At 68.5% G+C, this 48,786-nt stretch carries 40 protein-coding genes and 3 pseudogenes (1 of these 43 only partly in view); 12 read left to right on the forward strand and 31 right to left on the reverse strand.

Features of this window, described 5'->3' with window-relative positions; genetic code table 11:
* A protein-coding gene (locus D1832_RS07125) for a helix-turn-helix domain-containing protein (protein WP_118913279.1) crosses the window boundary here: on the forward strand, positions 1–1,223 show its 3' portion. The gene continues 322 nt to the left of window position 1, outside the view; 1,223 of the gene's 1,545 nt are visible here — the last part of the coding sequence; the start codon falls outside the window, past its left edge; the stop codon is at positions 1,221–1,223.
* An 86-nt stretch (positions 1,224–1,309) separates the two neighbouring features.
* Here the strand turns inward: D1832_RS07125 and D1832_RS07130 are convergent, their stop codons facing one another.
* Positions 1,310–2,842, reverse strand: a complete 1,533-nt coding sequence (locus D1832_RS07130) for a M1 family metallopeptidase (RefSeq protein WP_118913238.1) — start codon at positions 2,840–2,842, stop codon at positions 1,310–1,312.
* Between the two features lie 170 nt (positions 2,843–3,012).
* On the opposite strand from D1832_RS07130, the gene D1832_RS07135 reads away from it, so the two are divergent.
* Positions 3,013–3,798, forward strand: a complete 786-nt coding sequence (locus D1832_RS07135; protein ID WP_118913239.1) for a glycerophosphodiester phosphodiesterase family protein — start codon at positions 3,013–3,015, stop codon at positions 3,796–3,798.
* A 141-nt stretch (positions 3,799–3,939) separates the two neighbouring features.
* On the opposite strand, the gene D1832_RS07140 is transcribed toward D1832_RS07135, so the two are convergent.
* The 4 genes from D1832_RS07140 to D1832_RS07155 form a co-directional block, all read right to left on the reverse strand.
* A complete protein-coding gene (locus D1832_RS07140) occupies positions 3,940–4,950 on the reverse strand; it encodes an aminoglycoside phosphotransferase family protein (protein ID WP_118913240.1) in 1,011 nt (336 codons plus the stop codon).
* A complete protein-coding gene (dxs, locus tag D1832_RS07145) occupies positions 4,951–6,834 on the reverse strand; it encodes a 1-deoxy-D-xylulose-5-phosphate synthase (protein ID WP_118913241.1) in 1,884 nt (627 codons plus the stop codon).
* Between the two features lie 116 nt (positions 6,835–6,950).
* Positions 6,951–7,328: a hypothetical protein gene (locus D1832_RS07150; RefSeq protein WP_047311724.1), complete on the reverse strand. Its 378-nt coding sequence runs from the start codon at positions 7,326–7,328 to the stop codon at positions 6,951–6,953.
* 99 nt (positions 7,329–7,427) lie between these two features.
* The gene (locus D1832_RS07155) at positions 7,428–8,393 is read right to left on the reverse strand and encodes a benzoate/H(+) symporter BenE family transporter (RefSeq protein ID WP_147362634.1); all 966 of its coding nucleotides are present in this window, start codon (positions 8,391–8,393) and stop codon (positions 7,428–7,430) included.
* Between the two features lie 155 nt (positions 8,394–8,548).
* On the opposite strand from D1832_RS07155, the gene D1832_RS07160 reads away from it, so the two are divergent.
* The 5 genes from D1832_RS07160 to D1832_RS07180 all read left to right on the forward strand — a co-directional run bounded on the left by D1832_RS07160 (position 8,549) and on the right by D1832_RS07180 (position 13,263).
* Positions 8,549–9,187: a hypothetical protein gene (locus D1832_RS07160; protein WP_118913243.1), complete on the forward strand. Its 639-nt coding sequence runs from the start codon at positions 8,549–8,551 to the stop codon at positions 9,185–9,187.
* 113 nt (positions 9,188–9,300) lie between these two features.
* Positions 9,301–10,008 (forward strand): B3/B4 domain-containing protein, encoded by a 708-nt coding sequence (locus D1832_RS07165; RefSeq protein ID WP_118913280.1) that lies wholly within the window; start codon positions 9,301–9,303, stop codon positions 10,006–10,008.
* Between the two features lie 7 nt (positions 10,009–10,015).
* Positions 10,016–10,747 (forward strand): hypothetical protein, encoded by a 732-nt coding sequence (locus D1832_RS07170; RefSeq protein WP_147362635.1) that lies wholly within the window; start codon positions 10,016–10,018, stop codon positions 10,745–10,747.
* 64 nt (positions 10,748–10,811) lie between these two features.
* Positions 10,812–12,314, forward strand: coding sequence for a long-chain-fatty-acid--CoA ligase (locus D1832_RS07175; protein ID WP_118913245.1), 1,503 nt, complete (start codon positions 10,812–10,814; stop codon positions 12,312–12,314).
* Positions 12,307–13,263, forward strand: a complete 957-nt coding sequence (locus D1832_RS07180) for a phosphotriesterase family protein (protein WP_118913246.1) — start codon at positions 12,307–12,309, stop codon at positions 13,261–13,263. The genes D1832_RS07175 and D1832_RS07180 overlap by 8 nt, the downstream gene beginning before the upstream one ends.
* 26 nt (positions 13,264–13,289) lie before the next feature.
* On the opposite strand, the gene D1832_RS16005 is transcribed toward D1832_RS07180, so the two are convergent.
* From D1832_RS16005 to sigK, 5 genes and pseudogenes are all read right to left on the reverse strand, one after another.
* Positions 13,290–13,418 carry a hypothetical protein gene (locus tag D1832_RS16005; protein ID WP_274541955.1) on the reverse strand — a complete coding sequence of 43 codons (129 nt, stop codon included), beginning with the start codon at positions 13,416–13,418 and terminating at the stop codon, positions 13,290–13,292.
* A gap of 117 nt (positions 13,419–13,535) precedes the next feature.
* Positions 13,536–13,949 carry an Ig-like domain-containing protein gene (locus D1832_RS16315; RefSeq protein ID WP_476728661.1) on the reverse strand — a complete coding sequence of 138 codons (414 nt, stop codon included), beginning with the start codon at positions 13,947–13,949 and terminating at the stop codon, positions 13,536–13,538.
* A gap of 15 nt (positions 13,950–13,964) precedes the next feature.
* Positions 13,965–14,641: pseudogene (locus D1832_RS16320) on the reverse strand (molybdopterin-dependent oxidoreductase); the annotation flags it as partial.
* A 416-nt stretch (positions 14,642–15,057) separates the two neighbouring features.
* A complete protein-coding gene (locus D1832_RS07190) occupies positions 15,058–15,786 on the reverse strand; it encodes an anti-sigma factor (RefSeq protein ID WP_118913247.1) in 729 nt (242 codons plus the stop codon).
* Complete coding sequence (gene sigK, locus D1832_RS07195) at positions 15,783–16,349, reverse strand: ECF RNA polymerase sigma factor SigK (RefSeq protein WP_118913248.1); 567 nt, start codon at positions 16,347–16,349, stop codon at positions 15,783–15,785. The genes D1832_RS07190 and sigK overlap by 4 nt, the downstream gene beginning before the upstream one ends.
* 211 nt (positions 16,350–16,560) lie before the next feature.
* Here sigK and D1832_RS07200 point away from each other — a divergent pair, with 211 nt between their 5' ends.
* The gene (locus D1832_RS07200; RefSeq protein ID WP_118913249.1) at positions 16,561–17,016 is read left to right on the forward strand and encodes a prevent-host-death protein; all 456 of its coding nucleotides are present in this window, start codon (positions 16,561–16,563) and stop codon (positions 17,014–17,016) included.
* Positions 17,017–17,443: 427 nt separating this feature from the next.
* Here D1832_RS07200 and acnA read toward each other — a convergent pair whose 3' ends face one another.
* Together acnA and D1832_RS07215 are read right to left on the reverse strand one after the other, a co-directional pair.
* A complete protein-coding gene (acnA, locus tag D1832_RS07210) occupies positions 17,444–20,254 on the reverse strand; it encodes an aconitate hydratase AcnA (RefSeq protein ID WP_118913250.1) in 2,811 nt (936 codons plus the stop codon).
* Positions 20,255–20,474: 220 nt separating this feature from the next.
* Positions 20,475–21,758, reverse strand: coding sequence for a class I SAM-dependent RNA methyltransferase (locus D1832_RS07215; RefSeq protein ID WP_118913281.1), 1,284 nt, complete (start codon positions 21,756–21,758; stop codon positions 20,475–20,477).
* Positions 21,759–21,844: 86 nt separating this feature from the next.
* On the opposite strand from D1832_RS07215, the pseudogene D1832_RS07220 reads away from it, so the two are divergent.
* Both D1832_RS07220 and D1832_RS07225 read left to right on the forward strand, forming a co-directional pair.
* Positions 21,845–22,518: pseudogene (locus D1832_RS07220) on the forward strand (potassium channel family protein).
* Positions 22,519–22,528: 10 nt separating this feature from the next.
* Complete coding sequence (locus D1832_RS07225; protein WP_118913251.1) at positions 22,529–23,230, forward strand: potassium channel family protein; 702 nt, start codon at positions 22,529–22,531, stop codon at positions 23,228–23,230.
* A 28-nt stretch (positions 23,231–23,258) separates the two neighbouring features.
* On the opposite strand, the gene D1832_RS07230 is transcribed toward D1832_RS07225, so the two are convergent.
* From D1832_RS07230 to D1832_RS07265, 8 genes are all read right to left on the reverse strand, one after another.
* The gene (locus D1832_RS07230; protein WP_118913252.1) at positions 23,259–23,984 is read right to left on the reverse strand and encodes a DUF3159 domain-containing protein; all 726 of its coding nucleotides are present in this window, start codon (positions 23,982–23,984) and stop codon (positions 23,259–23,261) included.
* Positions 23,981–24,361 carry a DNA-binding protein gene (locus D1832_RS07235; RefSeq protein ID WP_241510907.1) on the reverse strand — a complete coding sequence of 127 codons (381 nt, stop codon included), beginning with the start codon at positions 24,359–24,361 and terminating at the stop codon, positions 23,981–23,983. The genes D1832_RS07230 and D1832_RS07235 overlap by 4 nt, the downstream gene beginning before the upstream one ends.
* A complete protein-coding gene (locus D1832_RS07240) occupies positions 24,361–25,173 on the reverse strand; it encodes a DUF3710 domain-containing protein (protein WP_118913253.1) in 813 nt (270 codons plus the stop codon). The genes D1832_RS07235 and D1832_RS07240 overlap by 1 nt, the downstream gene beginning before the upstream one ends.
* 2 nt (positions 25,174–25,175) lie before the next feature.
* A complete protein-coding gene (gene dut / locus D1832_RS07245) occupies positions 25,176–25,682 on the reverse strand; it encodes a dUTP diphosphatase (RefSeq protein WP_118913254.1) in 507 nt (168 codons plus the stop codon).
* A gap of 3 nt (positions 25,683–25,685) precedes the next feature.
* Positions 25,686–25,982 (reverse strand): DUF4193 domain-containing protein, encoded by a 297-nt coding sequence (locus D1832_RS07250; RefSeq protein ID WP_047311514.1) that lies wholly within the window; start codon positions 25,980–25,982, stop codon positions 25,686–25,688.
* Between the two features lie 98 nt (positions 25,983–26,080).
* Entirely contained in the window at positions 26,081–26,950 is an 870-nt protein-coding gene (locus D1832_RS07255) for an inositol monophosphatase family protein (protein WP_118913255.1), read from the reverse strand.
* Between the two features lie 40 nt (positions 26,951–26,990).
* Positions 26,991–28,100 carry a ferrochelatase gene (locus D1832_RS07260; RefSeq protein ID WP_118913256.1) on the reverse strand — a complete coding sequence of 370 codons (1,110 nt, stop codon included), beginning with the start codon at positions 28,098–28,100 and terminating at the stop codon, positions 26,991–26,993.
* On the reverse strand, positions 28,097–28,735 hold the full coding sequence (locus D1832_RS07265) for a trimeric intracellular cation channel family protein (protein WP_047311511.1): 639 nt from the start codon (positions 28,733–28,735) through the stop codon (positions 28,097–28,099). The genes D1832_RS07260 and D1832_RS07265 overlap by 4 nt, the downstream gene beginning before the upstream one ends.
* Before the next feature lie 100 nt (positions 28,736–28,835).
* On the opposite strand from D1832_RS07265, the gene sepH reads away from it, so the two are divergent.
* A complete protein-coding gene (gene sepH, locus D1832_RS07270; RefSeq protein WP_118913257.1) occupies positions 28,836–30,473 on the forward strand; it encodes a septation protein SepH in 1,638 nt (545 codons plus the stop codon).
* 141 nt (positions 30,474–30,614) lie between these two features.
* On the opposite strand, the gene D1832_RS07275 is transcribed toward sepH, so the two are convergent.
* From D1832_RS07275 to D1832_RS07320, 10 genes and pseudogenes are all read right to left on the reverse strand, one after another.
* The gene (locus tag D1832_RS07275; RefSeq protein ID WP_118913258.1) at positions 30,615–32,426 is read right to left on the reverse strand and encodes an MFS transporter; all 1,812 of its coding nucleotides are present in this window, start codon (positions 32,424–32,426) and stop codon (positions 30,615–30,617) included.
* Between the two features lie 10 nt (positions 32,427–32,436).
* Positions 32,437–33,141, reverse strand: a complete 705-nt coding sequence (locus D1832_RS07280) for a thymidine kinase (RefSeq protein ID WP_118913259.1) — start codon at positions 33,139–33,141, stop codon at positions 32,437–32,439.
* Positions 33,142–33,152: 11 nt separating this feature from the next.
* Positions 33,153–34,271 (reverse strand): alkaline phosphatase family protein, encoded by a 1,119-nt coding sequence (locus D1832_RS07285; protein ID WP_118913260.1) that lies wholly within the window; start codon positions 34,269–34,271, stop codon positions 33,153–33,155.
* Positions 34,272–34,284: 13 nt separating this feature from the next.
* On the reverse strand, positions 34,285–34,881 hold the full coding sequence (locus D1832_RS07290; protein WP_118913283.1) for a DUF5998 family protein: 597 nt from the start codon (positions 34,879–34,881) through the stop codon (positions 34,285–34,287).
* Positions 34,882–34,925: 44 nt separating this feature from the next.
* Positions 34,926–37,601 (reverse strand): bifunctional acetate--CoA ligase family protein/GNAT family N-acetyltransferase, encoded by a 2,676-nt coding sequence (locus tag D1832_RS07295; RefSeq protein ID WP_118913261.1) that lies wholly within the window; start codon positions 37,599–37,601, stop codon positions 34,926–34,928.
* An 8-nt stretch (positions 37,602–37,609) separates the two neighbouring features.
* Positions 37,610–38,980: a beta propeller repeat protein gene (locus D1832_RS07300; protein ID WP_118913262.1), complete on the reverse strand. Its 1,371-nt coding sequence runs from the start codon at positions 38,978–38,980 to the stop codon at positions 37,610–37,612.
* Between the two features lie 47 nt (positions 38,981–39,027).
* On the reverse strand, positions 39,028–40,152 hold the full coding sequence (locus D1832_RS07305; protein ID WP_118913263.1) for a glycerate kinase: 1,125 nt from the start codon (positions 40,150–40,152) through the stop codon (positions 39,028–39,030).
* A 16-nt stretch (positions 40,153–40,168) separates the two neighbouring features.
* On the reverse strand, positions 40,169–41,017 hold the full coding sequence (locus D1832_RS07310; RefSeq protein ID WP_118913264.1) for a universal stress protein: 849 nt from the start codon (positions 41,015–41,017) through the stop codon (positions 40,169–40,171).
* Positions 41,014–42,702, reverse strand: a complete 1,689-nt coding sequence (locus tag D1832_RS07315) for an APC family permease (RefSeq protein WP_118913265.1) — start codon at positions 42,700–42,702, stop codon at positions 41,014–41,016. The genes D1832_RS07310 and D1832_RS07315 overlap by 4 nt, the downstream gene beginning before the upstream one ends.
* Before the next feature lies 1 nt (position 42,703).
* Positions 42,704–43,947 (reverse strand): annotated as a pseudogene (locus D1832_RS07320) (saccharopine dehydrogenase family protein).
* Between the two features lie 367 nt (positions 43,948–44,314).
* Between D1832_RS07320 and D1832_RS07325 the strand changes: the two are divergent.
* Positions 44,315–47,398, forward strand: coding sequence for a DUF3427 domain-containing protein (locus D1832_RS07325; protein WP_118913266.1), 3,084 nt, complete (start codon positions 44,315–44,317; stop codon positions 47,396–47,398).
* Positions 47,399–47,534: 136 nt separating this feature from the next.
* Here the strand turns inward: D1832_RS07325 and D1832_RS07330 are convergent, their stop codons facing one another.
* Complete coding sequence (locus D1832_RS07330) at positions 47,535–48,521, reverse strand: HNH endonuclease family protein (RefSeq protein WP_182434705.1); 987 nt, start codon at positions 48,519–48,521, stop codon at positions 47,535–47,537.
* Positions 48,522–48,786: the final 265 nt, after the last annotated feature.

A 48,786-nucleotide genomic window follows, 5' to 3' on the forward strand; every position in this document is an offset into this window, starting at 1 on the left:
AGGGACGCACCACGCTGCGCAACCTCGCTCGCATCGAAGAGGTCAACCGGATCACCGAGGTGCTCAACTCCATCGGTGTGAAGACGCGCTGGCTGCCGGACTCGAGCGACCTCGAGATCACGCCGCCGGAGAAGATCGACCTGTCGACGATCGACGAGGTCGCCGCGCGCCGCACCCGCACGATTCTCATGTTCCTCGGCCCGCTCATGCACGAGTTCGACACGTTCGAACTGCCGAACGCCGGCGGCTGTGACCTCGGTGCGCGCACCGTCGAGCCCCACCTGCACGCGCTGCGCGCGTTCGGCATGTCCGTCGAGGCGTCGAACGGCTACTACCACGTGTCCGTCGACAACTCGGTGCGCCCGACGAAGCCGATCGTCCTCATCGAGCGTGGCGACACCGTCACCGAGAACGCGCTGTTCGCCGCCGCTCGCTACGAGGGAAAGACGATCATCCGCAACGCCTCGAGCAACTACATGGTGCAGGACCTGTGCTTCTTCCTGCGCGAGCTCGGTGTCTCCATCGAGGGCGTCGGCACGACGACCCTCGAGATCCAGGGCGTCGGCGAGATCAACAAGGACATCGAGTACTTCCCGAGCGAAGACCCGATCGAGGCCATGTCGCTCGTCGCCGCGGCGATCGTGACGAAGTCGGAGATCACGATCAAGCGCGTGCCGATCGAGTTCATGGAGATCGAGCTCGCCATCCTCGAGGAGATGGGCTTCCGCTACGAGATCACCGAGGAGTACACGTCCGCCAACGGCGAGACGCGCCTCGTCGACCTCACGACGAAGCCGGGCCCGCTCAAGGCGCCGACGGACAAGATCCACCCGCTGCCCTTCCCCGGCCTCAACATCGACAACCTGCCGTTCTTCGCCGTTATCGCGGCGTGCGCCGAGGGTCAGACGCTCATCCACGACTGGGTGTACGAGAACCGAGCGATCTACCTCAACGAGTTGACGAAGATCGGCGCCACGGTGCACCTCATGGACCCGCACCGCGTCATGATCGAAGGTCCCGCCAAGTGGCGTGCCGCCGAGGTGATGTGCCCGCCGGCGCTGCGCCCGGGCGTCGTCATCCTGCTGGGCATGCTCGCGTGCCCCGGCACGTCGATCCTGCGCAACATCTACGTCATCAACCGTGGCTACGAGGAGCTCGACGAGCGCCTCAACGCGCTCGGCGCCGACATCACGAGCTTCCGCGACGACGAGTTCAGCAACTGAACCTGACGCACTGAGTCGCCTCGACGACGAGCCCGCCCGGTCACCACTCGGTGACGGGGCGGGCTCGTCGTTCCCGTACTTTCTCGTCAGCCCACGACGCGCTGCCGCTCCTGAGCGATCATCTGCTTGTGGTCGGCGTCGAGCTGAGCCCGGCTCGCCGGCATCGCGACGCGTTGGGTTCTCGCGGTACTCGCACGCTTGGCGAAGGTAGCGGGGAAGCCGTTGGCCTTCGTCGCCGCCGGGCGCTGCGGCGTGTACAACCATGCCGTGAAGAACGAGTCGAGCTGCTGACCGCTGATGCGCTCGGCCAACGCGATGAAGTCGGCGATGCGCGCGTTGCCATCGGCCTTCTGACGCGTCCAGGTCTTGAGAATCTTCGACATCTTCGCCTCCCCGACACGGTTGCGCAGAGCGGCGAGTGTCATGGCGCCACGGTCGTAGACCGCAGCGTCGAATTCGTTTCCGGCCCCGGGATCACCGATCGTGGTCGACCAGAAGTCCTCGTCCGGAGGCGTGAGGTAGTAGCTCTCCAGGAGATCCTGACGCGAACCCTCTCCCTGCTTCTCGGACCACAGCCACGTGGCGTATGTGGCGAAGCCCTCATTGAGCCAGATGTCCTTCCAGTTGTGAACCGAAACCGAGTCACCGAACCACTGGTGGGCCTGCTCGTGCACGATGACGCCCTCGCTCGGGCCGTCGGCCCAGAACACGTTGGAGTACACGGGGCGCGTCTGGTTCTCGAGCGCGAACCCGAGGGGCGCGTTCGGAGCCACGCCACCCATCGTCTCGAACGGGTACGGGCCGAACTGCTTGGCCTCCCACGCGACGATCTCCGGAGTACGCGCCAGATCCGCAGCCGCATACCGCTGCTGGGGGCTCTTGACGGTGGTGACGGCGTTGAGCCACGGAATGCCCTGTGACGTGCCCTTGGTGATGGTGAACTGACCTGTCACGAAGAAGGCGAGGTACGGCGCCATCGGCTGCGACACCTGCCAACGCCACGTCTGCCACGGCCCCGAGACCTTGTTCGACTGCAGCGTGCCGTTGCTCAGTGCCTCAACGCCCTTGGGGACGGTGATGGCGATGTCGTAGGTCGCCTTGTCACGCGGGTGGTCGTTCGAGGGGTACCACCACGCAGCCGATTCCGGCTCTCCGAGGGCCGCGGCGCCGTCCGGCGTCGTGACCCAGGGCGTGAAGCCCTTGACCTTCGTCGTGCTGGGGTTGCCGCCGTAGGTGACTTCGACGGCCATGCTCTCCCCCTTCTTGAGAGCACGCGAGGGAGTGACGACGAGTTCGTGCTCGCTCTGGGTGAACTTGGCAGGACGCCCGTTGACCGTGACGAGCTTGGCGCGCAGCGCGAGGTCGAGGTTGAAGCGGCCCAGGCTCTGCTTCGTCGTGGCGAAGACCCAGGTCTTGCCCTTCACCGTGTTCTTCGTCCGGTCGTACTCGACGTTGATCGAGTAGTGGTCGACGTCGTATCCGCCGTTGCCGTAGTTGGGGTAGTACGGATCGCCGATGCCCGCGGAGCCGGACGGCGCCACGGCGGCGGTGGCAACCCCCATCGGCGTGAGGACGACGGTGGAGATGGCGGCGGCGCGACGCCATGAGCAGCGCTTCATTCTGTGAGCCCTTTCGCGAAGGGCGGCGTCTGTCGTCACCCTGCGAGGTCCAGGCAACCACGTGGCACGACCTCCGCGAGAAATACTCGCGGGAAACTTGAGACAGCTCAAGACCAGCACCCGCGAAGGGCTGCAGGCGCGCCATCGCAGCGATGGCATAGCCTCTCGTCATGGCCCTGCACGCATTCCCCGAAGCACTCGCCCACCGAGGTTTCTCGGGCGGCGACGATCACACCCTCGAGAACTCGATGTCCGCGTTCGACGCGGCCGTGAGGCTCGGGTATCGCTGGGTGGAGACCGACGTGCACGCCACCGCCGACGGGGTGCTGCTCGCGTTCCACGACGAGACGCTCGACCGGACGACGGACGCCCGCGGCGTCATCGCGCAGCTCCCGTGGTCTGTGGTCTCGGAGGCTCGCATCAACGGCGTCGAGCCGATCCCCCGCCTCGACGATCTGTTCACGCGTCACCCGCAGCTGTGCGTCAACATCGACGTCAAGGCTGCCGGGGCGATCGAGCCACTCATCGCGTGCATCGAGCAGCACGGAGCGCACGATCGGGTGCGGGTGACGTCGTTCTCGGAGAAGCGCCGGCGGGCGGTGCTCTCGGGCCTCAGCCGACCGGTACGCAGTTCGCCCGGGCAGGAACTCATGACGGCGCTGTGGGTGAGCGCCCACGTTCCCGTCGTGGGGCGGATGCTGTTCAGGCGGCTCGCGAAGGGCATCGACGCCCTACAGATCCCCGAGCGCCACGGACGGGTGCGCGTGCTCGACGGGGCGCTGCTCAACGCCGCGCTCGCGGCCGGCGTCGAGGTGCACGTGTGGACCGTCAACGAGCGCTCCGACATGGAGCGGCTGCTCGACTTCGGCGTCGACGGCCTCGTCACCGACCGAGCCGACACCCTCAAGGACGTCCTCGTCGCGCGCGGTGAGTGGCCCGACGTGCCCGCCAACTGAGCGGGGTCCAGGGCCGTCGCGCAGGAGGGGAAGGATTCTTCCCTTCTTGCGTATAAGGGCCCGGCTTGGGCACAAGAAGGGAAGATTTCGCACCGTCTCGTGCCTCCATGGCCTGGCCCGCGTATCCCTCCGGCCGGGGCATTAGGCCTGGCGCTGCCCGTCGAGGATCTCCTCGACCTCGCGGATGAGTGCGGCACCCGTGCGGCCCCACGAACGCAACTCGGTGTCGCTCCCTCGCGTCAGAGCCCGGCGCCAGCTGAGCACGCGACTCATGCGACCCAGGAGCAGGGCGTCGTCGACGGCGCGGTGCAGGACGCTCGAACCGAGCGCATCGCCCCACCCGCTGGAGTACGCCCGCAGCAATCGCGCCCGCGCCTCGGCGGCAGCGGCGTCGTCGAGGCCCTCGGTCGTGGCGCGCAGCGGCTCGTACAACGACAGCAAGGGATGACCGACGTACGCGTGCATCCACTCCGTGATGCGGGCCTTCGTCAGACCCGCCGTGGTGCCGTCGGCGAGAACCGTGCCGGAACGCAGGTCGTCGTGCTGAACCGTGAGCGGCAGGCCGAGTTCTTCGAGGCGGCGCGCCGTGGACGACAGCGCCGACCAGTGGTTCGGCGACAACCCGAGCCGCCGCCACTGCTTGACGATGTCGCCGGGTGTCAGCTTGAGGACGCCGTCGCGCACCATGTCGTCGGCGACGGCAGCCGAGGCCCGCTGGATTCCGGCGTAGCGGCGCAGCACCCCCGACATGAGGCTGAGGCGTGACTCCTCGGTCTCCACCTCACGCAGACTGCCACTCTCGGCGGGCATGAGGAACCAGCGACGCTCGCGGTCGGCGGCCCAGATCGACGGCACGGCGTCGGGCACGACGGTGGCCAGGTGCCCCATGAGCACCGACTCCGAGGTCGTCTCCGGAAGGCCCGCCACCATACGCACGCGCCCGTGATCGGTGTCGGCCACGAGGCGCGTGAACCACGGCGTCAGTGTCGGCTGCTTCGGCGTCGTCGCGTCACGCGTGACACCGCGACGCTCGAGCACCTCGTCCATCCAGCGGCTCGCGTCCCACATCCAATCCTTGCTCGCCCACACCTCGGTGGCGGGGCCGGGGACGAGTGCGCCGGGAAGTGGCGGAAGGTCGTCGTACCGTGCCACTCAGGCGACGTCCTTGCCGTTTGCCAGGCGGGGGCGCAGGTCGGCGGTGATGGCGTCCGCCGTCAGGCCGATCTCGGTGAGCACCTCACCGCGCGAGGCGTGCAGGAGGAACTCCTTCGGGATGCCGTACGTGTCGACGCCCGCAGCGACGCCGGCCTCACGGAAGGCGCGCGCACACGCGGAACCGACACCGGCCTCGACGAGGTTGTCCTCCACGACGACGACGTGCTTCGCGCGAGCAGCCAACTCGACGAGCTCCGGGGCGACCGGGAAGACCCACCGCGGGTCGACAACCTGAACGGCGAGTCCGTCCGACTCCAGGGTCTGCGCCACGTCGAGCGCGACACCGACCATCGAACCGACACCCGCGACGAGCACGTCCGGGTTATCGGCGTCCTTCATGACGTCGAGGCGCCCGATGCGACGCTCGGCGACGAGCGGCTCACCGACGTCGCCCTTCGGGAAGCGGATGACGCTCGGCGCATCGTCGATCGCGACGGCGTCGCGCAATTGCTCGCGCACCTGGGCGCCGTCACGCGGCGCGGCGAGGTGCAGGCCGGGCACGATCGAGCAGATCGACATGTCCCACATGCCGTTGTGCGAGGCGCCGTCAGAACCGGTGACACCCGCGCGGTCGAGCACGAACGTCACACCCTGCTTGTGCAGCGCGGCGTCCATGAGGAGCTGGTCGAACGCGCGGTTGAGGAACGTGGCGTACACGGCGACGACCGGGTGCAGCCCGCCGTAGGAGAGCCCGGAGGCCATCGTCACGGCGTGCTGCTCGGCGATGCCGACGTCGAAGACGCGCTCGGGGTACTTCTTCGCGAAGTCGTCGAGGCCGACGGGAATGAGCATGGCCGCGGTGATCGCGACGACGTCGTCACGCTCGCCGCCGAGCGCCACCATCTCGTCGCTGAACTCGTCGGTCCAGATGCGCCCGGAGACCTCGAACGGCAGCCCTGTCTCGGGGTTGAACTTGCCGATGCCGTGCCACTGGTCGGCTTCGTCGGAGTAGGCGGGCTTGTATCCGCGCCCCTTCTGCGTGATGACGTGCACGAGCGTGGGGCGGCCGTAGTCGCGCGCCCGACGAAGGGCCGTCTCGACGGCCTGCTCGTCGTGGCCGTCGATGGGGCCGAGGTACTTGATGCCGAGGCTCTCGAAGACGCCCGTGTCGGGGTAGACCATGTCCTTGAGGCCGCGCTTCACACCGTGCAGCGCCTCGTACATCTTGTTACCGACCTTGGGCGTGCTCTGCAGGCGGCTCTTGCCCCAGTCGAGCACCTGGTCGTAGGTGTGCATCGTGCGCATCATCGCGAGGTGCTGCGCCATGCCGCCGATCGTCGGCGCGTACGAGCGCTCGTTGTCGTTGAGCACGATGACGAGCGGCAGGTCGGGGTCGGCCGAGATGTTGTTGAGCGCCTCCCAGGCCATGCCGCCGGTGAGTGCGCCGTCGCCGATGACGGCGACCGTGTGCCGGTCGACCTCGCCGCGCAGACGGCGCGCCTTGGCGATGCCCTCGGCCCACGACAGCGAGGTGGAGGCGTGCGAGTTCTCGACGACGTCGTGCTCGGACTCTTCACGGCTCGGGTAACCCGAAAGGCCGCCCGACTTCTTGAGCTTGCTGAAGTCGTGACGTCCGGTGAGCAGCTTGTGCACGTAGCTCTGGTGACCCGTGTCGAAGACGAACGTGTCACGCGGCGAGTCGAAGACGCGATGCATGGCGATGGTCAGCTCGACGACACCGAGGTTGGGGCCGAGGTGGCCACCCGTCTTGGAGACGGAATCGACGAGGAACTGCCGGATCTCGGCCGCGAGGTCATCGAGCTTGTCGACCGGGATGCCCTTGAGATCGTCCGGCCCCGAGATGGTTTCCAGCAGGGTCACGTCTGAATCAGCCTTTCGAGAGTGCAGTCTCTTGAGTCTAGGTCGTTCGACTTCAAGGTTCCATGCGAGTACACCCCGTGGTGTCTGTGCGTTACCGAAGAGTCACCTCCTCCCCGTCACAACCGCGGCACGAACGTCTTGCCCCGCATCGCCTCGTGGACGAGACGCACGGCGTGCGCCGTGGCGCGCAGCCGCAGCCCCTCGGCCGACAGGTGCTCCATCACCTGCGGAACGGCGCGCGGGGGCAGCTCGTCGGCCAGGTCGACCCGAATACGTCGGTACGACTCGCGCATCGCGTTCAGCTGCGCGTCGACGTGCCACGTGGCCACCCAGGCGAGCGCCACCGGATGCCGACGCCACGCGTCGTAGGCGCGGAAGTCGGCCGGGCACTGGTCGAGGAGCCACTGCGTGGCAGCCTGCTCCCACCCCGGCGCTCCTGGCGGCGGCACTCCCCTCGGCCACCCCGGAGGGCCGCCCTGCACGACATCGGACATGGCGTCAGCGTACGCCATTTTTCGAACATACGTTCTACTGTTTCGGAGTGGCCCGACGCCGCGCCACCGCACCCACCCCGAGCACGAGCAGGCCGGCGATCACACTCCAGAAGGCAGAGCCGACGCCACCAGCGTCACGCCCGAACCGGCGACGACGAGCGTCACCGCGGCCGCCTCGCGCGTCGCGACGGGCTCGAGTGCCGACGCAGCAGCTGCGGCGAAGGTGCCGAACAGGGCCACCGCAGCAACCGCCGCGAGCAACCCCTGCGGCGCCACGAGGGCCACTGCGACAACGGCGGCCGACGCCGGCGCCAACGCAACGTAGACCACGCCGCACGCGACACCCGCGATCCACCGACGATCCCGATGGGGATGCGCTTCGGGGCCCGCCGCGAGCGCCGCGGAGATGGCGGCCAGGTTGATGGCGTGCGCACCGGCGACCGAACCGGCAACACCCGCCGCGCCCGTGTAGAGAAGCGGTTTGCGCAGGCCGAGGCGGTACCCGAACGACGCGAGCACCGCGACGCCCGGCAGGTTCTGGCTCGTCATCGTCACAAGGAAGAGCGGCAGCGCGATGGCGACCATCGCCGTCGCGTCGAGGTGCGGCGTGACGAACTCGAGGTGGGGCGCGAGTGTCGTCGCCCCCGTGCGTGAGAAGGCTCCGTCGACGCCCATGACGACGAGCGCGGCAGCGAGCGCGGCCAGCACCGCCCACCGTCGCGCGAACGCCGTCGCGACGAGCGAGGCGAGCAGGACACAGCCGATCTGCCACGGAGCACGGGGCAGGTCGATGAACGGCTTCGCGCAGATCGTGAGGAGGATGCCCGCGAGCATGGCGCTGGCGAGAGCAGCGGGGATGCGTTCGACGAGCTTCTCGAGCCACGGCACCGCACCGCACAGGGCGAGCAGCACGCCGCAGACGGCGAATGCTCCGACAGCTCCGGCGAACCCGCCGGCGGCAGCACCGGTCGTCGCGAGGAGCGCCGCGCCCGGAGTCGACCACGCCATCGTCACGGGCATCCGAGTTCGCAGGCTGCACACGATGCAGCCGAGCCCCATCGTCATCGGCTCAGGGTACGAACGCTTCACGCCAACGGCTCACGCCTGTCCACGGATGCGGCGCCAACGGCGATTCGCGCCCGATTTCTCGAAGTCGCCACGCAGCAACTTACGCATTGGTAACTTGAGACGTGGACCACATAGTCAACCGAAGGAAGAATATGTTCTCCGCACGCCGCACCACGTCCGTCGCCGTTGCCGCAGCAGCTCTCACGGGCGCGACGACCCTCACGGCCACCGGCGCTCAGGCTGCCGAATCGCAGCCGAAGGACACCGTCTGGAACCTCGGCTACGACGTCGCCGCCACGACGAACGTCAAGAAGATGAACCAGAGTTCGTCGACGACCGGTTTCAGCTTCTCCACCGTTCACGTCGAGAAGGGCACTCTGAGCTCCGACCTCATGCTCAAGGACCTCAAGACGCCGGTAAAGCTCGGCGGCCTCCAGATCGGTTACGCCACGATAGCGGTCGAGCCGGTCGGCAAGGCGACGGGCACGATCGACGCCACGACGCACAAGGTGACGCAGACGCAGAAGGCGTACCTGCACATCAAGGATCTCTCCCCCGCCGGTCACGGCCTCATCAACCTCGTGGGCAAGAACTGCAAGACGTCGGCGCCGGTCGAGATCCCGGTGAGTGGCACGATGAAGGGCGGCTCCGACCCCATCACCTTGAGCGGCAACTTCACCATTCCCAGCTTCACCGGCTGCGGAACCGGCGGAACGCTCAACAAGCTCGTGACTAAGCAGGTCAGCGGACCGGGCAACACCATCACGTTGAAGCTCACGCCGCGCGCCTGACTCGCGCAGCTCCTGACGTGGGGCGGACCGTCATTGCCGACGGTTCGCCCCACGTCTGTGTCCGCGCTCGCGTGTCCGCGCTCGCCCCGAGCCGCAGCGTGCACAATGGCCGCATGGGTACCTATGACGCATGGCTCGAGCAGGCCTCCATCGACGACGCCGTCCGCGAGCTTCGTCCGGACTACCGGGCAGTGCTCGTCGTCGCCGAGGGGTTGAGCGGCGGCGAGTCGAACGAGGCGAGCGAAACGCTGCTGTTCGCCGCCGAGGAACACGTGCGCCCGCTCCTGGAGCACACGAAGGTCGAGGAACTCCCCCACATCGCCGCATGGCGCGAGGCGTTCCGCGCCTTCGGCGCCAAGCCCCAACGCACCCGCAACTCCGCGGAGGCGCTCATGCGTCGAGCTGACGCCCTTCCGCGCATCAACGCGCTGACCGACGCCTACAACGCCGTCTCCGTCCGCTTCCAGACGCCGCTCGGCGGCGAGAACCTGGCCGCTTACGACGGGCCCCTGCGCCTCGTACGCGCGACCGGGGACGAGGAGTTCGGCACGCTCGCCTCGGGCGCCGAGACGGTCGAACACCCCGAGCCCGGCGAGGTCGTCTGGCGCGACGACGCCGGCGTCACCTGCCGCCGGTGGAACTGGCGCCAGTGCTACCGCACGCGTCTGACGGAGGAGACGACCGACGCCGTCTTCATCTGCGACGTTCTCGACGTCGACCCAGGCGACGGCGAGCAGCGAGCCCGCGAGGTCCGGGCGGCGCTCACCGAAGCTCTCGAAACCGTCAACCCGGGAGTGGAGATCAGCTCGCGCATCGTGTGAGCCACCGATGCGCGAGAGGAGGCGCCTGCCGCGGGAAGCAAACCGGCCAGTCTTACTGATTTCTGACCAAAACCTTACCGCCGCCGCGCCCCACGCCTGCGCTACGCCGGCCTACGTTCGATCCATGAGTGCGAACATCGAACTGGGAAGCGTCGCGGATGTCACGGCCGCGGCGGCCGCACTGGCGGGCCTGGCACTCAGCGCCCGATCCCTCAAGGTCGCGCAATCGGCGAACGACACTGCAGAACGCACCCGCACGGAGACGATCGACGCCGCACGCACCGCAGCCTCACGGGAAGACGACCGTGATCGACGAGCACTCGCAAGCCACCTGCAGGCGTGGTGGGCCTACACCGAGGACCCGTCGATCAGCACGAACGGGGCGAAGATGTACGGCGTCGTGGTCTCCAACCGCGGATCGACGAGCGCCGTCTTCCACGACGTCAGGATCGCCACGGTGGGCAACAACCATCCAAGCGGCGAGGACATCGAAATCGTCACCGTGCCGCCGGGGCTCTACTTCGTGGCAAGCAACGCCGTCACAGGAGGATCGGCGTGGGGCAGACCGGTGCTGGTGACCGACGAAAGCGCATTCTTCCCGCTCACGTTCGCACGAAAGTACGACGTCACGACCATCCGCTTTCGCGATCAACTCGGCACGCCATGGCAGTGGAGACCCACGGACGGATTGGTGGAGGTCGCGCCGGAGGCCGGTCGGGAAACCGCCGCGACGCCTTAGCCCACATGGAGCCTCGCAATGGGTAGCGTGACCCGCATCACACCCGGCCATCACGAGGTGCTGCATGCCCAACGTCGCCGCGTCCATCTGGACACACGCTTCCCGCAACCCTGACCGTCCCGCCGTCCGAAGCCTCGAGAAGAGCTGGTCCTACGAGGAGCTTCGCTCCCACGTCGCTGAGTGGGCCGGCGCCTTGCGTGAGGCCGGCCTCGAGCGCGGCGATCGCGTTGTCCTCATCGCGCCGTCGGTGCCCGAGTTCGCTGCCGTCTACCACGGCGCCCAGGCTGCGGGCATCGTCGTCGTGACGCTCAACGTCATGTCGACGCCCGCCGAGATCGGTTACGTGCTGGGCGATTCCGGAGCCCGACTCGTCATCGCGTGGCACGCAGCGACGACGGCCGCCGAGCGCGCGGGCGCCGAGGCAGACGTCGACATGTGGAGCCTGGAACCCCACGCCCCGGTCACCTGCGAGACGCCGCTGTCCGAGCCCGTGGAGCGCGACGCGTCCGAGACCGCTGTGCTCCTCTACACCTCGGGCACGACGGGTAAGCCCAAGGGCGTGCAGCTCACCGTTTCGAACCTGCTCGAGACGGCCGAGATCTTCATTCGACAGCTCGAACTGGAGCCGACGGACGCGTTCGGCACCGGCCTGCCGCTGTTCCACGTCTTCGGTCAGTGCATCTGCATGAACACGATCCTCGTCGGCGGTGCGAGTCTCTCCCTGCTCAGCCCGTTCGAACCGCAGGCCATGGTCCGCATGATCCGCGACCACGAACTGACGATCGTCGCGGGCGTTCCGACGATGTGGAACTACCTCCTGCACGTCGCCGGTGACTTCGGCCCCGCTGACTTCGCCAATCTCCGCCTGGCTGCCTCCGGCGGCGCGAGCCTGCCGGTGGAGGTCATCCGCGCGTTCGAGACCCGCTTCGGCTGCACGATCCTCGAGGGGTACGGCCTCACGGAGACCACCGGCGCGGCGACGTACCACTCCCCCTTCATCGAGCAGCGCGTCGGCACGACGGGCATCGCTCTGCCGGGGAGCGCCGTCGAGGTGCGCGGCGCTGACGGGCAACCCGTCGCCGTGGACGAGGTCGGCGAGGTCTTCATCACCGGCCCCATGGTGATGAAGGGCTACTGGAACCGTCCCGAGGCCACCGAGGCCGACCTCGTCGACGGGTGGTTCCGCACCGGAGACCTCGGCGCGCTCGACGCCGACGGGTATCTGCGCATCGTCGATCGCGCGAAGGATCTCATAATTCGTGGCGGCTACAACGTCTACCCCCGCGAGGTCGAGGAGGTGCTCTACGAGCACCCGGACGTCGTCGAGACGGCCGTCGTCGGCATCCGCGACGACACATACGGCGAGGAGGTCGGGGCCGTCGTCGTGCTGCGACCTGACGCGTCCCCCGACCCGGAGACGTTGCGCGCGTGGCTCAAGGAACGGCTTTCCGCGTACAAGGTGCCACACCTGTACCGGTTCGCGGACGAACTGCCCAAGGGCGCGACGGGAAAGATCCTCAAGCGCGCCATCGAGTGGACCCACGACGAGGAGAAGAACGATGACTGACGTCCAGACCGTCAAGGGGGTCGTCGACTCCGGCGACCTCGGTGCGACGCTCGTCCACGAGCACGTCTTCGTGCTCGGCGAGGAGTACCGCGTCAACTACAGCGAGTGGGACGAGGACGCCCGCGTCGCCGATGCGTCCCGCCAGTTGCAGGAGCTCAAAGAGCTCGGCATCGACACGATCCTCGACCCGACCGTGCTCGGGCTCGGGCGCTACATCCCGCGCATCCAGAAGGTGGCCGAGGGAACCGACCTCAACATCGTCGTCGCGACGGGCGTCTACACCTACGACGACGTGCCGTTCCAGTTCCACTACACGGGCCCGGAGACCCTCTTCGGCGGTCCGGAGCCGATGACCGAACTGTTCCTCAAGGACCTGCGCGAGGGCATCGCCGACACGGGCGTGCGCGCTGCGTTCCTCAAGTGCGCCATCGAGGAGAAGGGCCTGACGCCCGGTGTCGAACGCGTCATGCGGGCGGTCGGCGCGGCGAATGCCGAGACGTCGGCTCCGGTCACCGTGCACACGCACGCGGGCAGCGAATCCGGACTCGTGGCGCAGCGTGTGCTCGCCGAGGAGGGCGTCGATCTCGGTCGTGTCGTCATCGGCCACAGCGGCGACTCGACCGACCTCGATTACCTGTGCAAGCTCGCCGACGCCGGAAGCTACCTCGGCATGGACCGTTTCGGCATCGACGTTCTCCTGCCGTTCGAGCAGCGCGTCGACACGATCGTCGAGCTGTGCCGTCGCGGTTACGCCGAGAAGGTCGTCATCGCCCACGACGCGTCGTGCCTCATCGACTGGTTCCCCGAGGGACTCATCCCCCAGGCCCAACCGAACTGGAACTTCCGGCACATCAGCGAGGACGTGCTCCCTGCGCTGCGCGAGCGCGGCGTGAGCGACGCGGACATCCACACGATCCTGGTGGACAATCCGCGTCGCTACTTCGAGTAAGTTGGCCGTCGTTCGGCGGGCGAAGATCAGTTCGCCGAGGACGTCATGGAGTCGGAGCTCTTCATGTGGCTCTTCATCTCGGTGCTCGTCGGCATGTTCGACGACGAGTTGCCGGAGCCCCGGCCGTCGTTGTTGCAGGCGGCAACGCCGAACACGGCGCAGGCGGACAGGGTGATGGCGGCAAGGCGCTTCCTGATGGTTCCTTCTCTCGCAAACGGTGTGCATGAGGCATTCGGCGCCCTCACCCGAATGGATGGGAGACGGGGTGTGGTCTACCTCACACCGACCGAGACGGTGTGCCATCCCGAGGAGCCGTCGGGCGTCACCTCGGCTTCCTGCGATGTCTGCACCTTGCCGTCGGCGTACCGGCAACGGGCCTTGATCGTGTGCTGCCCCTTGGGCGCGTCCCAGGACAGCCACCACTGCCGCCAGTAGTCGATACCGACGTTCGGGCCGAGCTTCGCCGTCTGCCATTCGCCGTCGTCGATCTGCACCTCGACCCCGACGATGCCCTGGTGCTGGGCCCACGCGACGCCGCCGATCGCCAGGCGTCCGGCGTCGATGGTGCGGCCGGCGCGGGGTGTGTCGATGCGCGCCGAGGGCTTGATCGGTCCCTTCTCGCTCCAGCCGCGGTCGGTCCAGTACGCGCGGTGCTCGGCGTAGGTGGTGACCGTCAGCTTCGTCACCCACTTCGTCGCCCCGACGTAGCCGTAGAGGCCCGGCGTGACGAGACGCGCGGGGAAACCGTGCTCGCGCGGCAGCGGCTCGCCGTTCATCCCGACGGCCAGGAGAGCCTGACGGTTCTTGTCCTGGAAGGCCTCGATCGGCGTCGAGCAGGTCCACCCGTCGTCGGAGACGGAGAGCACCTGGTCGGCGCGCTGCGCGGACGCGCCTTGGCGAGCAGGTCGCGCACCGGGACGCCGAGCCAGCGGGCGCCGCCCGCGTACTCGCCGCCCACCTCGTTGCTCACGCAGGTGAGGGTCACGTCCGCCTCGACGAGCGGCATGGCGAGGATGTCGTCGTAGGTGAACTCGAGTTCCTCCTCGACGTCGCCGTCGATGACGAGTCGCCACCCGCCCGCGTCGACGTTGGGCACGACGAGCGCGGTGTCGATGCGGTAGAAGTTCGAGTTCGGGGTGACGAGCGGCGTCACCCCCTTCACGGTGCGCTCCAACCCCGCGGGCATGGCGGGCAGCGAGCGGCTCGGGCGCGGCAGTGCGCGCACCATCTGCGTCACCTGCGAGCCGATCTTCTGTCCCATGCCCGCGGCCACGGCTCCGAGCCCGGCAAGGGCTCCCGCGCTCAGCATCGTCCGGCGCGTCACGTCGCCCGAGGCCACGCCAGGCGCGATGCTCGACGAACCTGACGCCGACGACATCACCGCCACGAAGCTTCCGACCCCGACGAAGGCCGTCGCGAGCGACGGGATGACGGCGAAGACTCCCCCGCCCGGCCGGGCCCACGCGGCAAGGCCGGCGAGCGCGACGAGGACACCGAGCAGCGCAACACCGCGCACGAGCCGCGTCCGAGCGAGCAGCCCAGCGAGCGCGCCGAGCAGGCCGGTGACGAGCGCCACGGAGGCGAGCAGGACGGGCTTGTCAGCGGTGCCGAAGGTCGACACGGCGAAGTTCTTCAGCCAGGTCGGAGCCGCATCGACAACGGCCGAACCGACCGCGAACGGCGGCGAATAGCTCGGCCCCGTGATCGCCGCGACGAGGGGCCCTGCCCCCGCGCCGGCGATCGTCGAAGCCAAGCCGACGAACGCTGCTTGCCCCTTGCCGAGGTGCGCGGCCGTCACAGCTGCACCGAACCCAGCACCTTCGAGGTCGGCTGGGCCGAACCGCCGGCCGGTTCCATCGACACGGCGACCTCGCGGGCGGCGCCGGCGTCACCGTGCAACGGCATGGCGATGAGCCCGTCCTTCTCCGGCTCGGGCAGCAGGCCACCGGAGACCAACTTCCCGGAGGAGTCCTTGACCCACATCTGGTACGCCATGCCGTCCGGGGCGCGCCCCATCGTCGTCGACGTGACGACGGCTTTGTCCATACCCATCGAACGGGTGACGGTGATCTTGTGCTCGCCCATGTCGATGACCGACTCACGGGCGTCGTCGGCGTGCATGACCTCCGCGACTGGTGCCGGCATGGAGCCGGCGTCGTCGCTCGCGATCCGTACCCCGGCCACCGCGATGACGATGGCTGCGGCGGCAGCACCGAGCCACAGAATTGCTCGCCGGGCCGCGCGTGGCGTCTGGGAACGCTCCGCGGCGACGGGCACGACGGGTGGCAGCGGACGGGTGCGAGCCACCTGAGCGAGGAGCTCACTGCGCACGTGAGCGGGCGGCGTCAGCTCGGGGGCGGGCAGCGTTGCCGCCGCTTCCTGGAGGGAGAGCACCTCGCCAAGCGCCTCGGGGTGATCGCGCAGGTAGGCCTCAACGGCCTCACGCTCCTCGGGCGTCACGGCGTCCACCGCGTACGCTCCGATGAGTCCGTAGGCGTCGCCCGGTCGAACGTCGCGCTTCATCGTTCACCTCCCATGGTGTCGCGCAGGCGGATGAGTCCGTCGCGGATGCGTGTCTTCGCCGTTCCGAGCGGCAGGTCGAGCAGGGCGGCCACCTCGGTGTGGGTGTGTCCGCCGAAGTAGGCGAGTTCGAGCGCCTCGCGCTGAACCGGGGTGAGGGTCGCCATCGCGCGCCGGACGCGCTCGGCCTCGAGGCTGCTCACGACGGCTTCGCTCGTCGAGTCGAACGCGACCTCGCGCTGTTCGACGGCGTACCGCCCTTCCCGGGCGCTCGCCGTCTCGGCGTGACGCACCCGGTCGACGGCCCGCCGGTGCGCGATCGTCATCATCCAGGACATGGCGGACGCCTGCTTCGCGTCGTAGCGAGCCGAGTGGCGCCAGATGTCGAGGTAGGTCTCCTGGAGAACCTCCTCGGACTGCGCCGGGTCGCGCAGCACGCGCACGATGAGACCGAAGACGCGGGCACTCGTGTCGTCGTACAGCTGCGCGAACGCGGTGTTATCACCTCGCGCGCAACGTTGGACGAGTTCCTCAGCACGCGTCGGAGCACCTGACGGATCCGGCACAGGAGCGAGCGACGCGGCACGGGCCGCACGCGCGGATGACGTTAACCGCACTCACTCCCCTGCTGACGTTGGTTGTTCCTCATGCCCGGCGTTCGGAGCCCAGCTGCGAACGGATGGGTCGGACGGCGCACATTCTGCCCGAACCGTTCCACCGTGTGCGGGCGAGAAGACATATGTCGACTTCCGAACATGTTCCGAATATCATGGGTTCATGTCACTCGCGGCGAACCTCCCCCACGTCACCCGACGCTCCTCGGACCTCAGCAAACACTCGGCCGAGGTCTTCGCCGAGGCCGAGAACCACCCCGTCACAGTGACTCGACGGGATGGTGAGTCGCTTGTACTCATGTCCCAGCGCGAAGCGGACGCTCGAGCAGAGCTTCTCCACATCGCTGCGACTCTCGTCACGGTGACGCTCGAGGACGGCCCCCTCAGTGAGCGCATGGCTAACCGCTATCCCTGGATGTATGCCCTGAGCACTGCGGAACGCGAGCAGTGTGCCACCGACCTCGTCGAGGCAGCACGCGCCTCCTTCTCGACGGGGCAACCGCATCTGGCGATTACCAAGCTCACGAGTTGGCGGGAGACGGCCACCGCCATAGCCGCGGGGCTGGGCACCGAGCCTGTGGAATGGCTCGATGACGAACCCGTCGTCGAGCGCCCCTGAGCATGCCCAGGGAAGCGGTCGTACCGCGGCCGGCCAAAAAGTCGGAGTACGTGCTGAAATACGCGACGAAACAGTCCGAGAAGGGCTGGCGCGATCTCGTGGCCACGATCCGCAATCCCATGAGCGACAGCTGGGATTTTCTCACTCGTACTCCCCTGTCGAAGACTCCGAACAACTACCCGCTGTAAGGCTCGCTGGCTTCGATCAGTCGTGGAGGCCGAACGTATCAACGTTGGCAGCACAAGCCCACGCTCAAGGGCACGGCCCGTATTTGGTTCTACGTGGACGGCAGCACCGTCTACCTGGAGCAGGTTCACACGGCTCATCCCAACGAGACCAAGTAACTGCGGCTCGGCCCGCAACGCCGTCGGCCCGGCTCCCTGAAGGGAACCGGGGCGACGGTGTTCAGCTACCTGCTGTTACCGCGTCACGCACTCTTGACGATGTTGCGCAGCACGTACTGCAGGATGCCGTCGTTACGGTAGTAGTCGGCTTCACCGGGGGTGTCGATGCGGACGACCGCGTCGAACTCCACCGTCTCGCCGCCGTCCTTCGTGGCCACAACCTTGACCGTCTTCGGCGTCGTGCCCTCGTTGAGGGCCTCGATGCCGGTGATCTCGAAGGTCTCCGTACCGTCCAGACCCAGGTCGTCAGCCGTCTTACCGGCCGGGAACTGCATCGGCAGGATGCCCATGCCGATGAGGTTGGAGCGGTGGATGCGCTCGAACGACTCGGCGATGACGGCCTTGACGCCCAGCAGACGCGTACCCTTCGCAGCCCAGTCACGCGACGAGCCCGAACCGTACTCCTTGCCGGCGAGCACAACGAGCGGCGTACCGGCCTCGGCGTAGTTCATCGCGGCGTCGTAGATCGTGTTCTGCTCACCGTTGTTCGTGAAGTCGCGCGTAAAGCCACCCTCGACGCCGTCGAGGAGCTGGTTCTTCAGGCGGATGTTCGCGAACGTACCGCGCACCATGACCTCGTGGTTACCGCGGCGCGAACCGTAGGAGTTGAAGTCCTTGCGGTCGACGCCGCGCTCGGCGAGGTACTTGCCCGCGGGGCTGTCGGCCTTGATGTTGCCGGCCGGGGAGATGTGGTCGGTGGTGACCGAGTCGCCCAGCTTGGCGAGCACGCGGGCGCCCTTGATGTCGGTGACCGGGGTCAGCTCCATCTTCATGCCCTCGAAGTACGGGGGCTTGCGGACGTACGTGGACTCGTCGTCCCACTCGAACGTGCTACCGGACGGCGTCTCGAGACCCTGCCAGCGCTCGTCACCGGCGAAAACGTCCTTGTACTGCTCGAGGAACATGTCGCGGTTGATCGAGGACGCGATCGTCGAGTCGACGTCCTGCGCGCTCGGCCAGATGTCCTTGAGGAAGACGTCGTTGCCGTCCTTGTCCTGACCCAGGGCTTCGTTCTCGAAGTCGAAGTCCATCGTGCCGGCCAGCGCGTAGGCGATGACGAGCGGCGGGGAGGCCAGGTAGTTCATCTTCACGTCGGGGTTGATGCGACCCTCGAAGTTGCGGTTACCCGACAGGACGGAGACGACGGCGAGGTCGTTCTCGTTGACGGCAGCGGAGATGTCGTCCGGCAGCGGGCCGGAGTTACCGATGCAGGTGGTGCAGCCGTAACCGACGAGGTGGTAGCCGAGAGCCTTGAGCGCCGGCCACAGGCCCGCCTTCTCGTAGTACTCGGTGACGACCTTCGAGCCCGGAGCCATCGACGTCTTGACCCACGGCTTGACCTTGAGGCCCTTGTCGGCGGCGTTCTTCGCGAGAAGACCGGCCGCGAGCATGACCGACGGGTTCGAGGTGTTGGTGCAGCTCGTGATCGAGGCGATGGCGACATCACCGTGGTCGATCTCGAAACTTCCACCGTCACGGTTGACCGTGGTCGGCTTGGAGGGGCGCTCGCTCTTGCCTGAGATCGGCGAGTTCGTCGGGGCCGAACGCGGGTCGGAGACCTGGTCGGCACTCGTGTTCACCGAGTCGGACGCAGGGAAGGTGCCCTCGAGCTCCTCGTCGACCGAGCTGTCCTCGATGCTGTTGCCGTTGACGACGTAGTTGTCGAGATCGGCGACGAACTGCTGCTTGGCCTCGGACAGCAGGATGCGGTCCTGCGGGCGCTTCGGGCCGGCGATCGACGGGACGACCGTCGACAGATCCAGCTCGAGCTCCTCGGAGAAGCGCAGCTCGACGCTCGGGTCGAGCCACATGCCCTGCTCCTTGGCGTACGCCTCGGCGAGGGCGACCTGCTCGTCGCTGCGGCCCGTGAGGCGCAGGTAGTCGAGGGTCACGGAGTCGATCGGGAAGATCGCACACGTGGAGCCGAACTCGGGGCTCATGTTGCCGATCGTGGCGCGGTTCGCGAGCGGGATGGAGGCGACGCCCTCACCGTGGAACTCGACGAACTTGCCGACGACACCGTGCTCGCGCAGCATCTGCGTGATCGTGAGGACGACGTCCGTGGCGGTGACGCCCGAGGGGATCTCACCGGTGATCTTGAAGCCGACGACGCGCGGGATGAGCATCGAGACGGACTGGCCGAGCATCGCGGCCTCGGCCTCGATACCGCCGACGCCCCAACCGAGGACGCCGAGGCCGTTCTCCATCGTGGTGTGGCTGTCGGTACCGATGCAGGTGTCGGGGTAGGCCACGCCCTCGCGCTCCATGACGACGCGCGCCAGGTGCTCGATGTTGACCTGGTGGACGATGCCGGTGCCCGGGGGGACGACCTTGAAGTCGTCGAAGGCGCCCTGGCCCCAGCGCAGGAACTGGTAACGCTCGTTGTTGCGCTCGTACTCGAGCTCGACGTTCTTCTCGAACGCGTCGTTCGTGCCGAAGGCGTCGATCTGGACCGAGTGGTCGATGACGAGCTCGGCCGGCGAGAGCGGGTTGACCTTGTTCGTGTCACCGCCGAGTTCGCCGGCGGCCTCACGCATCGTGGCGAGGTCGACGACACAGGGAACACCGGTGAAGTCCTGCATGATCACGCGCGCGGGCGTGAACTGGATCTCGGTGTCCGGGTCGGCCTTCTCGTTCCAGCCACCGAGAGCGGAGATCTGCTCCTTGGTGACGTTCGCGCCGTCTTCGGTGCGCAGCAGGTTCTCGAGGAGAACCTTGAGGCTGTACGGCAGGGTCTCGTGGCCCTCGACCGTGTTGATGCGGTAGATCTCGTAGCTGTTCGAGCCAACCTCAAGGGTGCCCTTTGCTCCGAAGCTGTCCGTGCTCTGACTCACGCCGACTCCTTCGTCTGTTGCCTGGGAGCGCGCCCCTCGGGCCCGCGTCCCGCGTCATTTATCTTGACGTCAAGATAACTTAATCACACGCTGGGAACGCCCCTCAGCAAAGGCAAACCTAACTTTGCCACCTGCCCTCGCCGAGGCCGTTCTCCTGCCTTGATCGTAGGTCGCCGAGCCCGTCATGTCGCCCCACTAGGCGAGCCCGATGTCGACGATCTCAGGATGCGTTCGCCTCACCGGGGGGTCGCAGCACCGCGATGCACTCGACGTGCTGCGTCATGGGGAACGCGTCGAAGCCGCGCAGAGCATCGACCTGGTAGCCGCGATCGGCGAAGTAGCCGAGGTCACGCGCGAGCGCGGCCGGGTCGCACGCGACGTAGGTGACGACGCGGGGCGCGAGGTCGGCGATCGTCGCCACGACGTCGCGGCCCGCACCTGCACGGGGCGGGTCGAGGACGACGACGTCGGCGCCGGTTCCGAGGTTGGCCTTCGCCACGTCGGACGCAAGGAGGTCGACGTGGCGGGCTCCGCCCATGTTCGTGCGGGCGTACTCGATCGCCTCGGCATCCGCCTCGACGCCGAGCACCGAACCGCTCGGGCCCACGAGGTCGGCGAGGGCGCGCGTGAACAGGCCGACGCCGCAGTACAGGTCGACGGCCCGCTCCCCCTCCTGCGGGTCGGTGGCGTCGAGGACGACGTCGAGGAACGTGGAGGCAGCCGCCGGGTGCACCTGCCAGAACCCACGGGCGCTGACGTCGAACTCGGCGCTGCCGTGGGCGGTGTCGACGATCTCGCGCACCGCGGGGGTCTTCTCGCCCTTGGGCTGCGGCAGCTCGATGCCGACGATGTCGCCGACGGAGGGGCGCACGAGGTCGAGGCCCGCGACCGAGGAGTCGAAGCGGTCACGCAGCGCCGCGGTGAAACCCTCGTCCGAGACGACGCAGTCGTCGATCTCGACGAGTCGGTGTGAGCGGTGTTCGCGCAGGCCCACAACACCGTCGTCGACGGCGAGTTCGAGGCGGGTGCGCCAGCGCAGCCCGTCGGGGTGGCCGGGCAGTTCCTCGACGGTGAAGTCGGGGGCCACCTCGTGAAGGTCGATCTTGGCGATGCGTTGCAGTTGCTCGCGCACCACCTGCGTCTTGAGCGCGCGCTGCGCGGGCAGGGCGACGTGCTGCCAGTCGCAGCCGCCACACATGCCGGGGCCGGAGAACGGGCACGGCGCGGGGACGCGATCGGGCGAGGCGTCGAGCACCTCGACGGCGTCGGCGCGAAGGAACTTCGACTCGCTCGTGCCCTCCGTAATCCGCGCGACGACGCGCTCGCCGGGCAGCGTGTGCCGCACGAAGACGACGCGGCCCTCGTGGCGGGCGACGCAGTGCCCGCCGTGCGCGACGCCCTCGACGGCGAGTTCCAGCCGCTCGCCCTCCATCGGGCGGCCCTTGCGGGCCTTGCGACGGTTCATTCCAGAGCGGCGACCGGGTGCAGAACGTGACGTTGCCATGTCGTTCACCCTCCCCCGGATGTCCCGGAACACGCAACGCAGCAGGGCCTCACCTTCGATAGGGTCGCCTCGTGAACTACGTCATCATGGGCTGCGGCCGCGTCGGTTCCTTCCTCGCACGCACGCTCGAGGACACCGGCCACAGCGTCGCCATCGTCGACCGCGACGAATCCGCCTTCCGCCGCCTGCCGAGCTCGTTCCTCGGACGCCGCATCGTCGGGGTCGGCTTCGACCGCGAGACGCTCATCGCCGCCGGCATCGAAGAGGCGTTCGCCTTCGCCGCCGTCTCCAGCGGTGACAACTCGAACATCCTCTCGGCCCGCGTGGCACGCGAGACGTACGGCGTCGAACGCGTCGTCGCCCGCATCTACGACCCGGGCCGCGCCGAGATCTACCAGCGCCTCGGCATCCCCACGGTCGCACCGTTCGCTGGACCGCCGACCAGGTGTTGCGGCGCATCGTGCCGCAGGAGAGCACCGCGGTGCACCACGATCAGTCGGGCACCCTCGCCATCCTCGAGATCCCCGTCCACCCCGCGTGGATCGGGCACGCCTACGACGAACTCGAGCAGGTCACCACCTCGCGCGTCGCGTACGTCTCGCGCCTGAGCACCGGCATCCTGCCCCGCGCCGGCCTCGTCCACCAGGAGGGCGACATCGTGCACTTCGTCGTCGAATCAGCCCGCCGGGAGCTCATCGAGGCGTTGCTCTCGCAGGGCCCTCACACCGACCTCACGAACCCGCTCGCGCGCGAGCACTGAGAGGCACGTCATGCGCATCGTCGTCGTCGGGGCCGGAAGCGTCGGCCGATCCATCACCCGCGAACTGCTGAGCAACGAACACAGCCTGCTCGTCATCGACAAGTACGCCCGCGAGGAGCGCGTCAAGGCCATCCCGGACGCCACGTGGCTCCTCGCCGACGCGTGCGAGGTGGCCACGCTCGAGGAGGCACAGCTCGAGCACGCCGACGTCGTCGTCTGCGCCACGGGTGACGACAAGGTCAACCTCGTCGTCTCCCTGCTCGCGAAGACGGAGTTCGGCGTGCCGCGTACCGTGGCCCGCGTCAACAACCCGCGCAACGAGTGGATGTTCGACGAGGGCTGGGGCGTCGACGTCGCCGTCTCCACCCCGCGCCTCATGACGGCGCTCGTCGAGGAGGCCGTCAGCGTCGGCGACCTCGTGCGCCTCTTCGAGTTCCAGCAGGGCAAGGCCACGATGGTGGAGCTCACGCTCCCCCTCGACTCCCCCTACTGCGGCAGTAGCGTGGCCGATCTCGCCCTTCCGCCGGAGTGCGTGCTCGTCGGCATCATCCGCGACCAACTGCCGATGGCGCCGGTGCCCGAGGATAGCCTCCAGGCACTCGACGAACTGCTCTTCCTCGCCACGCGTGACGCCGAGCGCACCCTCGCGGCGAAGCTCACGGGACGGCGTCGCGACGAGGTGCAGACGGTCCTGAGCGACCGCAACTTCTGAGGTCGCTCAGCACTGCGGGCAAGCGGCGTCAGGCGCCGTGCTCGCGCGCCTCGTGCTCGAGACGTTCGTGGCCTTCGCGGTCGTCGTGCAGTAGCGCGTCGTGGGTGTCCAGCGGGGTCTCACCGCGCAGGAGCAACAGCGCCATGAGGGCGAGGGCGGCGAGGTACAGCGGCCAACCGAGCGCGATCTTGGCGACACCGAGCATCGTCACCTGGTCGGCCAGGTAGAGCGGCAGCATGACGGCCAGGCGCACGGCGAACAGGGCCGCGAACACCCACGTCAGGCGCGTGCAGACCTTCACCATGGCGCGGCTGCGCTGCCACGCCGTGGGGTCGTCCTTGAGGTTCGGGTCGCCGCCCGCGACGATGAAACCGACGAGCGGCCAGCGCACGACGATCGACGCAATGCTGATGGCGAGCATGACGCCCGCCTGGATGAGACCGGGCAGGAAGACGTCGGACGCGTTGCCGGAACGCTTCGCGAGAAACGCAGCGAAGGCCGTGGCGAACGCCGCAGCGACGACAAACTTCACCGTCTGACGCTGCACGAGGCGCAGCACGAGCGCGACGACGAGCACGACCGCCGCGGCAATGAGCGCTTGGTTGAGGTTCTTCGTCGCGGTCCACACCGCGACGAACGCGACCGTCGGCAATGCCGCCTCGAGCGATCCGCGCCACCCGCCGACCGCGACGGCGAGGCGCTCGCGGATGACGGCCTCGACCGTGTTCGCCGAGGGCTGGTGGTTCTCGGTCACTGGGATTCCTCGTTCTCGAGCAGGAGCTCGTAGGCGGGGTTGAAGATCGTGGGCCGGTTCTTCACGGTCGTCAGGAGCCCTTCGACGGCGAGCGCGGCGCCGACGTGAATACCGACGACCTCACGGCGACCGAGCATGACGAGCGACGCGGGCTGGACCGAGGTGTCGAACGGGTCGAGATCGACAACGAGGTCGGGCACACTCTCGGAGCGCGGCCTGACGGTGACCTCGCTGACGCGCCCTTCGATCCTCACCCGGCGTCGAGCAGGCGCGAGGGCGTAGCGGGAGGCCTCTCGTGCTCGCTGGGCCGCGGCCTCTTCCTCCCCCGACGGGCCGGGGAGGAAACGGGCACGCAGCTTCGCGACCATCTGCTCCATCAGCGCGTCTCGGTGATCTCCGGGCCACGCTCCAGCGGGCCGACGGCGGGATCGCTCTCACCGGCGGACTGCTCCTGCTCGCGCACCTGGGCGAGCAACTCCGGCGGCAGGGTGAATTCGAGCAGCTCGCGCGGCGCGCGGGCTTCACCCCCGCGTCGCACGACGACGGAACGCACGAATTTCATGGCGCGCTCCGCGGCGTCGTCGTCGAGGGCCGCGTGGCCCGACAGCACGGCGCGCAGGAACCAGCGCGGGCCGTCGACGCCGATGAAGCGTGCCGGCGAGAAGGTGGTGCGGCCGTCGGGGCCCTGGCTGGGCATGCGCGCGTGCAGCTCGGTGCCGAGGTCGCCGTCGACCTCGTCGGCCGTGCCGCCACCGGCGAGGATCGACTCGGCGATCTCGCGGCGGATGCCGTACCAGATGCCGCTCGTCTTGGGCGCGGCGAAAACCTGCAGCTGAACCGCGGAGGCGCCGCCCTCACCGATGACGGCGGTCATGCCGGTGAGTAACTGCGTGCTCTCGTCGACGTCGAGGCGAAGCTCGACGTCCTCACCAGGGGCGAGCAGCAGCGCGCCGAAGTCGATGCGGTCACCCTCGGGAGCGTCGTCGACGTCGAACGGGCCGTTGGAGAGGTCGACGTCCTCACGCGGGCGCAGGCGCGAACGGCGGCGGCGCTCCTCGGGGGTGATCTCCTCGGACGTCACGTCCGCCGACTCGGTGGCCGTCTCGTCGGTGTCCTCGCTGAGGTCGACCTCCTCGTCGCCCTCGACCTGCGAGGCTGCGTCGTCCTTCTTACGTCGGAACATGGCCATGATCAGTCAGTCTCCTTCTCGGCGCGAGCCTGCGTGGCCGCGAATCCGCCGGTCGAACCGTGCCCACCGGCGCCACGCGACGAGTCGTCGAGGTCGTCGACGACGACGAACGTCGCCTTCTCCACCCGCTGCACGACGAGTTGCGCGATGCGGTCTCCCCTGGAGACGGTGAACGACTCGCGGCTGTCGGTGTTGACGAGGTTGACCTGGATCTCGCCTCGGTAGCCGGCGTCGACGACGCCGGGCGCGTTGACGATGGTGATGCCGTGGCGAGCGGCCAACCCGGATCGGGGGTGGACGAAGCCGGCGTATCCCTCAGGAATCGCGACGGCGATACCCGTGGGAACGAGCGCGCGGTGACCGGGCGCGAGCGTCAGGCCGACGCGTGCCCGCAGATCCGCACCGGCGTCACCCGCGTGGGCGTACGTCGGCACCTCCAGCCCCGGATCGAGGCGTCGGATGGGGACGGTGAGATGTCCGTCGTCGTCGCGGCTCGGTGCGTTGTCCATGCCTCAGGCGCAGTCGCGGCAGACCGGAAGGCCGCCGTCCTCTTCAGCGAGCTGGCTGCGGTGGTGAACGAGGAAGCACTTGCTGCAGGTGAACTCGTCCTCCTGGCGCGGCAGAACGCGCACGGAGAGCTCCTCACCCGACAGATCGGCGCCGGGAAGCTCGAAGCCTTCGGCGTGCTCGGTCTCGTCGACGTCGACGCTGCTCGAGGACTTGTCGACCCGACGGGACTTCAGTTCCTCGATCGAGTCTTCGCTGACGTCGTCTTCGTTCTTGCGCGGGGCATCGTAGTCAGTTGCCATCAGTACTCTTTCTTCGATGAGTGTGCGGCGTCGCGCTTGTGGCGCTCACCGCTGATCCCCCGCTGCAACGCGCGGATGACCCGATTTGTGCCCGCATACTAGCGCGCCTCGGGGAAAAGGCAATCCGTGAGGTCGGCAAAGATGCCGGGAGCTGTCGCGATCGCCATCGCTTTGCCCATCTCGCCGCCCGGTGCGCCCCCGATCAAAGCGCCTGCTTCGGTGGCGATGACCTGCCCCGCGGCCTGGTCCCACGCATTGATTCCGGACTCGTAGTAACCATCGAGCCGGCCCGACGCGACGAAGCAGAGGTCAAGTGCCGCGGACCCGCCGCGTCGGATGTCGCGCACCTTCGGCAGCAGCTGCGCCACGGCAGCGCCCTGCTCTTCACGCTTGGCCGCTTCGTACCCGAAACCGGTGCCGACGAGCGCGAGCTCGAGACGCTCGCAGTCGCTGACGGCGAGGGGCTCGCGTCGCCCGTCGGCCGTGACGAGGTGGGCGCCCTGGCCGTGGGCCGCGGCGTAGGTCTCCCCCAGCAACGGTGCGCTCACGGCACCCGCAACGGGCAGCCAGGCGCCCTCACGCGTCGTGTCGCCGATGCACACGGCCACCGACACCGCGAAGAATGGGTGACCGTAGAGGTAGTTGACGGTGCCGTCGATGGGGTCGACGACCCACGTCAGGCCCGAGGTGCCCTCGCTCGCGCCGCCCTCCTCACCGAGGATCGCGTCGTCGGGACGCTCGGCGTCGATGCGCTCGCGCAGCAACTGCTCGCTGCGCTGGTCCATGACGGTGACGACGTCGACCTCGCTCGACTTCGTCGCTTCGACCCCGAGGGAACGCGGGCGTTCCGTCACGACGAGGCGCGCGGCGTCGTCAGCCATGGCCGTCGCGAGATCGCGCAGACGAGTGAGCTCCTCGGCGTTCAGCCACTCGGGCAGGGCGAGCGGTGCGTCGGTGTCGCGTTCCATCGGGTTCTCCTTCGCGCAGGTGCGCTTTGACGGTACGACCTCAGTCGCGACCGCACAGAGCGGGCTTGGCGGCGCGCAGGTTCGGGCAGCAGCCCGGGGCGCAGATCGACGGCATGGCCTCGCCCGGCCACGCGGGGCACTCGGGCGTCTCGTCACGGGCCTCGGCCGCGCGCTCCTCGACGAGGTCGACGAGGCCGTGCACGAACTCGTCGTCCGTGCCCACGGTCGGCACGCGACGCATGACGAGCCCGAGGCGTTCGGCGGTTTCGGCGGCCTCGGTGTCGAGGTCGTAGACGACCTCCACGTGGTCGGAGACGAAGCCGATCGGCGCGACGACGACATGCGTCACGCCGCGCTCCGCGAGGTGCTCGAGGTGGTCGTTGATGTCGGGCTCGAGCCACGGCTGCGACGGCGGGCCGGAACGCGAGCAGTAGACGAGCGCGCCCTCGAGGTCACGCGAGAGCGTTGCGTTCGCCTCCGAGAGGATGGCGGCCCCCAGCTCGTCGTGCTGCTGCCAGTAGAGGTTGCCGTCACCGTCGCCGGGTCCGGAGGTGTCGTCCATGCCGAGCGGAATCGAGTGCGTGACGAAGACGACCTGCACCTGCTCGTCCGGTACCCCGGCGAACTCGCGCAGGGCGTCGGTGACGAGGCGGACGTTGGCGCGGGCGAAGGACGGGTGCGTGGCGAACTGACGGATCTTGTCGATCTCGAAGCCGGGCAGGCCCTCATCCTCGAGGGTGTTCACTGCGGCCGCGAGGTCCTCGCGGTACTGACGGCACGAGCTGTAGGAGGCGTACGCGCTCGTCGTGACGGTGACGATGCGGCGCATGCCCTCGCCGTGGGCGTCGCGCAGGGTGTCGGTGAGGAAGGGCTCGCTGTTGCGGTTGCCCCACAGGATCGGCGTCGTGATGTCACGACGGTCGAGTTCGGCGCGCAGCGCGGCGATGAGGGCCCGGTTCTGGTCGTTGATCGGGCTGCGCCCGCCGAGCTCCTCGTAGTGGTGGGCCACCTCGGCGAGACGCTCGTCGGGGATGCCGCGCCCGGCCGTCACGCGGCGTAGGAACGGCATGATCTCGTCGGGCTTCTCGGGTCCGCCGAACGAGGCGAGCAGGACGGCGTCGTACGGTTCGAGCGGGTTGGTGTCGGTCACGACCGGTCTCCAGTTCGAAGGGGCTGAGGGGCATTGAGGTCGAGCACCACGGCGATCATGCGCAGGGCGAAGGCGACGAAGACGCAGCCCCAGAGCACGGGCACCGTGTAGTACGGCGTCTCGTGCGCGATGACGACGAGCGAACTGCCGAGCAGGGCCGGCACGACATAGAGCTCGCGGCGCAGCACCTCGGGCACCTGCCCGACGATGACGTCGCGCATGAGGCCGCCACCGATGGCGGTGAGGACGCCGACGAAGATCGCCGTCGTCGCACCGGCGCCGTAGGCGAGGGCCTTGATCGAGCCTGCGACGCAGAACAGCGCGAGGCCGGCGGCGTCGAGGAGGCGCACGAGTCGAGCGATACGGCTCATCTCGGGGTGGAGCGTGAACGCACACAGGCCCGCGAGGACGCAGACGCCCATGAGGCGCCAGTCACTGACGCCGACGGGCGGCGTCTGACCGATGAGCAGATCGCGCAGCACCCCGCCGCCGAGTCCGGCCATTCCGGAGAGGATGACGACGCCGAGGATGTCGAGCCTCTTGCGTACGGCGACGAGCCCACCGGAGAGCGCGAAGACGAACACGCCGATGAGGTCGAGGAGGAGCTGCAGAGAGCCGCTTTGCGTGAGCACCATGGCAGCGACACGTTATCGCGGGCGGCGCGCCGTCCCTGCATCAGGCGGGCGATAATGGCACAGTAGCGGCTACACAACTGGTAACGGATGGAGTTGCGTCGTGCAGGAATTGCGTTTGATCGGGGTCTCGGAGGACGGCAGCGGCCTCCTTCTCGCCGACGACGACGGGGGTCGCTTCACCCTTCCCATCACCGACGAACTGCGCACCACGATCCGACGTGACCGCCGCGAGCCGGCGTCCGCCGACGGCCAGGCGAAGGCCGAGAACCCGCTGCGTCCGCGCGACGTTCAGGGCCTCATCCGCGGCGGGGTGCCGCTCGAGGAGATCGCCGAGCGTGCCGGGTGGACGCTCGAGAAGGTGCAGCGCTACGAAGGCCCGATCCGCGCCGAGCGCGACTACGTCTCCGGTCTGGCGCAGGGTGTTCAGCTGTACGGGCGAGGTGAGACGACGACGCTGCGTGAGCGCGCCGACCGTCGTCTCGCCGAGCGCGGCGTCGAGGCCGAGCGCGTCGTGTGGGACAGCTGGAAGAACGACGACGCCCACTGGACCGTCACCGTGCGCTTCCCCGCCGGTGGTCGCCAGCGTGAGGCCACGTGGCTGTTCGACCCGGTGAACCGCGCACTGCGCACCGTCGACGACGAGGCCCGTTGGCTCGGTGGCGACGAGATCGCCGCCGCTGACGAGGAGGCTCCCGAGCGTCAGAAGGCCGTCGCGCGCAAGAAGGCCGGCGGTTCCGCTCGCGCCGCACGCCCGGCGTCCGTCTACGACGTCGAGGCCGAAGGCGGTCTCGAAGACGCACAGGCTCCTCACCTCGGTGCGACGCTCGGCTCGAGCGACGACGCCGGCAAGCCTGCCGACCTGACCGCGTCGATGCGTGCGCGCCAGGCGAGCCGCAGTCGGTCGAAGGGCTCGGGTCGCTCGAACGCGTCTCGCCCGACGGCGCTGCCGAACGTGACGAGCGGCTCCCCCGACGTCACGCGCGTCGAGCGTCTCGACCTCGGCGCGACGCCTCCCCCGGCGCCGAGCCACCCGCGTCCGGAGGAACTGCACGCTCGTTCCGACAGCGACGCCGACAACGCGAACACGAACGCGAACGCTGAGAAGAACGATGACACCACGCGCCGCGCGACGGCCGGTGTGACGGCGCTGCCGACGCGCAAGACGGCCGACGCGCCTTCGCCTGACGAGCCCGACGCCGATGGTCACGCTGCCGATGAGTCCGACGATGTGGCGGCCGAGAAGTCGACGTCCACGGGTTCGCGTCGCCGCAAGAGCCGCCGCTCGCGCGCCAACCTCGAGCAGGCTTCCGTGCGCGCGGCGCTGCACGACGACGACGCCGAGCAGGACGAGTCGCTCTTCGGCGAACTGCCCGGCTTCCACGACGGTGGCGACGTGCACCAGCTGCACGACGTCGAGGACGACGCGTTCGACGAGGCCGACCTCGACGACGCGGACGACGTTGCCGAGGCCGACGTCGAGGACGCAGTCGACGACGGCGTGAGACGAAGGCCTCAGGCTCCGCGGTGGCCGATGACGAGGTCGTTCAGGAGGAGTCGCTCTTCGACGAGGTCGACGAACCCGCTGAGGCTTCGGCTCCCGCGAAGAAGAGCACCCAGAAGCGCACCTCGGTGCCCGAGCGTGCGAGCCAGTCGCGCAAGAGCAGCCGCCCGAGCGTTCCGAGCTGGGACGACATCATGTTCGGTGGCCGCGGCCCCAAGAAGTGACTTTCAGGGCTGAGCCTCTGCGCCAGACCTGACGGACAGGAGAACGCCCGACCTCGCGCCCCGTGCGCTGAGGTCGGGCGTTCGGCGTTCGCGTGGAGGTTTACCGAGCGGTGTCCGTCGGCGTGAAGGTTCGGTAGCTCGTCGTTGCGAGGCGTCAGCGGTCGCTGCGATCCCAGCCGTCGTCGCCATCCCACTGCGGCCGGTAGGACGACGATCGGCGCTCCTGCTCGGGCATGCGGCGCGTACGATCGTCGCGCGGCTCCCCGGTGTTTCGGGAATCCGACGTCGGCACCGGAAGCGTCCGGCGGTTCTCCTGCCACGCGTCGTACGGGTCGTATCCGCCGCGGGAACTGCTGTCGAACTCGTCGTACCGGTCGTCGTCCTGGTTGTACCGATCATCGTCGCGATAGCGCTCGCCTCGTGGATTCCCCGTCGGTTCGTCGCGGTGCCAGCGCCGCGTGCGCGGAGTCGTCGGCAGGTCGTCGGGTGCGCGGGTGAACGCGTCGTCCGAGGTCTCCGTCACGGTGTCGGCGAAGGCGCCACCGCGTCGGGCGCCACGACCGTCATCGTCCTCGCTGGTAACGCGGCGGCGCGGCCACGTCGGTCCGCGTCCGGCGTTCCACAGCATGACGAGCACGGCCCACCCGACGAGGAGGACAGCGGCGGAGTAGAGGCCGATCGTCGCGTCGGTCGGCACGACGCAGGCGTAGATGCCACCGATGACCCAGGCGAGCTGGAGCACCGTCTCGGAGCGCGCGAAGGCGCTCGTGCGCACGGCCTCGGCGAGGTGATCCTGAATGAGCGAGTCGACGGCGAGCTTGCCCAACTGTTGACCGAGACCGGCGACGAGGCCGACGACGATGGCCGTCACGAGGGTGAAGTGCACCGCGCAGACCACCATGGCCACTGCGTCGGCCAACATCGAGCCCACGACGACGGTGCGCGGCGCGAAGTTCTTGACGAGCGAACCGAGCACCGTGCCGAGCGCGTTACCCAGCGCTGCGGCGCCGACGACGAGCGCCAGCAGTGTCGTGGCGCGATCCTCCCAGCCAGGTAGCGGGTGGGTCTTCATGAGGAAGGCCATGAACATCGTGAGGAAGCCGCTGATCCAGCGCAGACCGACGTTGGCGCGCAGCGCGGAGACGATGACGCTCGGCAGGCGCACCTGGGCGCGTCCGGAGCGCAGTGAGTCGGTGCGTTCGGAATCGATGTCAGGCGGCAACAGAATGGCGAGCACCGTGCCGACGACGAAGAGCAGGAACGCGGCGCGGAAGGCCCACGTCGCGCCGAACAGGGCCGCGGCACCACCGGCGAGCGGGCCACCGATCGATGCGCCTGCCACGCCAGCGAGGCTCATGCGGCTGTTGGCCTTGACGAGCGTCATGCCGTAGGGCAGCAACCGTGGTGTGGCGGACGATCGGGTGACGAGGTAGGCCTTGCTCGAGACGAGGATGGCCAGGGCCGTCGGGAACTGCCAGGTGGAGCCCTTCTCGATGGCGTCGGCGAGCACCCAACAGAGGAAGCCGCGCAGCGCGAGCGTGCCGCCCATGGCCCAGCGGCGCCCGTGCCGGTAGCGGTCGAGCAGAGGGCCGATGAGCGGCGCCACGATGGCGAACGGCAGCATCGTGAGGACGAGGAACAGCGCGACGTGATCCTTCGCCTCGCCGGGCTGCGCGGAGACGAACAGCGTGCCGGCGAGGCCGACCATGACGGCGGCGTCGCCGGCGTTGGAGAGGGCGTGCACCTCGATGAGGCGCCCGAGGCCACTCTCCCCCGCGCCCTGGGCGTTGCTCGCCCGGCGGGCGGCGCGCAGCGTCGTCTTCGTGGCACCCGCGCTCAGGCGGTAGGCGCCGCGTGCTGCACGCCCGCCCATGACTCCGGCACTGCGCAGGCGTTCGGCGCGTCCGCGGTGGGGCGCTGCCCCGACGCGTTCGCGCCGCTCCTCTCGCTCGTACCGTTCGTTCATCGCGCTCGCCTCAGCCGGCCGCGCCGCGCGACTGATCGGTGAAGGTCGAGGGCGGCACGGGGCACACGTCGAGGTCGAAGGGCATCTGCTCGGCGCCGATGGCGCGGGCGGCGTGCGACGTCATCCGACGCATGAAGTGACGACGGCACAGCACCTCGTACTCCACCAGCGGCGTCTCCGTCTGGTCGCCGGTGTCACCGACGACGACCTGCTCGCCTTCGACCACCATCGTGCCGTCGACGACGCGGGCGTTGTGGGTGGCGCGCTTGCCGCACCAGCACAGGGCCTCGACCTGGAGCAGCTGGGTGCGGTCGGCGAGTTCGAACAGGCGCCGCGAGCCGGGGAACAGCTGCGTCTTGAAGTCCGCGGTGATGCCGAAGGCGAAGACGTCGACGTCGAGTTCGTCGACGACGCGCGCGAGTTGGTCGATCTGCTCCGGCAGGTAGAACTGCACCTCGTCGGCGATGACGTAGTCGAGGCCGCCAAGCGTCACGCCCGCGGAGACGGCGAGATCCCACAGGTCGACGTCGTCGCTCACTTCGATGGCCTCGTGACGCAGGCCGAGGCGCGAGGAGATGACGGCCTCACCGGCGCGGTCGTGCTGGGTCAGCACGATGCCGCGCTGCCCGCGGGCCGCGTGGTTGTGATCCATCTGCAGCGCGAGGGTGGACTTACCGCAGTCCATCGTGCCGGTGAAGAAAACGAGCTCAGCCACGGGCAGTCACCTTAGCGCGGCGGAAGGTGGAGGAAGGGCACGTCGAGTTCCTGCGGCGTCATGGCGCCGTGCTGGCCGATGAGGGCGAGCACCTGATGGCTCATGACGCGCGAGTCGACGTAGCCACGGGCCGCGCGCATCGAGACGACGACGTCGCCGAAGCGGCCCGCCGTGCCGGCGTCGAGAGCGCCGACCCAGCCGAGGTCGCTCAGTTCCTCGCGGGTGAGCACGTGGCCGTCGCTGCCGACCTCCTTGCGCCAGGCGGCGAGGACGTCGTCACGCGCGCCGGGCTCGACGTAGAGGTGCAGCGCGCGCATCTCGCCGCCAACGGTGCGCACGCCGTCGCGCAGGTGGGGGGTTTTGGCGATGTCGACGCGGGCGTCGAGCGGGACGTCGACCATGCCGTGGTCGGCCGTCAGAGTGAGGGACGTGCCGATCGGGCGCTGAGAGGCGAGGCGCTCGAAACCGCGGTCGAACGCTTCGAGTTCGGCGGCCCACTGCGGCGAATCGATGCCGTGCACGTGGCCGGCCTTGTCGACCTCGCCCCAGTAGAGATAGACGAGCCGGTGGCCACGCCGGACGGCGGCGAGCGCTGCGTCGATGCGGTCCTCGAGCGCCTCGGCGCCGTAGAACACCGCGCCGCGCAGGGCGGCGTTCGTCAGGCCGGAGCCTTCGAAGTAGTCCGGTCCAATCATCGCCGGGCGCAGGTCGGCCTGGTCGGCGCGTTCGAAGACGGTGGCGTTCGGCTGCCAGACGCGCGGTTCGGGGCCGCGCTGCCACGTCAGCTCGTTGAAGAGCATGCCGGTGGCCGGGTCGACGACCTGGTAACCGGCGAGGCCGTGGGCCCCCGGCGGCAGGCCGGTGCCGAACGTGCCCATGGAGGTGGCGGTCGTCGTCGGGAAGCCTGCGGCGAGCGTCTGAACGTGGTCGAGGTGTTCGTGGAGGAACGGCGCGTGTGCGCTGCGCTTGCGCAGGAGCCGCGCGCCGAGTCCGTCGGCGAGCACGACGATGCCCGCCTTCGCCTGCGGCAGCTTGCGCCCCTCCCCCTCGAACGCGGCGGGCGCGAGCGTGCGCGCGACCGAGGGAAGGACGGACGCGAGGCCTTCGGTGTCGTACCGGGGTGCCTTCATGGAGTGGGCCCGGTCAGCGTCGGCCGACGACGGCCGACAGGGCGTTGGCGAAGCTCATGGCCTGGTTGAGGCTGCCTTCACCCTCGGCGTCGGCGGAGATACGCAGGCTGATGTCATCGCCGGTGATCGTGCCGTCGTAGCCGTGGTCGGCGTCGCACTGCGGGTCGCCGCACGTGGCGGGCAGCAGATCGACGCGGCTCACGGTCCCCCACCCGACGGTGAGCGTCACCTCGCGCCCCAGCGTGCCCGGGCGGTAGGTCTCGGCGTCGGCGACGACGTGCGTCAGCGTCACGCCGCGCACGAACGACAGGGCCACGGCCTCCGACGTCGCGGTGACGGCCGAGTGCCCCGAGCCGGGCCCGTGGGTGCGCGGGTCGGCGTGGTCGTCGGCGTGCGCGATGACGAGCTTGTGCGGGGTGAGCGCGAGAACCGTGATGTGGCGGTGGAATTCGTCCTGGTCGAACGTCGTCTCGAGGTGCACGAGGTGGTGACGCACCTCGTCACCGGCGAGCGCCGTGGTGACGACGTCGCCGACGAGAGCCGGGAAGTAACCGGCCTTCTCGATGTCGCGGACGAGGTCGGCGGGCAGGGTGGCAGACATGCGTGCCATCATCCCACCTTCGTCGCCCCCGGCGCGTGTCGGTCGCCCGAACCTCACGTCATGGCCCGGCGCCCGGAATCCTGGCGCAGCGAGTGCGGCGCCAGCGTGATGCGGGCGCCCAGGACATCAAGGCCGGTGGGGTTGGTGCTCACCGGGTTGAGTTCGAGGTGGGCGATCTCGGGGTTCTCGTCGGCGAGGATCGCGACGCGCGAGACGAGGTCTTCGATGGCGGCGCGATCGGCGGCGGTGCCGTGGCTGCCGTCGAGCAGCGGCCACGCCTTGATGGAGCTGACGAGGTCGGAGACGTCGCTCGTCGTGAGGGGCGGGATGCGGTAGCCGACGTCGTCGAGCAGGTCGGTGGGCGGGCCGCTGACGGAGAACGTGACGACGGGGCCGAAGAGCGGGTCCTCCGAGCTCGTCACGACGCAGCCGATGCCCGGCGTCGCCATCGACTGGACGACGAACTGGTCGGCCCCGAACTGGGTGAGGCGTTCCTCGAGCGCTTCGAAGGCCTCGACGACGGCGAGCGGCGAGCGCAGGTCGGCGCGCAGGGAGCTCGCCACCTGGTGGCGCACCTCCGGAGCGATCGACTTCACGACGACGGGGAAGCCGAGCTTCTCGGCTGCAGCGACGGCTTCCTTCGAGGTGCGCACCGGAATCGACTGCCACACGGAGATGCCGGCAAGACCGAGGAACTCGGCGACCTCGTCACCGGTGAGGTCGCGGCCCTCGGGCTGCTCGGTCATGACGCGGCGCACCATGGCGCGCACGCCCTTGCGGTCGATGCCCTCCGGCGCGAGGGGCTCACCGCGGTCGCGCTGGAGCCAGCCGGCGTAGTTCGTCACGGCGGCCAGGGCGCGGATCCCGTCCTCGGGCATGGGGTACGACGGCGTGACGACGCGCTCGCCGTCAGGGCTCGTGGCGGTGAGGGCCTCGGACGCGCCGTGGATGCCGAGGAAGGTGGTGATGCACGGCTTGTCGTAGCAGGCGCTCACCTCCGCGACGGCCCGCGCCACCTCGGTGCCGCCGGAGATGAGCGGCGGGATGAACGAGGCGATGACGGTGTCCACCGATTCGTCCTCGAAGGCTGCGACGAGGGCGTCGCGGAAGCTCTCGACGTCGGCATCGGGCGCGAGGGCGACAGGGCCCCGCGTCACCTCGAGCTTCCAGCTCAGTGCGGCGTCACCGCAGAGCGCGCCGAGGGCGTCGGAGTTCGTCACGACGGCGACGCGGCGCCCCTTGGGCAGCGGCTGGTTGATGACGAGCTGGGCGACGTCGAACAGCTGGTGGACGTTGCCGACGCGGATGACGCCGCTCTGGCGCAGCATCTCGCGGAACGCGGCCGGGCTCGTGCGGGTCTCGCGGACGCGGTGGCCCGGGGGCACACCGAACGCTGAGACCTCAGGCTTGACGACGATGACGGGCTTGCGCAGCGCGAGCTGACGGGCGATGCGCGTGAACTTGCGCGGGTTACCGACCGACTCGAGGTAGAGGCCGACGGCGTGGGTTTCGTCGTCGTCGATCCAGTACTGCATGAGGTCGTTGCCGGAGACGTCGATGCGGTTGCCGGCGGACGCGAAGTCGGAAAGACCGAGGCCACGACGCCCGGCGCTGGCGAGAACCGCGATGCCGAGCGCGCCGCTCTGGGCGAAGAGGCCGAGGTGGCCGGCGGGCGGCATCTCGTAGGCGATGGAGGCGTTGAGGCGCGTGTCGGCGCGCGTGTTGATGAGGCCGAAGCTGCTCGGGCCGACGACGCGCATGCCCTGGCTGCGCGCGAGGCTGAGCAGTTCGGCCTGACGCTCGGCGCCCTCGGCGGAGCCGGTCTCGGCGAACCCGGAGGAGACGACGAGCAGCGCCTTGACGCCGGCCGGGCCGCACTCGCGCACGACGTCGAGCACCTGCGCGGCAGGCACGGCGATGATCGCAAGATCGACGCGGCCCTCGATGTCGCCGAGGCTGCGCACGGTGCGGTAGCCGTCAATCTCCTCGACGCTGGGGTGGACGACGTCGACGCGACCGGTGAACCCACCCTCACGCAGGTTGGCGAGCACGCGCCCACCGACCGACGGGCCCTTGCTCGAGACGCCGATGACGGCGACGGACGACGGGTTGAGCAGGGCGCGCACCGACTGCGATTCGCTGCGCTGCTCGCGCGCGAGGCGCACGGCCTGCGACTTCTCGTTCGGTTCGATCTCGAACCGCACGGAGATGACGCCGTCGTCGAAGTTGCGCTTGACGTCGTAGCCGGCCTCGGTGAAGACCTGGATCATCTTGCGGTTCTGCGGCAGCACGTCGGCGACGAACTCGGCGACGCCGTTCTCGGCGCCGATGGCGGCAAGGTGTTCGAGCATGACGGAGCCGACGCCGCGGCCCTGGAAGCTGTCGGCGATGTTGAAGGCGACCTCGGCCGAGGGAGCATCCGGCCCACCGAGGCGGTCGTAGCGGCCGATGCCGATGATGTCGTCACCCACGAGACCGACGAGGGCGACGCGCTCGACGTGGTCGACGTGGGTGAAACGCGTGACGTCACGGTCACTCAGGCGCTTGATGGGGGCGAAGAAGCGCAGGTAGATGGACTCTTCGCTCTGGGCAGCGTGAAAGCGGTGAAGGCGTTCCGCGTCGTCAGGGCCGATGGGGCGCACGTGCGCCACGGAGCCGTCACGCAGGACGACGTCGGCCTCCCACTCGCGCGGGTAATCGGCTGACGCGGACTCCACCTCATCGCTCATGACTTCATTCAACCACCGTGGCCTGCGACGGACGTGTGAGTCCAGCGGCCTCCTCGATCGCTCGATCGCCACAGCTCGCCGTCGGTGCGTGAGAGGGCGAGGAACTCCTGGCCGAGGGTGCGCACATCATCCATGCCACCGGTGGGCGCGTCCTCGCCGCCGCTCGATTCGCTCCAGCTGCGGCCACCGTCGGAGGAGACGCGCAGCGGGTTGTCGTCGGAGGTGCGCGTCGTGGCGTCGGCGGCAGTACGCGGGCCGCCGGAGGCCGCGACGATGTGTTCGCCGTCGGACGTGGCCAGCGAGATGCCGCCCTGGGTGGGCAGCGACAGGTTGCCGGTGCCGAGAAGTTGCCAGGTGCCACCGCCGTCGGTGCTCGTGACGGTGGTGAAGCTCGTCGTCTTGGCGGAGACGGCCTCGTCGCAGACGGCGACGAGACGGTTGGTGCCGTTGCCCGCGATGGCGCTGAACGGCTTTCCGCTGCAGGCTGATCCGGGGTTGAGGGGTGCGAGGCTGTCGCCGGCCAGACGCCAGGCACCGGGGGCGTCCCCGCTGCCGGGTTCGTTGCCGGCGAGGACGATGAGGCTGTCACCACCGACGACGAGGTCCGCGGCGTCGATCTGGCTCGTGGGCGTCGCGGCGGCGATCGTCTGGGCCAACCGCGGGGTGTCTCCGCCGCCGAGGCGGGAGATCTCCAGACGGCCCGAGCAGGTGCCCTGGATGCAGCCCGACGCCGTGAGCGCGAGGGTTTGTTTGTCGTGGACGACGACGTCGAGGACGTTGCTTCCGGGGTGCTCGACGTGGGTGAAGGTGCGCCCGCCGTCGTGGGTGGCCCACAGGTCGCCGCCGTAGACGTAGCCCGTGGTCGGCGAGGTGAAGAGCACTTCGCTCAGCGCGCCGGCGGGTTGGACGCGCGGCTGCGTGGCCCCGGTTGCCGCAGACGTGTCGGCGGAGCTGAACGTGTGCATCTGCGTCCACGTCTTGCCGTCGTCGGTGGAGCGCACGAGGGCGGGGCACGGCGTGCCCGAGCAGTCGCCTTCCCCGAGGCCGAAGAGGGTGTCGTCACCTGCGTTGGTCACCGACCAGAGGACGAACTTCTTGTCGACCGCCGAGATGGTCTGCTCGCCTTCGACGTCCGCGGCGCCACCGGGCGCCGGGGGCTGAGCCTGTTGGGCATCGGCGACGGTCTCCCCCTGGGCGACGCCGGTGGGCGCGAAGGGGTCGCGCACGATGGTCCACGCGCCGATGAGGCAGAGCCCGATGGCGCCGAAGGCTGCCAGCTGGGCGATCCACGAACGTTGCGGTGCGAGACGGCGCAGCCAGCCGGGCACGCGGCGCTCACGCGCGGGGGTGCACGGGGCCTGCTCGCTCGGCGGTGTCACGAGGAAAGGGTATCGAGCCGGGCGCCGTCACCGACGACGCCGCGCCTCTAGCGAATTCGCTCGACGGCCGACGCCGCTGCCTTTTCGAGGTCGGCTCCGGTGTTGGCGAGCGCCTCGTCGAGGTCGGTGTAGCCGGTGTGGATCGGCTCGACGGCGACGATCGTGTCGTCGATGAGAGCGCGCCCCTCCGGGCGGACCTCTCCCCCGAGCATGACGACGGGCACGCCGTGACGGCGGGCGATTTCGGCGACGCCCCAGGGCGTCTTGCCGAAGCGGGTCTGCCCGTCGATGCGGCCTTCGCCGGTGAGCACGAGGTCGGCGTCACGCACGGCCTCTTCGAGACCCACGGCCTCGGCGACGACCTCAAGGCCAGGCCGGAGCGTCGCACCCGTGAGAGCGAGGAACGCCGCACCGAGTCCCCCGGCAGCACCCGCCCCGGGCAGGTCGCGGACCTCGCGGCCTGTGGCCGTCTCGAGAACGTCGGCCCATCCTGCGAGCACCGTCTCGATGACGGGCACCCGCGCGGGCGTCACGCCCTTCTGCGGCCCGAAGACGGCGGTGGCGCCGTCGGGCCCGAGCAGCGGGTTCGTCACGTCACTGGCCAGGATCACCTCGACACCCGCAAGCCGCGGGTCGAGCTCCGACAGGTCGAGCGACGCCACGTTGTTCATGCCCTCGGGCGTCGGAGTGACCGGCCTGCGGTTGGAGTCGAGCAATCGCCCACCGAGAGCGGAGATCATGCCCGCGCCACCGTCGTTCGTTGCCGATCCTCCGAGGCCGATGACGACCCGGCGCGGGTCGAGATCGAGCGCGGCCGAGACGAGGTGCCCCACGCCAGAGCTGCAGGAGAGGTACGGGTCGCGCAGTTCCAACTCGATGTGATGCAGCCCGGCCCCCTGCGCGACGTCAACGACGGCGAGGCGTTCCGAAGCGACCCACCCGAGCTCAGCTGTGCGAGGACGTCCGAGCGCGTCCGTGATGTCCACGGCGATCAGCTGACCGCCCAGCGCCGCCATGAGGGTTTCGGTTGTGCCTTCTCCCCCGTCGGCCACCGGCAATTCGACGACGTCCGCCGACGGAAGGACGCCGCGCACTCCCCGAGCCAGCGCTGCGGCGGCGTCGACCGCCGAGAGCGCTTCCTTGTAGGAATCGGGGGCACAGACAACCTTCATGGGGCTGACCTCGTTCTCATTCGCCTCGCGGGGCGACGATCATCGGGATGGGCAGGTGGGCGAGCATCCGGCTCGCCACTGTACCGATGAAGGTCTGTTTGCCCTGCGCCAGGCGGGACGAACCGATGATGAGCGCGCTGTCGGGCTTCCACTCGATGTTCGCGATGGCCTCCTTGAGGTTCTTGCCCTGACCGACGTGAGACGTCACTTCGTCCACGTCGACCTCCTCGGCGGCACGCTCGAGCGCCGCCCGCACGCTTTCGACGCGTTCGTCCGGGACGTCGACGTCCGTGCCGAGCTCGAGCAGTGAGACGAGCCGCAGCGGAAGGCTGACGCGCTCGACGCCGCGGATGGCTTCCTCGAGGATCCGGCCGGCGCCGGCGCGGGGCCCGACCGCAGCGACGAGTTCGGTCAATTCAGCAGGAGCGTCCTTGCGGTAGCCGCGCGGAGCCATCGCGACCGGCACCGGCGAGGCGTGCAGGAGCGCGGTGACGATGGCGTTCGTCGTGAGCGCCCGGGTGCCGGGGCCCGCGCCGATGAGGATGAGATCGGCGTCGATCTCCTCGGCGGCGTCGAGCACGCCCGCCGCGACAGAACTGCTCCGACGCACGTGGAGGACGACGCCGTCGAGGTCGGTCAGCGCGTCGAGGTGCTTCTGCACGCGCTCACTGGCCTGGCGCACGACCTCCTGGGTGAAGCTGACATCGCCGAACGTGTGGGCGCCGAACGTCTCCTCGCGCACGACGTAGACGACGGCGAGCTCGGCCCGGAAGGTGCGGGCGAGCGTAGCGCCGAGGGCGAGCGCGTCCTTGGAGCGGGAGTCGCCGCCCCACGCCACGAGATATCGCACGGTCGAGTCGCTCATCGTGGTTCACCTTCGCCTGTTGTGTGGTTCGGCCCTGTCGGCACACCGCTGAGACCGCCGTCGGTGACGAGGTCGCCTTCCTGCGTGATCGTGACGTCGCCGCCGATGACGCCGTACTGGGTGCCCTCGGCGCGCCAGCGCTGAAGGTCTTCGAACGAGCCGGTGCGCAGCGTCCGCCCCCGGAAGAACGCCGCATCCCGCGACCACTGCAGGGCCATGAGCGCGAAGCCACCCAGGAGCGAAACGACACCGACGACGACCACGGCGCCGAACCCCCAGATGGTCACGTTCTTGCCGTTGTCGTCGAGCAGGTAGTCGGGTTCGGCGTACGACTTCACGGCGTAGGCGAACATGAGGAAGAGGAACGCTCCGCCGAGGCACGGAATGAGTCCGCGGTTGACGAAGTGGCGCGCCGAAGTGCGTAGCGAGTGCCGGTAGAACCAGGCACACGCGAAGCCGGTGATGCCGTAGTAGAAGGCGATCTGCAGCCCGATCGCGCCGATGAGCGCGCCGAGGATGTTCGTGCTGATGAGGGTCATGAGCAGGTAGAAACCTGCCGAGACGATGCCCATCCCGAGCGTCGACCACGTCGGGGTCTGGTAACGCGGGTGGACGGTGGAGAACTTGGCCGGCAGCGCGCGGAACACGCCCATCGACAGGGCGGTGCGCGCCGTCGGGAGGACCGTCGTCTGCGTCGAGGCGGCCGACGAGGTGAGAATCGAAATGGCCAGGAGCGCCAGCCCGGCGTGGCCGAGGAAGGTGTCACCGAAGAGCGACGGACCGATCGCGGTGAACACGTCGTCGGCGTTGGATTCGTTGCCGAGCCCGATGCCCTTGTCCCCCGTTCCGGCGAACGCGACGGTGGCGATGGAGACGAAGACGTAGATGACGAGGAGCAGCAGCGTCGAGATGACGGCGGCACGGCCCGGCGTGCGGCTGGGGTCGTCGGCTTCCTCGTTCGTCGAGACGGCCGAATCCCAACCCCAGTAGATGAACACGGCGAGCAGCACTGTCGAGGACAGCACCGACATCGAGAGTCCACTCGGCCACAGCCACGACAGCGACGGCTTCGCCGAGCCTGCTGGGGCGCTGCCGGAGTAGACCTTCCACAGCGCCACCCCGACGACCATGATGAGCGTGAGCACCTCGATCGTCAGCAGCGCGTACTGCAGGCGGGCGGAGACCTCGATGCCGCGGAACGAGATCCATGTCATGACGCCGATCCACAGGAGGCCGGCGGCGGTGGACCAGAACGTGCTCGAGTCAAGGCTGTTGTGCAGACCGAGTTCATTCGCGAGGGTGAACGAGTAGGCTCCGGCGATCTGGGCGAGGTTGGCCATGACGATGATGTCGGCGATGACGATGCCCCAACCGCCCATCCAGCCGGCCACGGGGCCGAAGGCGCGGGTCACCCAGGTGAAGGTGGTGCCGCAGTCGGGTTCGGCCTCGTTGAGCTCTCGGTAGGCCACCGCGATGAAGTACATGGGCAGGAAGGCCAGCAGCATGATGGCGGGCGCCTTGAAGCCCGCGCCACCCGCGACGACGAAGCCGAGCGTTGCGGCGAGTGAGTACGCGGGTGCCGTCGAGGCCACGCCGACGACCACGCTCCCGGTGAGGCTCAGGGCGCCCGCGCGAAGCCCCTTGCCCTCGGTGACGACGGTCGCGCCCGATCCTGCGTCGCTCATCTCACTGCTCCCGCATGCCCCAGGGGGAACCAAAACCCTCGGGCTTCGGCGCCTTGAGCAGGTCGAGGAACGGCACGGCATCGAACGCCTCGGGGCCGAGGACGCCGGCGCCGGACCACGCACCGATGGCAAGGAGTTCGAGAGCGACGACGGGGTTGATCGCCGTCTGCCAGACGACGCACTGGGAGTCGTAGTCCTTCATCGTCTGCTCGTTGTCGACGACGTGGTAGAGGTACGTCGAGCACGGCTCGCCGTCCGTTCCGGTGCCGGTGACCCACAGGCCGGCGCAGGTCTTGCCCTTCATGCGCGGCCCGATGGTGGTGGGGTCGGGCAGAGCTGCTGCGACGACGTCGCGCGGCGAGATCTGCTGGCCCTTGACGGTGATGAGTTCCGTTGAGTCGAGGCCGAGGGTGTGGAGCACCTTGAGGATGCCGATGAACTCCTTGCCGAGGCCGTACTTGAAGGTGACGCGCTTGGCGTCGACCCAGCGCGGCATGAGGAGCACTTCCTCGTGTTCGATGTTGACGCACTCCACCTCGCCGATGCCCTCGGGGAAGTCGAAGGTTTCGGGCTCACTGAACGGCGGCGTGGTGAACCAGCCGCGGTCCTTGTCCCAGACGACGGACGGGTTGAGGCATTCCTCGATCGTCGTCCACATGGAGAAGGACGGCGCGAAGATCTCGTTGCCGTCGTCGGTGACGACGAGGTTGGCGCCATCGCGGGTGCCGAGTTCGTCGATCTCGGAGAAGAGGTGGTCGGCGGCGTAACGGGCGAACACGTCCGAGAGGCCGGGCTCGACTCCGATGCCGACGAGCGCGAGGCGTCCGGCCTTGTCCCACGCGTCGGCCTTGGCGAACTGCTCGTCGCCGAGCTTGACGCCGACGTTCGCGTACGGCTCGCTCTCGTGGGGTCTCGAGAGAGACATCGCCATGTCGAGGTAGTCGGCGCCCGCGGCGAAGGCTCCGTCGAAAATGGGCATGACGAAGACGGGGTCGACGGCGTTGAACACGTGCGTGATCACGTGCTCGCGGCAGAGCGCCTCGACGCCCTCGGCGCTCGACGCGTCGATCTGAGCGGAGGCGACTCGGGTTTCGCCGTCACGACGCTCGGACGCAGCGCGGGCGCTCGCCTCGGCGCGCTCGGCCGAGTAGTCGGCGACGACGAGTGCGTCGAAGAAGTCGCGCTCGACGAGGAGTTTCGCGGGGGCGAGCCGACGCCGCCGGCGCCGATGAGCAGGATGCGCATGGTCGTGTGGTCCGTTCAGAAGGTCGGGCGGTTCGGGACGTGCTGACTGCGGTGTGATCTCAGGTCAGCCGCACCGGGCCGTCGACTCGTGCGTGTGCCCGGATCACCCCTACGGATCCGCGGGCATCGCCGCTTTGCCCGCGCCTCCACCAGACGTGCTCGTGAGACGCAGATCACTATGAGCGCGAGCATAGGCCTCGCCTCTGACAACCACTAGCGATGCGTCAGCCCGTGGATAGCGAGCAGGCGGGAGAGGCTCCCCACAAGGTGACGGTTGGGGTACCTGGTGACGTCTGACCGTCACCAGGTACCCCAACCGTCACCAAACTTCGCAGAGAAGACGAGGGCCGAGCCGTACCCTGAGCCCATGCGGCCCGGCCTTTACGAAAAGCTCATTACTGCTCGCCTCGCGGCCGAGTTGGAAGAACTGCGGGACCGCTTCACGGTGACGAAGGGCGTCGTCGACGAGGCCATCGCGCCGGAGGTTCTCGCTCGCCACCTGGCGAAGTCACTCGTCCGCCATCTCGCCAGCGACGAAGGCCCGAGCCGCGTCAACGAGATCCTGCGAGCACTCGAGGACGAGGACGACGAGCTGCTTCCCGAGGACGAACTCGCCGAACTCCTCGCGCTCTCCCCCACCGCAGGACTCGGCGCCGGGCGTCAGTACACGCGTCGCCCGAGTACCCGCCTGTCGGAGGCGGCGCTGCTGACGAACGCACAGGGCGAGCCGAGTATCGGCGGCGAGCTGCGCAACGAGCTCGCAACGGCCGATCGCGTCGACCTGCTGTGTGCCTTCGTCATGTGGCCGGGCATCCGCGTCATCGAAGATCAGTTGCGGGGGTTGAAGGACCACGGGGTGCCGATCCGCGTCATCACGAGCACGTACACGGGGTGCACGGATCGAGGGGCGCTCGATCGGTTGGTCACGGAGTACGGCGCCGAGGTGAAGGTGCACTACGAGACGAGCCGTACGCGCCTGCACGCGAAGGCCTGGATCTTTCACCGCGACAGCGGGTACGGCACGGGGTTCGTGGGCTCGTCGAACCTGTCGTCGTCGGCGCTGCTCGACGGCGTCGAGTGGAACGTGCGCATCAGCGACATCGCGACGCCGACGCTCATGCGCAAGTTCGAGGCGACGTTCGACAGCTATTGGGCAAACCCGGCGTTCGAGACGTATGAGCCGAGCCGCGATCACGAGCGGCTCGATAGCGCCTTGCTCACCGCGTCCGGCCGGCAGAAGAGCGAGGACATCAGCCTCTCGGGTCTCGAGGTGACGGCGCGCCCACACCAGGCACGCATGCTGGAGGAGCTCGAGGCACACCGCACGATTCACGGCCGCCACCGCAACCTCGTCATCGCGGCGACGGGTACCGGCAAGACGGTGGTGGCGGCGCTTGACTACAAGCGAATGTGTTCCGGCTCGAACCGCCCGAGGCTGCTGTTCGTCGCGCATCGCCGCGAGATCCTCGAGCAGGCGCGGCGCACGTACGCGGAGGTGCTGCGTGACCCGAACTTCGGCGAGCTGCTCGTCGACGGGCATCGTCCCGTGAACAACACGCACGTGTTCGCGAGTGTGCAGTCGCTCGCCAGGACAGATCTGACGGCCGTCGACCCGACGGCCTACGACGTCATCGTCATCGACGAGTTCCACCACGCGTCGGCGCCGACGTACCGACGCATCCTCGACCACTTCGAGCCGCGAGAATTGCTCGGACTCACCGCGACGCCAGAGCGAGCCGACGGGCAGGACGTGCGCGAGGTGTTCTTCGATGGGCACGCGGCGACGGAACTGCGGTTGTGGGATGCGCTCGAGGAGGATCTCCTCACGCCGTTCCACTACTTCGTCGTGGGCGACACGGTGGATCTGACGTCGGTGAAGTGGCTCGGTTCGCGGGGCACCTACGACCGCGCGGAGCTCAGTGAGTTGCTGGCGACGAATGCCGAGCGAGCGGCGCACGTGCTGCGTTCGGTGGAGGCCAAGGTGGGCGACCTGGACGCAATGAAAGCGCTCGGGTTCTGTGTGTCGTTGGAGCACGCGCGGTTCATGGCGCAGTTCTTCACGGCGTCGGGAGTGCCGTCGATGCACGTGACGTCGGCGGCCGACAGCGCGGATCGGGGTGAGGCGCAGCGTCGCCTGCGTGACGGTGAGATCAAGGCGATCTTCACGGTGGACATGTTCAACGAGGGTGTCGACATTCCGGCCGTCAACACGGTGTTGTTCCTGCGCCCGACGGAGAGCCCGACGGTCTTCGTTCAGCAGTTGGGGCGCGGTTTGCGCTTGGCGAACGACAAGCCGGTGCTGACGGCGTTGGACTTCGTCGGGCATCAGCGCAAGGAGTATCGCTGGGATCGCAAGCTGCGTGCGGTGGCGAAGACGATCAAGCGGACGGAGTTGACGACGGCGATCGACGGGGCCGGCATTCCGCTGCCGGCGGGCTCGCAGATCGTGTTCGATCGAGTGGCGCGCGACATCGTGGTGAAGAACATCAAGTCGGGGGTTTCGGGCGGTTGGCAGTCGCTGGTGCGTGAGGCCCGCGAGACACGGCCCGACTCGCTGCGAGCCTTCCTCGACGACAGCGGCCTGGAGCTGGCCGACCTCTACACGAACAACAAGAGCTGGACTCTTCTGCGTCGAGAAGCCGGCCTCCTGCCGCGAGAAGGGTCGGCATTGGAGCGCGATCTTCTGAAGCGGGTGCGGGCGTTCATGCACGTGGACGATGTGGAGCGCTCGCGGGCGTACCGAGAGGTGCTGAGAGACGGATTCACGTGGGAGGAGGCGTCGAACGCGGCACGCCGGTACGCGCCCGTGCTGACGATGGCGTTGTTCCCCCGGGGCGGGTATGCGTCAGCCCGCGACGCCGTGGCTGCCCTGGATCCGGAAGTGGAGTTCCGCCGCGAACTGACGACAGTGCTCGAGATAGCCCTGGACAACGCGACGTACCCCACGCGGCCGATAGACGGTCGGCTGGGCACTCTGCCGTTGGCGTTGCATGCGCGCTATACCCGCGAGGAGTTGCTGACGGCGATCGGGTATGCGTCGTACGACGAGAAGCGCTTCCCGAGTGCGGCGGTGGCCGGTGTGTACTACCGGCCGGAGCAGGCGCTGGACGCCTTCCTTGTGACGACGAACAAGGTGGGCTCGGGCTTCTCTCCGACGACGATGTACCGCGACTACGCGATCAGTCGCGACCTGTTCCACTGGGAGTCGCAGGGCGTGACGCGCGAGGACTCGGCGACGGGCCAGCGCTACATCCACCACGCACAGCGGGGCTCTTCAATCGCGCTGTTCATGCGCGAATACAAGGTTGACGTCTTCGGCGGCGGCGCGCCCTACGTCTACCTCGGCGACGCGAGCTACGTCAGGCACGTAGGCGAGCGTCCGATGGCGATCACGTGGAAGCTGACGCACCCCATGCCGGAGCAGGTGTTCCAGTGGGCTTCGGTGGTGTGAGAACGATGGTTGCCCCGAGCCGAGCGACCATCCCCTCCATCTCAAACCGGCCTGGGCTTTTCCTCACGCAGGACCGCTCCCCTCGCAGTGCCCTGCCGCGAGCCACGGCAAGGGGAGCGGTCCCGATTAATCAGCATTACCGCGAACGAGCAGCAGCCCAACGCTTCGCGAAATCCGTGGAAACGGACCAGAACCACTGCCCCGACCGCTCCTCAAATGCCACCACGTTGGGAAGCCCTGGGAACTTTGCGGCGAGCTTGGCGCTCAAACCGCCAAGGGCCGAATGCGGAGACGCAATGCCGACCGATTGAAATTCAACCGTGCTCCAGCCTTCAGGTGCAATGGCCGCTAGCTGATCTAGCACCGCCCCAATAGCCCCGGAGCAGTCGTCTGCCAGCGCCTGCACAGATGACGCATCCCACAAGTCGTCACGCCCACGCCCTTCTCGACCGGAGAGGGCCGGTGTTATCGAGGGGCGCGCCTCGAGATCCGGACCAGGCCAGATCGAACAAATACGCTTCGCCATCGCAAGGGAGCGAACACGAATATCATCCTCGGTCCATCGATCTGGATGGCCATCTAGGAGCTCCTTATTGAGCACGAGAAGACTGAATTGATTCAGCAGTGTTCGTTTTCCTTCGCCCGGATGGCCACCCTTGTCCAGGCCCTGTGCCATTGCGTCACTCCACGGCCGGTTAGACAGCGAACCATTAAGGGCTTGAGTGACCAAGGTCAAGTTACCGATGCTGTGAACTCTCCGATCGCGCTTGACTGCAGCCTCTGGGTCAAGTCCTTCATCCCAATATGCTCGCCACCCCTGCGGCATTACATGCTCAATCTGCAACCTTTCGGGCAAGGTGATCGATTCGTGCATGGCGCTTTCGTCGCGCAGCGACTGCTCTACCGTTCCGAGCACGAGGCGTAGGCGATCTTGGCGAATGTTGCCGTAGACCTTTGCATCGCTCAGATCATCCTGGAGCTCAGCATCCGTCGGCCAAACGCGAGAGACGGCCGTTTGTTCAGACAAGACCCTACGGAGCACGCTTCCAGCCTGATTTACAGGAGCTTTGGCAAGGGCCCTCAAAAGGACTACGGCAAACTTGTTTACGTCCTTCGTCGTCATCCGCATTAACATGCGACGGACTGACCAGCTCTCGAGGGCTGCAAGACCCATCGAACGTTGATCTGCTGGAACTTTGGTGGTTTCGGAAATTAGCCATAGGAATATGGGAGTGGTGACTGACAGCTCGAGACGCTCAATCACTCGTCGATAAAACGACCCTTCGGGCGTGAAGCGCCCTGGGTTTCGTTCCGCGCTTATGTGGTGACGAGGGTTCTCGTCTGGGATTGATCGTAGGACGCTTCGACCTCGACCGGCGTGCGGTAGC

This window comes from Dermacoccus abyssi (genome assembly GCF_003515945.1).
Lineage (GTDB): Bacteria > Actinomycetota > Actinomycetes > Actinomycetales > Dermatophilaceae > Dermacoccus > Dermacoccus abyssi.

Excerpts from the sequence above, each read along its gene's own strand:
- D1832_RS07255 (WP_118913255.1), bottom strand. The coding sequence starts at position 26,950 with ATGGAACGCGACACCGACGCACCGCTCGCCCTGCCCGAGTGGCTGAAC.
- D1832_RS07235 (WP_241510907.1), bottom strand. The coding sequence starts at position 24,361 with ATGGAGCAGATGGTCGCGAAGCTGCGTGCCCGTTTCCTCCCCGGCCCG.
- D1832_RS07180 (WP_118913246.1), top strand. The coding sequence starts at position 12,307 with ATGACTGACGTCCAGACCGTCAAGGGGGTCGTCGACTCCGGCGACCTC.
- D1832_RS07130 (WP_118913238.1), bottom strand. The coding sequence starts at position 2,842 with ATGAAGCGCTGCTCATGGCGTCGCGCCGCCGCCATCTCCACCGTCGTC.
- D1832_RS07225 (WP_118913251.1), top strand. The coding sequence starts at position 22,529 with ATGCGCATCGTCGTCGTCGGGGCCGGAAGCGTCGGCCGATCCATCACC.
- D1832_RS07330 (WP_182434705.1), bottom strand. The coding sequence starts at position 48,521 with ATGACGACGAAGGACGTAAACAAGTTTGCCGTAGTCCTTTTGAGGGCC.
- D1832_RS07165 (WP_118913280.1), top strand. The coding sequence starts at position 9,301 with ATGGGTACCTATGACGCATGGCTCGAGCAGGCCTCCATCGACGACGCC.
- D1832_RS07285 (WP_118913260.1), bottom strand. The coding sequence starts at position 34,271 with ATGAAGGCACCCCGGTACGACACCGAAGGCCTCGCGTCCGTCCTTCCC.
- D1832_RS07170 (WP_147362635.1), top strand. The coding sequence starts at position 10,016 with ATGCGCGAGAGGAGGCGCCTGCCGCGGGAAGCAAACCGGCCAGTCTTA.
- D1832_RS07215 (WP_118913281.1), bottom strand. The coding sequence starts at position 21,758 with ATGGCAACGTCACGTTCTGCACCCGGTCGCCGCTCTGGAATGAACCGT.
- D1832_RS07275 (WP_118913258.1), bottom strand. The coding sequence starts at position 32,426 with ATGAACGAACGGTACGAGCGAGAGGAGCGGCGCGAACGCGTCGGGGCA.
- D1832_RS07240 (WP_118913253.1), bottom strand. The coding sequence starts at position 25,173 with ATGGCCATGTTCCGACGTAAGAAGGACGACGCAGCCTCGCAGGTCGAG.
- D1832_RS07200 (WP_118913249.1), top strand. The coding sequence starts at position 16,561 with ATGTCACTCGCGGCGAACCTCCCCCACGTCACCCGACGCTCCTCGGAC.
- D1832_RS07135 (WP_118913239.1), top strand. The coding sequence starts at position 3,013 with ATGGCCCTGCACGCATTCCCCGAAGCACTCGCCCACCGAGGTTTCTCG.
- D1832_RS07290 (WP_118913283.1), bottom strand. The coding sequence starts at position 34,881 with ATGGCACGCATGTCTGCCACCCTGCCCGCCGACCTCGTCCGCGACATC.
- D1832_RS07250 (WP_047311514.1), bottom strand. The coding sequence starts at position 25,982 with ATGGCAACTGACTACGATGCCCCGCGCAAGAACGAAGACGACGTCAGC.
- dut (WP_118913254.1), bottom strand. The coding sequence starts at position 25,682 with ATGGACAACGCACCGAGCCGCGACGACGACGGACATCTCACCGTCCCC.
- D1832_RS07325 (WP_118913266.1), top strand. The coding sequence starts at position 44,315 with ATGCGGCCCGGCCTTTACGAAAAGCTCATTACTGCTCGCCTCGCGGCC.
- D1832_RS07315 (WP_118913265.1), bottom strand. The coding sequence starts at position 42,702 with ATGAGCGACGCAGGATCGGGCGCGACCGTCGTCACCGAGGGCAAGGGG.
- D1832_RS07310 (WP_118913264.1), bottom strand. The coding sequence starts at position 41,017 with ATGAGCGACTCGACCGTGCGATATCTCGTGGCGTGGGGCGGCGACTCC.
- D1832_RS07150 (WP_047311724.1), bottom strand. The coding sequence starts at position 7,328 with ATGTCCGATGTCGTGCAGGGCGGCCCTCCGGGGTGGCCGAGGGGAGTG.
- D1832_RS07265 (WP_047311511.1), bottom strand. The coding sequence starts at position 28,735 with ATGGTGCTCACGCAAAGCGGCTCTCTGCAGCTCCTCCTCGACCTCATC.
- D1832_RS07190 (WP_118913247.1), bottom strand. The coding sequence starts at position 15,786 with ATGAAGCGCGACGTTCGACCGGGCGACGCCTACGGACTCATCGGAGCG.
- D1832_RS07175 (WP_118913245.1), top strand. The coding sequence starts at position 10,812 with ATGCCCAACGTCGCCGCGTCCATCTGGACACACGCTTCCCGCAACCCT.
- D1832_RS07305 (WP_118913263.1), bottom strand. The coding sequence starts at position 40,152 with ATGAAGGTTGTCTGTGCCCCCGATTCCTACAAGGAAGCGCTCTCGGCG.
- D1832_RS07160 (WP_118913243.1), top strand. The coding sequence starts at position 8,549 with ATGTTCTCCGCACGCCGCACCACGTCCGTCGCCGTTGCCGCAGCAGCT.
- D1832_RS07295 (WP_118913261.1), bottom strand. The coding sequence starts at position 37,601 with ATGAGCGATGAGGTGGAGTCCGCGTCAGCCGATTACCCGCGCGAGTGG.
- D1832_RS07155 (WP_147362634.1), bottom strand. The coding sequence starts at position 8,393 with ATGACGATGGGGCTCGGCTGCATCGTGTGCAGCCTGCGAACTCGGATG.